The sequence below is a fragment of the Microcoleus sp. PH2017_24_DOB_U_A genome (assembly GCF_020738205.1).
Taxonomy (GTDB): domain Bacteria; phylum Cyanobacteriota; class Cyanobacteriia; order Cyanobacteriales; family Microcoleaceae; genus Microcoleus.
In genome coordinates this window covers 1-57,560 of the sequence record NZ_JAEQCT010000092.1, presented here as the reverse complement: position 1 = coordinate 57,560, position 57,560 = coordinate 1, and the positions used below count along the sequence as shown (strand labels likewise).

The 57,560-nt window shown below is 45.8% G+C and carries 53 protein-coding genes and 2 pseudogenes; 27 read left to right on the top strand and 28 right to left on the bottom strand.

Features of this window, described 5'->3' with window-relative positions; genetic code table 11:
- Window positions 1-311 precede the first annotated feature (311 nt).
- From JGK07_RS24360 to JGK07_RS24330, 7 genes are all read right to left on the bottom strand, one after another.
- On the bottom strand, window positions 312-2,078 hold the full coding sequence (locus JGK07_RS24360; RefSeq protein WP_293184903.1) for an AarF/ABC1/UbiB kinase family protein: 1,767 nt from the start codon (window positions 2,076-2,078) through the stop codon (window positions 312-314).
- A 146-nt stretch (window positions 2,079-2,224) separates the two neighbouring features.
- Window positions 2,225-2,566 carry a DUF6825 family protein gene (locus JGK07_RS24355; RefSeq protein ID WP_293184904.1) on the bottom strand — a complete coding sequence of 114 codons (342 nt, stop codon included), beginning with the start codon at window positions 2,564-2,566 and terminating at the stop codon, window positions 2,225-2,227.
- A 41-nt stretch (window positions 2,567-2,607) separates the two neighbouring features.
- Window positions 2,608-2,766 carry a hypothetical protein gene (locus tag JGK07_RS24350; RefSeq protein WP_293184905.1) on the bottom strand — a complete coding sequence of 53 codons (159 nt, stop codon included), beginning with the start codon at window positions 2,764-2,766 and terminating at the stop codon, window positions 2,608-2,610.
- Between the two features lie 315 nt (window positions 2,767-3,081).
- Window positions 3,082-4,653 carry a protein kinase gene (locus JGK07_RS24345; RefSeq protein WP_293184906.1) on the bottom strand — a complete coding sequence of 524 codons (1,572 nt, stop codon included), beginning with the start codon at window positions 4,651-4,653 and terminating at the stop codon, window positions 3,082-3,084.
- Window positions 4,654-5,729: 1,076 nt separating this feature from the next.
- Window positions 5,730-6,260 (bottom strand): DUF2127 domain-containing protein, encoded by a 531-nt coding sequence (locus tag JGK07_RS24340; protein ID WP_293184907.1) that lies wholly within the window; start codon window positions 6,258-6,260, stop codon window positions 5,730-5,732.
- A 257-nt stretch (window positions 6,261-6,517) separates the two neighbouring features.
- Window positions 6,518-9,517 carry a CBS domain-containing protein gene (locus JGK07_RS24335; protein ID WP_293242996.1) on the bottom strand — a complete coding sequence of 1,000 codons (3,000 nt, stop codon included), beginning with the start codon at window positions 9,515-9,517 and terminating at the stop codon, window positions 6,518-6,520.
- Window positions 9,518-9,609: 92 nt separating this feature from the next.
- Window positions 9,610-9,840: a hypothetical protein gene (locus JGK07_RS24330; protein WP_293184908.1), complete on the bottom strand. Its 231-nt coding sequence runs from the start codon at window positions 9,838-9,840 to the stop codon at window positions 9,610-9,612.
- A 240-nt stretch (window positions 9,841-10,080) separates the two neighbouring features.
- Between JGK07_RS24330 and psbZ the strand changes: the two genes are divergently transcribed.
- The 17 genes from psbZ (at window position 10,081) to rimO (ending at window position 23,930) form a co-directional block, all read left to right on the top strand.
- A complete protein-coding gene (gene psbZ / locus JGK07_RS24325) occupies window positions 10,081-10,272 on the top strand; it encodes a photosystem II reaction center protein PsbZ (protein ID WP_293184909.1) in 192 nt (63 codons plus the stop codon).
- A 228-nt stretch (window positions 10,273-10,500) separates the two neighbouring features.
- Complete coding sequence (gene ribH, locus JGK07_RS24320) at window positions 10,501-11,049, top strand: 6,7-dimethyl-8-ribityllumazine synthase (protein ID WP_293184911.1); 549 nt, start codon at window positions 10,501-10,503, stop codon at window positions 11,047-11,049.
- A gap of 125 nt (window positions 11,050-11,174) precedes the next feature.
- Window positions 11,175-11,723 carry a Uma2 family endonuclease gene (locus JGK07_RS24315; protein WP_293184977.1) on the top strand — a complete coding sequence of 183 codons (549 nt, stop codon included), beginning with the start codon at window positions 11,175-11,177 and terminating at the stop codon, window positions 11,721-11,723.
- A 486-nt stretch (window positions 11,724-12,209) separates the two neighbouring features.
- Window positions 12,210-13,448 (top strand): sedoheptulose 7-phosphate cyclase, encoded by a 1,239-nt coding sequence (locus JGK07_RS24310; protein WP_293191712.1) that lies wholly within the window; start codon window positions 12,210-12,212, stop codon window positions 13,446-13,448.
- 2 nt (window positions 13,449-13,450) lie between these two features.
- Entirely contained in the window at window positions 13,451-14,254 is an 804-nt protein-coding gene (locus JGK07_RS24305; protein ID WP_293220256.1) for a class I SAM-dependent methyltransferase, read from the top strand.
- Window positions 14,255-14,496: 242 nt separating this feature from the next.
- Complete coding sequence (locus tag JGK07_RS24300; RefSeq protein ID WP_293184915.1) at window positions 14,497-14,721, top strand: CopG family transcriptional regulator; 225 nt, start codon at window positions 14,497-14,499, stop codon at window positions 14,719-14,721.
- Window positions 14,708-15,046, top strand: a complete 339-nt coding sequence (locus JGK07_RS24295; RefSeq protein WP_293184916.1) for a type II toxin-antitoxin system PemK/MazF family toxin — start codon at window positions 14,708-14,710, stop codon at window positions 15,044-15,046. Before JGK07_RS24300 ends, JGK07_RS24295 begins: the two co-directional genes overlap by 14 nt.
- Before the next feature lie 110 nt (window positions 15,047-15,156).
- A complete protein-coding gene (locus JGK07_RS24290) occupies window positions 15,157-16,548 on the top strand; it encodes an ATP-grasp domain-containing protein (RefSeq protein WP_363319220.1) in 1,392 nt (463 codons plus the stop codon).
- 2 nt (window positions 16,549-16,550) lie between these two features.
- Complete coding sequence (locus JGK07_RS24285; protein ID WP_293207736.1) at window positions 16,551-17,588, top strand: ATP-grasp domain-containing protein; 1,038 nt, start codon at window positions 16,551-16,553, stop codon at window positions 17,586-17,588.
- 403 nt (window positions 17,589-17,991) lie between these two features.
- Window positions 17,992-18,630 (top strand): Uma2 family endonuclease, encoded by a 639-nt coding sequence (locus JGK07_RS24280; RefSeq protein ID WP_293291087.1) that lies wholly within the window; start codon window positions 17,992-17,994, stop codon window positions 18,628-18,630.
- 143 nt (window positions 18,631-18,773) lie between these two features.
- Entirely contained in the window at window positions 18,774-19,427 is a 654-nt protein-coding gene (locus JGK07_RS24275; protein WP_293291084.1) for a Uma2 family endonuclease, read from the top strand.
- A 110-nt stretch (window positions 19,428-19,537) separates the two neighbouring features.
- On the top strand, window positions 19,538-20,161 hold the full coding sequence (locus JGK07_RS24270) for a Uma2 family endonuclease (RefSeq protein WP_293184919.1): 624 nt from the start codon (window positions 19,538-19,540) through the stop codon (window positions 20,159-20,161).
- Window positions 20,162-20,246: 85 nt separating this feature from the next.
- Window positions 20,247-20,678, top strand: a complete 432-nt coding sequence (locus tag JGK07_RS24265; protein WP_293184920.1) for a hypothetical protein — start codon at window positions 20,247-20,249, stop codon at window positions 20,676-20,678.
- A gap of 12 nt (window positions 20,679-20,690) precedes the next feature.
- Entirely contained in the window at window positions 20,691-21,761 is a 1,071-nt protein-coding gene (locus JGK07_RS24260) for a pentapeptide repeat-containing protein (RefSeq protein ID WP_293184921.1), read from the top strand.
- A gap of 35 nt (window positions 21,762-21,796) precedes the next feature.
- Window positions 21,797-22,042: a hypothetical protein gene (locus tag JGK07_RS24255; RefSeq protein WP_293184923.1), complete on the top strand. Its 246-nt coding sequence runs from the start codon at window positions 21,797-21,799 to the stop codon at window positions 22,040-22,042.
- On the top strand, window positions 22,039-22,389 hold the full coding sequence (locus tag JGK07_RS24250) for a type II toxin-antitoxin system PemK/MazF family toxin (RefSeq protein WP_293184925.1): 351 nt from the start codon (window positions 22,039-22,041) through the stop codon (window positions 22,387-22,389). Before JGK07_RS24255 ends, JGK07_RS24250 begins: the two co-directional genes overlap by 4 nt.
- Before the next feature lie 182 nt (window positions 22,390-22,571).
- Complete coding sequence (gene rimO, locus JGK07_RS24245) at window positions 22,572-23,930, top strand: 30S ribosomal protein S12 methylthiotransferase RimO (protein ID WP_293212289.1); 1,359 nt, start codon at window positions 22,572-22,574, stop codon at window positions 23,928-23,930.
- On the opposite strand, the gene JGK07_RS24240 is transcribed toward rimO, so the two are convergent.
- Complete coding sequence (locus JGK07_RS24240) at window positions 23,905-24,102, bottom strand: hypothetical protein (RefSeq protein ID WP_293184928.1); 198 nt, start codon at window positions 24,100-24,102, stop codon at window positions 23,905-23,907. The genes rimO and JGK07_RS24240 overlap by 26 nt on opposite strands.
- 841 nt (window positions 24,103-24,943) lie before the next feature.
- On the opposite strand from JGK07_RS24240, the gene JGK07_RS24235 reads away from it, so the two are divergent.
- A complete protein-coding gene (locus JGK07_RS24235; RefSeq protein ID WP_293184930.1) occupies window positions 24,944-26,416 on the top strand; it encodes a DEAD/DEAH box helicase in 1,473 nt (490 codons plus the stop codon).
- 277 nt (window positions 26,417-26,693) lie between these two features.
- Here JGK07_RS24235 and JGK07_RS24230 read toward each other — a convergent pair whose 3' ends face one another.
- Complete coding sequence (locus JGK07_RS24230) at window positions 26,694-27,239, bottom strand: hypothetical protein (RefSeq protein ID WP_293184932.1); 546 nt, start codon at window positions 27,237-27,239, stop codon at window positions 26,694-26,696.
- A 334-nt stretch (window positions 27,240-27,573) separates the two neighbouring features.
- Here JGK07_RS24230 and JGK07_RS24225 point away from each other — a divergent pair, with 334 nt between their 5' ends.
- Window positions 27,574-28,776 carry a Coenzyme F420 hydrogenase/dehydrogenase, beta subunit C-terminal domain gene (locus tag JGK07_RS24225; RefSeq protein WP_293191724.1) on the top strand — a complete coding sequence of 401 codons (1,203 nt, stop codon included), beginning with the start codon at window positions 27,574-27,576 and terminating at the stop codon, window positions 28,774-28,776.
- 161 nt (window positions 28,777-28,937) lie between these two features.
- On the opposite strand, the gene JGK07_RS24220 is transcribed toward JGK07_RS24225, so the two are convergent.
- From JGK07_RS24220 to JGK07_RS24205, 4 genes are all read right to left on the bottom strand, one after another.
- On the bottom strand, window positions 28,938-29,273 hold the full coding sequence (locus tag JGK07_RS24220; protein ID WP_293184934.1) for a XisI protein: 336 nt from the start codon (window positions 29,271-29,273) through the stop codon (window positions 28,938-28,940).
- A 112-nt stretch (window positions 29,274-29,385) separates the two neighbouring features.
- On the bottom strand, window positions 29,386-29,763 hold the full coding sequence (locus JGK07_RS24215; protein WP_293184936.1) for a GNAT family N-acetyltransferase: 378 nt from the start codon (window positions 29,761-29,763) through the stop codon (window positions 29,386-29,388).
- 4 nt (window positions 29,764-29,767) lie between these two features.
- Complete coding sequence (locus JGK07_RS24210) at window positions 29,768-30,139, bottom strand: DUF2237 domain-containing protein (protein ID WP_293184938.1); 372 nt, start codon at window positions 30,137-30,139, stop codon at window positions 29,768-29,770.
- Window positions 30,140-30,191: 52 nt separating this feature from the next.
- Window positions 30,192-30,653, bottom strand: coding sequence for a GNAT family N-acetyltransferase (locus JGK07_RS24205; RefSeq protein WP_293184939.1), 462 nt, complete (start codon window positions 30,651-30,653; stop codon window positions 30,192-30,194).
- Window positions 30,654-30,978: 325 nt separating this feature from the next.
- Here JGK07_RS24205 and JGK07_RS24200 point away from each other — a divergent pair, with 325 nt between their 5' ends.
- The 5 genes from JGK07_RS24200 (at window position 30,979) to JGK07_RS24180 (ending at window position 36,047) form a co-directional block, all read left to right on the top strand.
- Window positions 30,979-31,563: a TetR/AcrR family transcriptional regulator gene (locus JGK07_RS24200; protein ID WP_293191726.1), complete on the top strand. Its 585-nt coding sequence runs from the start codon at window positions 30,979-30,981 to the stop codon at window positions 31,561-31,563.
- Between the two features lie 7 nt (window positions 31,564-31,570).
- Window positions 31,571-33,073 carry an efflux RND transporter periplasmic adaptor subunit gene (locus JGK07_RS24195; protein WP_293191728.1) on the top strand — a complete coding sequence of 501 codons (1,503 nt, stop codon included), beginning with the start codon at window positions 31,571-31,573 and terminating at the stop codon, window positions 33,071-33,073.
- 14 nt (window positions 33,074-33,087) lie between these two features.
- A complete protein-coding gene (locus tag JGK07_RS24190; RefSeq protein WP_293184942.1) occupies window positions 33,088-33,726 on the top strand; it encodes a Vat family streptogramin A O-acetyltransferase in 639 nt (212 codons plus the stop codon).
- Window positions 33,727-33,976: 250 nt separating this feature from the next.
- A complete protein-coding gene (gene devC / locus JGK07_RS24185; protein ID WP_293184944.1) occupies window positions 33,977-35,131 on the top strand; it encodes an ABC transporter permease DevC in 1,155 nt (384 codons plus the stop codon).
- Between the two features lie 178 nt (window positions 35,132-35,309).
- Window positions 35,310-36,047, top strand: coding sequence for a DevA family ABC transporter ATP-binding protein (locus tag JGK07_RS24180; RefSeq protein ID WP_293184946.1), 738 nt, complete (start codon window positions 35,310-35,312; stop codon window positions 36,045-36,047).
- 134 nt (window positions 36,048-36,181) lie between these two features.
- Here the strand turns inward: JGK07_RS24180 and JGK07_RS24175 are convergent, their stop codons facing one another.
- The gene (locus tag JGK07_RS24175; RefSeq protein WP_293225766.1) at window positions 36,182-37,414 is read right to left on the bottom strand and encodes a methionine gamma-lyase family protein; all 1,233 of its coding nucleotides are present in this window, start codon (window positions 37,412-37,414) and stop codon (window positions 36,182-36,184) included.
- A gap of 80 nt (window positions 37,415-37,494) precedes the next feature.
- Between JGK07_RS24175 and JGK07_RS24170 the strand changes: the two genes are divergently transcribed.
- Complete coding sequence (locus tag JGK07_RS24170) at window positions 37,495-38,307, top strand: acyl-CoA desaturase (RefSeq protein ID WP_293184949.1); 813 nt, start codon at window positions 37,495-37,497, stop codon at window positions 38,305-38,307.
- A 363-nt stretch (window positions 38,308-38,670) separates the two neighbouring features.
- A complete protein-coding gene (locus JGK07_RS24165; protein WP_293225768.1) occupies window positions 38,671-39,498 on the top strand; it encodes a fatty acid desaturase in 828 nt (275 codons plus the stop codon).
- Window positions 39,499-39,905: 407 nt separating this feature from the next.
- Here JGK07_RS24165 and JGK07_RS24160 read toward each other — a convergent pair whose 3' ends face one another.
- The 13 genes and pseudogenes from JGK07_RS24160 to JGK07_RS24100 all read right to left on the bottom strand — a co-directional run.
- A complete protein-coding gene (locus JGK07_RS24160; protein ID WP_293184951.1) occupies window positions 39,906-40,751 on the bottom strand; it encodes an ABC transporter permease in 846 nt (281 codons plus the stop codon).
- Window positions 40,752-40,963: 212 nt separating this feature from the next.
- The gene (locus JGK07_RS24155; RefSeq protein WP_293184952.1) at window positions 40,964-41,875 is read right to left on the bottom strand and encodes an ABC transporter permease; all 912 of its coding nucleotides are present in this window, start codon (window positions 41,873-41,875) and stop codon (window positions 40,964-40,966) included.
- 205 nt (window positions 41,876-42,080) lie between these two features.
- Window positions 42,081-43,136 carry a spermidine/putrescine ABC transporter substrate-binding protein gene (locus JGK07_RS24150; protein WP_293291083.1) on the bottom strand — a complete coding sequence of 352 codons (1,056 nt, stop codon included), beginning with the start codon at window positions 43,134-43,136 and terminating at the stop codon, window positions 42,081-42,083.
- Window positions 43,137-43,230: 94 nt separating this feature from the next.
- Window positions 43,231-44,303 (bottom strand): annotated as a pseudogene (locus tag JGK07_RS24145) (spermidine/putrescine ABC transporter substrate-binding protein).
- Between the two features lie 158 nt (window positions 44,304-44,461).
- Entirely contained in the window at window positions 44,462-45,520 is a 1,059-nt protein-coding gene (locus JGK07_RS24140; RefSeq protein ID WP_293198232.1) for a transposase, read from the bottom strand.
- Between the two features lie 10 nt (window positions 45,521-45,530).
- Window positions 45,531-46,106, bottom strand: a complete 576-nt coding sequence (locus tag JGK07_RS24135; RefSeq protein ID WP_293184957.1) for an IS607 family transposase — start codon at window positions 46,104-46,106, stop codon at window positions 45,531-45,533.
- Window positions 46,107-46,225: 119 nt separating this feature from the next.
- Window positions 46,226-47,356, bottom strand: a complete 1,131-nt coding sequence (locus JGK07_RS24130; protein WP_293184958.1) for an ABC transporter ATP-binding protein — start codon at window positions 47,354-47,356, stop codon at window positions 46,226-46,228.
- A gap of 185 nt (window positions 47,357-47,541) precedes the next feature.
- The gene (locus JGK07_RS24125; protein WP_293184959.1) at window positions 47,542-48,225 is read right to left on the bottom strand and encodes a DUF4340 domain-containing protein; all 684 of its coding nucleotides are present in this window, start codon (window positions 48,223-48,225) and stop codon (window positions 47,542-47,544) included.
- Between the two features lie 408 nt (window positions 48,226-48,633).
- Window positions 48,634-50,760, bottom strand: coding sequence for a Gldg family protein (locus JGK07_RS24120; RefSeq protein WP_293184960.1), 2,127 nt, complete (start codon window positions 50,758-50,760; stop codon window positions 48,634-48,636).
- Window positions 50,761-50,808: 48 nt separating this feature from the next.
- Window positions 50,809-51,714, bottom strand: a complete 906-nt coding sequence (locus tag JGK07_RS24115; RefSeq protein ID WP_293184962.1) for an Rpn family recombination-promoting nuclease/putative transposase — start codon at window positions 51,712-51,714, stop codon at window positions 50,809-50,811.
- A gap of 219 nt (window positions 51,715-51,933) precedes the next feature.
- The gene (locus JGK07_RS24110) at window positions 51,934-52,734 is read right to left on the bottom strand and encodes an ABC transporter permease (RefSeq protein ID WP_293184963.1); all 801 of its coding nucleotides are present in this window, start codon (window positions 52,732-52,734) and stop codon (window positions 51,934-51,936) included.
- Between the two features lie 179 nt (window positions 52,735-52,913).
- Window positions 52,914-53,957, bottom strand: a complete 1,044-nt coding sequence (locus tag JGK07_RS24105; RefSeq protein WP_293291082.1) for a hypothetical protein — start codon at window positions 53,955-53,957, stop codon at window positions 52,914-52,916.
- 506 nt (window positions 53,958-54,463) lie between these two features.
- Window positions 54,464-55,414, bottom strand: a pseudogene (locus JGK07_RS24100) (ABC transporter ATP-binding protein); the annotation flags it as partial.
- A gap of 617 nt (window positions 55,415-56,031) precedes the next feature.
- Here JGK07_RS24100 and JGK07_RS24095 point away from each other — a divergent pair.
- Window positions 56,032-56,247 (top strand): hypothetical protein, encoded by a 216-nt coding sequence (locus tag JGK07_RS24095; protein ID WP_293226807.1) that lies wholly within the window; start codon window positions 56,032-56,034, stop codon window positions 56,245-56,247.
- Window positions 56,248-56,527: 280 nt separating this feature from the next.
- Here JGK07_RS24095 and JGK07_RS24090 read toward each other — a convergent pair whose 3' ends face one another.
- The gene (locus JGK07_RS24090; protein WP_293226810.1) at window positions 56,528-57,454 is read right to left on the bottom strand and encodes a WD40 repeat domain-containing protein; all 927 of its coding nucleotides are present in this window, start codon (window positions 57,452-57,454) and stop codon (window positions 56,528-56,530) included.
- Window positions 57,455-57,560 lie beyond the last annotated feature (106 nt).

The window sequence follows — 57,560 nt, the reverse complement described above, 5'->3', positions numbered from 1 at the left end:
CCGAAAGCCTGCGTGTTTTGCCATCAAGGTTGCTTCAGTATTATTTAATTTGAGCGCTCGCTTGACGGCAAACATGGAACTGACTCTCAGCAATCAACTGTAGATAAGTTTAGCAAACTATTTGCCACTTAAGTCTTGCTCCGCTGCGCTACATCCACCTGCCTTTCATCCCCAACCTTCTTCGTTGCGGAAGACGCTACGCTGTTCCTACACTACGCGAGGATGGGGAATTCCCGGCGAACTCGTTAAATGTTAAGTTTTTGCAGGCGACAAATCTCAAGCCAGAAATTTTCGATCGTCAATTGGCCGCATTATGACATTCTATCTAATCGATCGATCCGTTTGAACAAACGCAACAGAGCAAACCCAGCACCCGCAGCCAGCAAAGCCACAGCGACAGCGGGCCATACTTGATTGCTGACAAACAAAATTGTCGCCGACAAAGTAAAAGCACTCATCATCAAAGTATAATTAGTGCCCATTTGAACGTTGCTCATGCGGCGCATCAATCGCTCAGCTTCGGAAGAACGGACTCGAATCCGTAAATCTCCCTGTTCGAGTTTATCAATAGTCTCCTCAATCCGGCGGGGCAAACCCAAAGCAGTCGAACTCACCTGAGCCGCCTGACGGCCTAGTTCGTTAAAAATGCTGCTCGTTGCATCCGGCCCATTTCCATTAGTCATAAGCTGCATGGCAAAAGGTTGTGCCACCTCCATAAAGTTAAACTCGGGATCTAAACCCCGGCCCACGCCTTCAATCGTCGAAAAAGCTCGCATTACAAAAGTAAAGGTAGCTGGGAAGCGAAAAGGTTGGTCGTAGGCAATATCGTAAAGGTCATCGGTAATCGCACTCACGGACTGCTCTTCAAAAGGCTTATCCATGAAGTTATCGAGCATATACTGGATGCTGCGGCGCACGGGACTCATATCGCCTGTGGGAACCAAAGCGCCCAAGTTGATCAGAGAATCCATAATCCGCTGTCCATCCTTGGAAGCAATGCCGTAGAGAGTCTCCATCAGTCCTTCGCGGACGTTGGACTGGATTTGACCCATCATGCCGAAATCGTAGAAAATCAGAGATCCGTCAGCACTCACAGCGATATTGCCGGGGTGGGGATCTGCGTGGAAAAAGCCATCGTTGAGCAACTGCCGCAAATAAGCTTTAGCGCCTAACTGAGCGATTAATTTGCGATCGATCCCGGCTGCTTCGAGAGCTTCGTAGTGGCTGATTTTAATCCCTGGTAGGTATTCCAAAGTCAGCACTCGCGGAGCCGCGTAGCGCCAATAAACTCGTGGCACCTGCACCCAGTCGCAGTTGCTAAAATTGCGGCGAAAAGTATCAGCATTGCGGCCTTCATGGAGATAGTCTATTTCCAGCCACAGAATGCGACAACATTCCTCATAAATCCCCATCCAATCTCGGCCGCGGCCCCACTTAGGATGGTTTTGAAAATAGCGAGCAATCCCCTTGAGAATTTGCAAATCTATTTCAAACAGCTTTCGCAGTCCAGGGCGTTGCACTTTTACTACAACTTCCGGGCCCGAGTGCAGTTGAGCTTTGTGTACCTGACCCAAACTGGCAGCGGCCAGGGGCACAGGATCGAAGCTGCGGTAGAGTTCCTCAACAGTCTTGCCCAAATCTTGCTCGACAATTACCTCTAACTGTTCGTAGCTGAAAGCAGGCACTTTATCTTGCAGCTTAGAAAGTTCCTCGACAAACTCTGCCGGGAACAAGTCGGCGCGGGTGGAAAATAATTGTCCAACTTTAATGAAAGTCGGGCCTAAATCCAAGAGTGTTTCTCGAACCCAGATAGCTTGAAAGCGGCGTCTGGCAACTTTCTTTTCTTCAGTTACACCTCCCCAGTAGCTCCAGTTTTTGCTGTCGAACCACAGCGAAGCCAGCCAGAGCAAGACAAAGGCCCAAATGTCGAAGAAGCGTCGCTGCCGGGAATATTTTTCGCGATTCCAGCGATAAGCTTTACTTTTGTAGGATTTACCAGCAGTTTTTGGCTCATCGGCGTCGCTAGTACGCTTGGGGGAGCGCTGGCGATTAACAGAGTCATCAAGGAGAGCAGACACTTGGGTTCCCAAATTGCTTATTTTATGTTGTTGCTTTGATTGCAGGTAGGAAGGAGCGCAGGAGCGCATTGCTTTGCGCTCGTGTAACAATCAGTAGTTGTTGCGATCGTCACTTCGGAGCTATCGTCCGCTGGAATCGTCCTTTGTTAAGGCAAACTGCTGCGGTAGCGCTGCAATTCCGATCGCACGAGAGCGACTTCGGCGCGCAGCTCGTCGATCGTTACTTGCAAGTCTGCGGGATGGATGTCTTGAATGTCAGTAGTAGTGCTGGTGGTTCCAGTACCAGTTCTGGTCTGCATCGCCTCATCGGCAGCGCGATTGGCCCGTTCTACAACTTTATCTGTGAACTGGCGCAGGCGTTCTCTTTGTTCGGCGTCAAATTTGCCGAGTTCGGAGAAAGCGTTGGTTGCTGCGCTTTCTAATTGCTCGTACAGTGCTTCGGCAACTGCTCTTCCTACAAAAAAGGCATGAACTGGGGGTTTACTCATATAGAAATCTCTGTACGCTTCCGCAACAAATTATAACTTGCTTATCCTCGATGGCGCTTGTTCCCAAAGAAAGGAACTTTGCCCGAATCGATCGACCACCCTGGCTTGCACCGAAAAAAACAACTGTTTGCACCGATCGCGATCGCATATAGGGCGCCACCACGGTAACTCACGGCATTCTCGGCTCTAGTTTTACTCAAACCTTTCTCAAGCTTAGTAGGTTTGGCAGAACTAATGGGCGACCTCGAACAACCTAGCCGTCCGGTCTCAATATTAACATAATTTACCACAAAATATCAAATATTTATAAATTTTGGGGTTTCCATTCTGATTAGTTAGGTGATAGAAAATATTCGATAATTTCCGGCAATGGCTATTGATATTTTCTGAGTCGATCGCAGGTTGTGCGAAATTGTCTGTGGTTTGGAATGGCGTTATTCGCTCCACAATCGATGGATATTTAGTCAATCCTCAAACCAAGGATTAGTTCGCCCTTTTAAGCAAAAAAAAGAATACTAATTTGTCGCAGGTTCAGGATAAGGCACTGTCGGTTCTGGCACGGGGGGCGGCGAGTAAGGTGCGATCGAAGTACCGGAATTGCTGCCGTTTTGGCTTGGTATTGGCGGTTCGATCGATCCTAGGGCCGGTGACGGTACTGTCGGTGCGGATTCTTGCTGTGGGAATGTTTCAGAACTATTGGCAGCAGACGGGGCGGGTGCGGGTACGGGAGGGGAGGATCTGCGGGATTCGGGTGGCAGGGGCGGAACTTCTGGTACAGGTGCGGATGCTGCTTCGGGTGCTGGCTGGGTTTCAGTTTTAGGTTCTGGAATGGGGTACTCAGAGATCTGCGCTTCGGGATCGGGAGTTGGGGATGCTGAAGGTTCAGGATCTGGGGCGGGAGTCTCCGGGCTTGGGGAGGCAGAAGGTTGGGCGCTAGCTGTTGAGTTGTCGATCGGTTCTGGTATGCTGCTGTCTGACGTGGGTTTGGGGCGCTTGTTGAGTTGGAGTGGAACCAGAGGGCTGCTTTCGACAGACGGCTGCCCGAACATCGGCCCTGACAAATCACGGGATTTGAGCAAATCTTCCAAAGATGGGAAGGATTGAGTTGTGGATCTGTTGTTGCTGGCACTGATGCTGTGGTAGCGCCAGGCCAAGTCAAAACCCATCCAGCCAGCAATTGCAGCCGTGACGACAAACGCCAGCAAGGTCAACGGCAGGGGGGGAGGTGCTGGCAATCGCAAACTTTGCTTGTCTGTTCTCTGTGCGGGTAATCGCTCTGTTTCTTGCAGCATAGTAAGCCAATTTTCCACTGTCTGGGGGCGTTTCTGGGGGTCGGTTTCGAGTCCCTGAAGGATTGCTCGCTCAATGCCGGGGCTGAGGTTGGGCTGAAATTGCCGCAAAGAAGCCAGGGGAATGCGATCGCGCAGGGGTGCTGCTACGGGTGGTACGCCGGAGAGCAAGTAGTAAAGGGTGGCTGCGATCGCGTAAACATCTGTGGCAGGCGTACATTTACCGTCATAGAGGTATTGTTCGAGCGGCGCGTATCCTGGGGAAAGCAAGTTAGTGTGAGTTTGTTTCGTGTCGGCGATAAAGTCGCGAGCAACACCGAAGTCTATCAACATTACTAGATGAGAATCGGCTCGCCGGATCATATTTTCTGGATTGATGTCTCCGTGTAGCAATCCGCTGTGGTGAACTGTACTTACCGCTGAGGCTATTTGCCGAATGTAGTGCAGGGCCTGGGCTTCTGGTAGCGGCTGACTGGTTTCGACTATTTGGGCGAGAGTTTGGCCCGGAATGTAGTCCATCGCGATAAAAGACTGTCCGGCTTCTTCAAAAAAGTCAATTACCCTGACGATGTTTGAATGCTGGCATCGAGACAGGCGCTGGGCTTCGGCAATAAACTGCTGCTGAAACTGGGCAGAGGCTGGGTGTTGGCGCAGACTTTCGTTGAGGGTTTTGAGTACGACGGTTTGGTTTAATTGGGTGTGGGTAGCTCGGTAAGTGATGCCGAACCCTCCTCTGCCTAAAGTCGCGTTAATTGTGTATTTGCCCTTTTGCAGGACTGTTGCTGGCGCTAAGTTCATCTTTAGTTGATGCCGGTTCCCAAACTATGCTACCGCCTTTGGGTTATGAAAGCAGAGTTAGGGGTGAGGTTCGATCGACGATCGGCGCCCTAGGGCGTCGGTTTTGCTCTGCCAGGTCATCTTTGCCTCTGGCGGTTATTTTATCTGTAGCCGTCGTCTCAAAACTTAACACAATTTTTTGCCAATAAAAATCCCGCTCTTGTGGAACGGGAAAGCCATCAGGGTGCATCTATATGACTATGACTATAGCCCATGGGGGGTATAACCCCTCTTGCCTTTATCAAATCTTTACCAATCGCAGGCTTATGTAAAGATTTAGGTTTTTATTTGACTTGTGGTCACTGTTATGATATATCTTTTCAAAAAGATGAAGTATTGACCAATCAATCCCTCAATCCCCAATCTCAAATCGAAAAATGGAAAATCTCAACTTGTACCTCCAGAAAGCTGAGAAAGTCTATAGAAGGGAGTCCTACTTATACCATTTATCAAAAGTAGTGCTACAAAACAAGTGTTCGGTTTGTTCGATCGACTCTGTAGGTAAGATTCGTTGCCGCTCGAAAAGTGAATTAATTTTAGGGATTGTTGATGTATCCGCACCTTACGAATAATGTTGCCAGAGTTTTGAAAATTCATATTACAAACATGGTTGTTTGGTGAAAGCGCAATGGCACAGGTGCGTCGCTACTTGAAAATAGAAAAGTCTATTTTTTTGACTAATTTTTAATAGCAGTGTACCTTATACTATTTTTCTAAATAGCTCTCATATTCGCGGACGTTGTTGGGAAGAGAGCCCTCTTGGTTTCAGTGGTTATATAACCTGTCAGTCATACCTCACCTTTTTGAGAAAGGCTATACGACGACAAGAGATTGTAATTTATAGACTTTCCGTATTTTCTAAAGTCTGTTATAAATTTAAAAAAATGGTATTAGGACTCCAGCGTATTGAACTTTAATCTTCCTTACAATAAAAAATTTGTTTAAAGCCTATGGGTTTGGCGTATAAATTAAAATCAGACGATTCATTACCCCAATCCTCGGGCTTCCAGGTAGAAGTTGCTGTCAATTGTCAACTGTCAACTGTCAACTGAATTACCGTGCTTCGGCAAATGGTGCAGCAAATACCAAAACACCGCTATATTTGCGATAAAAACCACCAGCTTAAGTACGGTAAAACCATGAAATAACTCATATATTTCGGGCGGGATACTGATACCTACCAGCGCTAAAACCAAAATAGTCGCCCACCCTTTTTCGTACCACAAACCAACTGCTTCAAGAGCAGTTAAAGCGGCATAAAGTCCTGCTGCAAGTCCGCTAAATAGTAATGTTTTAGGCTTTACACTTAGAACTTTATCTAGTAGAAGCTCAATTATTTTTAATTTACTTTCCAAGAAGTACGATTCCGAAAAATCTTCCAAGGCTTGATGATTCTTCAGCGCTAAAAGTAAAGCGACGGAAGTTACTGTCAAGAGGGCTGCTACAAAAGTTTTGTAAACGACAATTGCGATTAAACCAGGAGGACGCTGTTTTTTCACGTAAATTCTCAAAAAATCTAATAATGTGCGACGATCGGCTTGTGAATAAGGAAGAAAAAAGTTCGGCAACGAATTCGCTGGCGCGAGATTTAACGGATATAAGATGGCTGTGCGGCAACGAGTCAGTGTACCCGATTAACGGATACAAGATGACGGTAAAATTCAGCAATTATTAGCCGATATATTTACAAAAAATAACGTGCTGCTGACATATATAGCCTTTCTCACAAAGATGAGGTATGACTGACAGCTTATATAACCCTTGAACTAAGAGGGCTGAAGCCCAACAACGTACCTCATATGAGAGCTAGAGCCGCTATAGCAGACTAAGATTGAGGGTAACGTTGTGCTAAGAAAGAGATCGCGCTAGCCCGATCGCCCAAATCGCCATCCAACGCAGCCGCCAACAAATCATCCAACATTACCTTAAACCCAGGCCCGGGCTTGTAACCCAAAGCCTTCAAGTCATTGCCGTTTAAAGGCGGCTCAACATTCGCCAACCGGGTGAGGTATTGCCAAATCTGGCGGCGGGCGCTGCGGGGGCTTTGCAGGGCGATCGCAATTAACAGCGGCAACTCATAATTCCTCAACAGAAACACTAATTGACTGGGTAAATTACACTTCAGTAAACCCTTTGCTAATTCCTGATTTCCAGCTTCCAAAACTTCCAGCCGCTTAATACTGTCAGCAGGTAACTGAAGATTTGTAGCCACTTTAACCCGATATTCCGGTGCTAAATAAGCGATCAAAACTTCCAGCCGCATCAGCCAATCTGGAATATTGATAATTGGGAATTGGGAATTGGGCATTGGGAATTGGGAATTGGGAATTGGGAATTGGGCATCGGGCATTAGGAATTGGGCATTGGGAATAGTTTGTTCCTTCTTCCTTCTTCCTTCTTCCTTCTTTCCTCTTCCTTCTTCCTTCTTCCGACTTCCCTCTTCCTTCTTCCGACTTCCCTCGGATTTCTTCCTTCCATTCAAACATCGATCGAGCAAACGCAGTCGCCGCCACAACGGACGATCCAAATCTAAAGTAGGATGAATACAGCGCAAAGCTTGCAAATCTCCCAACATCTGCAAAGCAACCTGCCAATAAGGAGCTTGCAAAATGTACTTCAATTCACTTTTGAGGCGAGTTTCCAAAGCCGGAGCTCTGCCGTTTTCCCCCTGAATTCGGTAATAAATTCCGCTTTCCAAAGCGTGGCGGATGTATCCTTCAGTCTGCGATTCAATGGAAAATCCCAGCCGTACCGCAAACCGCACCGCCCGATAAATCCGCGTCGGATCTTCGATAAAACTGTTAGCGTGCAAAACTCGAATTTGCCGCGCTTCCAAATCTAGCAAACCGCCAAAAAAATCTAACAATTCCCCACTGCGCGGCACACCCAACCGTACAGCCAACGCATTAATTGTAAAATCTCGGCGGTACAAATCTTGGCGGATCGAACTCGCTTCAACTTCAGGATTTGCAGCCGGATAAGGATAAAATTCAGTACGAGCCGTAGCAATATCCAGCCACAGCGAACCGAAAGCAGAGTCTTTGTGCCACAGCAGCGCGGCGGTTTGAAATTGACCGTGAACGTCTAAACGCGAGTCTGGGTATAATTTCTGGAGCGCTGAGGCTAATTCGACACCGGCACCGGAATCGTCGGTACCGCAGTTGCCATCAACTACCAAATCAATATCAGTTAGGGTAACAGGCAAGATGCCTGTTCCACAAGAGTTTAATGTTGTGGGGTGGGCATCTTGCCCGCCCTTGGTGTCATTCAAAGCTAATAATAAATCGCGGACTGCTCCACCGACAATATAAAGTTGCCAGCCGCGCTCTCGTGCAATGTTGGCAGCGATCGACAATAATTGCCATAATTCGCTACTAATGCCCGATCGCAACAACTGCTCAACCGACTCAGATACAGGATAATTAGACAACTCAGCATTACTTCCACTATCGCGCGCTTTTTGCTGGTGCAATTCCCGCAATACGTCAGTGCGAGTCACAATTCCCACCAGTTGGCCGTTTTCCAATACCGGCAAACGCCCGATATCGTATGTCACCATTAAAGCTTCAATTTCTGGCAGCAAGGTATCCGGGGCGATCGTTTTTAGCTGCGGAGTCATGTAACCCTTAACCGGAGCGTGACTGAAACCGTGGTGGAGGGCGATATCAATGTCGCGGCGCGAGATAATGCCTGCCAGTAGATCGCCCGTATCGACCACTGAAAGTCCAGAATGTCCGTAACGTAGGAGGATACGGTGAGCCTCTCTCACGGAGATTTCCGGGCGAATGCTCCTCACTGGGGATGACATTAATTCGCGGGCGGTGGGAGGGTGCGGGATTTGAGCTTTGAGTTCGTCGGCTAATTGATTTAAAGTCAGCAGGGCGTCAACATCTCGGGTGGCGAGGGATGCGGCGCGGGCGTGGCCTCCGCCGCCGAAAGGTTTGAACAATTCGCTGAGGTTTGTGCCTTCGATGCGCGATCGACCGATAATAGCTAAGCGGTTGGAAACTGGCGATTGGGCGATGTTGCGGTTGTCGTTTTCGCTAAATTTATAGACATTGCCTAAAAGTAGAGCATCGCTTTCAGTTAAATCCAACAAGCGAGAAGCTAGCGCCGAAAGTCCGGGCACGTAGGCTTCAGTAGAAAGTAATACCCAAGCTACTGTATAACCGTGCAAGGTTTGCGATCGCAAATTCTCCAATGCTTCTCTGAGCAAATCCTGCAATTGCGGAGACAAACCGGGTTCTACATATTCAGAGATTACCCGCAAACTTGCTCCTTGTTCCATCAACCACGCCAAAGCCATTGCATCTCGCGCGGTTGCGCCGTCGAAGGTGAGGGAACCGGTATCGACGTGGATACCGAGGGCCATGACTGTGGCTTCTGAAGGTAAAAGCCGGGATACTGTATCGCCGTTTTCTGCTGAATTTTTGAGTTTTTCGCGGAGTTTTTCGACAATTAATGTGGTGGTTGCGCCGACAGCTTCGATTTGGGTAACAGTCGCGGGGATGTCCAAATCGGCTTGCAGGTGGTGGTCAAAAACCGCTATTTCGTTGAGGTGTGGCAAATCCAGCCATTCGGCGGCTTTTCCTAAACGATCGCGCCCCGAGGCATCTACTATAGTAATCGATCGAATTTGTTGCGGATTGACCGATCGGCGTTCGATCAGCGGGTACTCGTCGCGGTGCAGCGCCAAAAAATCCCGCACTGTCGGGTGACAACCCCCAGTCAGCACAATTCTGCTACCGGGGCGCAGCACGCAAAGTCCCACCGCTGCTCCCAAGCTGTCAAAATCTGCTGTTGTGTGGCACAAAACTAAGTCCATAGCCGAAAATCTCGCATCTCTCACTCCCACACTAGCAATTTCTGGGGCTTTGATACCGGGCGATCGCACTATAGCAAAACTTACGCATGGGGCTAGAAACCGGGTTTAGGTAAAAAAATTGCGACGAGGAACCAGAAATCACCTAATAAACCCGGTTTCCGAGGTTTAATGCGACCTCGACTGCTTAACTCAGCCTTCAGCCTGTCTTGAACCCAGTGTTCTGTCAAGTAGCGAACAATGATAAAATTGATGTAAATCTCAAGAGCCGCTGGCGCCTGTTCGCGCAACGCCCGAATTTGCAAAGTCTCTTTCGTATCAATCAACCGACAATTTCTGGATTAATATCGGGATACAGTCAGTCGATTGTAGATTGTAGATTTTAGATTTACTCCACAGATCGATCTGGGAGATGCAACTTTGGTCTAAGATTTTGAAATCTCCACGACGTAAGTCGGGGAAGTGAACCCGTTTTTAAATGGGTCAAAAACTATAATCTGGAATTTTTATCCAGATTATTACAAACTATTTCTCGTCAACGCACGGCTATATCGAAAGGAGAAAAAATGTTATCAATTCTGTTTCAATTGGTTTTACTGGCTCTCGTACTGCTGTCTTTTGTGATGGTAGTTGGCGTGCCTGTTGCTTATGCCTCTCCCCAAAACTGGAATCAGTCTAAATCCTTGATTTTTGTAGGTTCAGGTCTGTGGTTCTTGCTGGTTATTGCAGTGGCTGTATTGAACTTTTTGGTAGTTTAAGCTCGCCCATCGCTCTCGAATAAAGAAGGTAAAAGATAGAAGGCTGAAGGCATTAACCAGAATTTTGAAGGTATTCGGTATTCGGTACCCACTAAAAAATTTCCAATCCGCGCGATCCTGTATGTTTGTGCACTTGAGATTAAAATCAGATGTTTCTGCTTTCTAAACTTTACCTTCTGGCAAACAAAAATCTAAAATCTAAAACCTAAAATCTAAAATTAGAGCACTATGGCAGTTTTCGAGGGAAATTTTACTCAAACAGAATCTTTGCGATTTGCGATTGTCATCGGTCGTTTTAACGATTTGATTGTCAACAAACTTTTGGAAGGATGTCAAGATTGTTTGAAACGCCACGGCGTTGATATCAATCCTCATGGAAATCAAGTTGATTTTTATTGGGTTCCCGGATGTTTTGAAATTCCTTTGGTGGCCCGCAAAGCTGCTCTTTCTGGCCGCTACGATGCGGTAATCTGTCTGGGTGCGGTAATTCGCGGTCAAACTCCGCATTTCGATTTTGTAGCTGGTGAGGTTTCTAAAGGAATTGCTGCTGCTGCTTTTCAAAGTGGTGTCCCGGTGATTTTTGGCGTGGTGACGACTGACACGATGCAGCAAGCTTTGGAAAGGGCGGGAATTAAGAGCAATTTGGGCTGGAATTATGGGATGAGTGCTCTGGAAATGGGCACTTTGATGCGTCAAGTTAATAGTTTGGGTGGAAGTTCTTACGATCGATTACCGGAGGCTGCTGCTGTTCAAGTGCTCCCGGGCGATCGGGCTTAATATATCTTCTCAGATAACTCGGCGATTGAAATCGCGTCTACAAAAACAAAGTCCGCGCAACGCGAGACTAAGAAATAAAGTAGGTAAGGAAAGCTACGAATAGTGTCACCGCGAAAAGATTCTCGATCGCAGAATATCACCGTTTGGGAAAACTGGGATTTTTCGCTCCCGATGAGCAAGTAGAATTGATTCGCGGAGAAATTATCATCAAAGCTGCTAAAACTACGTTTCATTCTGTTTGTAATTCGCTACTATTAGGAGAGTTGTGCACGCTGGCGATAAAAAAGGCGATCGTGCGCGGTCAAGAGCCGATAATTTTATCTACTACAGATAGCGAACCAGAACCTGATGTGGTTATCGCCCGCAATCGTTCCGATCGTTATTTAGCTTCTCACCCGGAGCCTGCGGATATCTTGTTAGTAATTGAGGTTTCTGATTCTACTTTAAAGTACGATCGCGAAACAAAGCTATCTCTCTATGCCGAATCTGGAATTGCTAATTATTGGATATTTAATTTAGTCGATCGTCAACTCGAAATGCACAGCGAACCTTATCAAAAAAGACAAGGTGATTTCAATTATCGATCGCAAAAAGTCGTTCTGCAAAATGAGGCTGTCGTAATTCCGGGGTTTCCCGATTTGTCTCTGGATTTGTCTTTGGTGTTTCCAGCCTAAGCTGAATTGACTTTAAAACACTCCCTGAATTTTCAGTATAATTTTATACATTTATTGTTAATCGCGATCGCCCTTTTGGCTTACTGAGTATCCTAGGATACATAAACTTCCTCAAATACTGATTTATCTGTAAAGTTTTTAACTAAAAATCGCCCATTATCTAATATTCCTCAACAGTTTTATGAGATTTATCTAAATTTGGTTGCACAAATATGAGAAATTCGTTATGTTAAGTTTTGTGTAAGCATTGAGGCCGTCTCAACTCGATCCTAGGATGGCTTTCAGTACAAATGCTGTACAAACAGTATTTAACGTATTCTTAACAAACAGGTTTGAAAGTGAACTTTCAGGTCAATTGTTAACGTAATATTAAATAATTAATTTGTCCAGTTAATACCTAGGAAGCTTACCAACAAAGGGATTGATAATTTTGAGGTTCGCCCGGATACTTACAGTTACTTACCAACATGAAAGTGAAAAAAATTTATGGGTGACATTCAAGCTACGTTTACAGCTACCGATCGCGCTTTTCACATTGAAGGGTACGAAAAAATTGATTTCAGTCTACTCTATGTAGATGGCGCTTTCAAACTCGAAAATCCAGAAATTGCGGATAGCTATCGGCAATTTGGTCGCTGTCTAATGGTTGTAGACCAGACAGTGTATGGTTTGTACGGCAAGCAGATGCACTCTTACTTCCAGTATCACGAGATAGATTTAACCGTCTTTCCAGTGAGTATCAAGGAACCAGATAAAACCTTAACCACCTTTGAAAGCATCATAGATGCCTTTGTTGATTTCGGACTGGTGCGGAAAGAACCTGTATTGGTGGTTGGTGGTGGATTGACTACTGACGTAACAGGTTTTGCCTGCTCCTCCTATCGCCGTCGGACTAACTACATTCGCGTACCAACAACCCTAATTGGGCTGATTGATGCGAGTGTGGCGATCAAGGTAGCTGTGAATCACGGTAAACTAAAAAACCGCCTCGGTGCTTACCATGCTTCGCAGAAAGTAATTTTAGATTTCTCCTTCCTGAAAACTCTGCCGATCGACCAAATACGCAACGGCATGGCAGAGTTAATTAAGATCGCGGTTGTTGGCAACAAAGAAATCTTTGAATTGTTGGAAAACTACGGCGAAGCATTGCTGCACAGCCACTTTGGGTATCTAGATGGCACATCAGAACTGCGAGAAGTGGCGCATCGCTTAACCTACAATGCGATTCAATCAATGCTAGCCTTAGAAGTACCAAACCTGCACGAGCTAGATTTGGATCGAGTGATTGCCTATGGTCACACTTGGAGTCCGACGCTGGAACTAACACCGGAAATTCCGATGTTCCACGGCCATAGTGTCGCCATCGATATGGCTTTTTCGGCGACTATTGCTCAACAACGGGGCTACATTTCGATCGCCTCGCGCGATCGCATCCTAGGATTAATGAGTCGCCTCGGACTAGCAATTGATAGCCCTCATCTTACATCAGAATTGCTCTGGAAAGCAACAACATCCATCGCCCGTACCCGTGACGGTCTCCAACGTGCGGCGGCTCCATGCCCCATTGGTGACTGCTTTTTCATGAATGATTTGACTCGGACTGAGTTAGATGAAGCCCTAGCGGTGCATCAAAAAATCTGTCATGGCTACCCACGCAATGGCGATGGCGAGAATATGTATGTGGTACTGAACAAAGTTGGAACTCCTTCCACCGCAGGGGTATAAGGATGAGACCTGTTACCCCAGTCGGGATTTTGGCTGCGAAACTGGAAAGTCTTGTGCAGCAGGTAGAGTCAATTGATGCGATCGATCGAGCTTTCAAGGCAGAATTACAACAAGCCTATGAGTTGGCAAATGGTCTCGATCCTTACCTGAACCTTTGTACCACAGCAGAATCTCCCGCCTTAGCCACCTTAGTCAAGCGCACCCAATCAGAAGATTGGAGTAAGCGATTCTCCGATGGTGAAACAGTGCGCCACTTGGAACAAGAGATGCTTTCCGGCCATGTGGAAGGGCAAATGCTGAAATTTCTCGTCCATCTGACGAAGGCACAGCGCGTGCTGGAAATCGGGATGTTTACTGGCTACTCAGCACTAGCGATGGCTGAAGCCCTGCCGGTTGATGGAGAAGTGGTAGCCTGCGAAGTAGATACTTACGTTGCTGAATTTGCCCAGAAGTGTTTCGACGAATCGACGGCTGGCCACAAAATATCAGTGAAGGTGGCACCGGCTTTAGAAACCATGAAGCAATTGGCTGCTGCTGGAGAAGTGTTCGATTTAGTGTTTATCGATGCTGATAAAGCTGGATACACAGATTATCTCGATTTACTACTCACCACAAGTTTGTTGGCACCCAATGGCTTGATTTGTGCCGATAATACTCTGATGCAGGGACAGCCCTATTTGTCGGGTACTGCTACTGCTAACGGAGTTGCGATCGCTAAATTCAACCAGGCTGTAGTTGACGATCCGCGCGTAGAGCAGGTGTTAGTGCCATTGAGAGATGGGATTACCTTGATTCGGCGCGTTTAGCAAAATTAATAAGGAGACGGCAATGCCGTGTCCCTACCCCAAAATAATATTGTAGGGAAACGGCACTGCCGTATCCTGATTTCCGGCAACATTAATGAGGAGACAGCAACATTAATGAGGAGACGGCAATGCCGTGTCCCTACCCCAAAATAATCAGGTAGGGAAACGGCACTGCCGTCTCCTGATTTACTGCTTATGCTATAGTTAAGTAGAAATCTTTGTAATTACCAATTGCTAAGATAATGCAAGCTAAAGAAATATCAATTTCCCTACCACAATCACTACTACAGTTCATTGAAAGCTACAAAATTGCTAAAGGATGCAAATCGCCATCCAAAGTAATTGAATTAGCTTTAGAATTGTTGAGGAATCAAGAACTAGAATCTGCTTACCGACAAGCATCTAGTGAAGTAGACTCCGTTTGGGATTTAACGGTTGCCGATGGATTAACAGATGAAACGTGGTGAAATTTACTACGCGAATCTCAGTCCTACGGTTGGTTCTGAGATAGACAAACGCCGTCCCGTATTGGTGGTAAGCAATGATGCTAATAACCGTGCCGCCAATACAGTTACAATTCTACCAATTACCTCGAATATAACCCGTATCTACCCTTTCGAGGTATTGCTAAATCCAGAGGATAGCGGTTTATCCAAATCTTCTAAAGTGCAAGCACAGCAAATACGGACAATTTCTAAACAGCGAATTACCAGCGATGCAGTGGGAAGTTTGAATGAGGAAATTATGCAGCTTGTAAATATTGCTCTAAAACTGCATTTAGATGTCGATTAACATAGAGAATTAATTCGTCAGAACCAGAGATTTACTGCCGGAAGGCTTCCCCCTACGAGTATATTTTAAAAGTAGGGATCCCCGTTAGTATGTCATACCAGAAAATTATTATGAAAACAAATTCAGTTGCAACGATGCCATCTGAACCAGAAATAAAAGTGGGAAGTATGGGATTCCAAACAGCAATTAAAACCATAGCAACTCTGACATTATTGCTATTAGTAATGCCCCTGAATCTAACTTTGACAATGGTGGCATTGCTGAGATTCATCATCATCAAACCGTTCCAGTCTCGATCGCCCGCAACCAATCCGCAAACGATTTTGATCAGTGGCGGCAAGATGACTAAGGCATTACAGCTAGCCCGATCGTTCCACAAGGCCGGTCATCGGGTAATTTTGATAGAAACTGAGAAATACTGGCTAACCGGTCATCGTTACTCTTGGGCAGTCGATCGCTTTTATACAGTACCAAATCCCCAGACAGAGGAATACCCGCAAGCACTCTTAAAAATCGTCCAACAAGAGGGAGTTAATGTTTACGTGCCCGTTTGTAGTCCAGTCGCCAGTTACTACGATGCCGAAGTCCAAAGCGTACTTTCTCCCCACTGTACGGTAATGCACGTAGATGTCGAAATGCTGCAAAGATTGGATGATAAATATACATTTGCCGCCGCTGCGGAAGCCTTGGGGCTGCGAGTTCCGAAGTCTTACCTAATTACAAATCCCCAGCAAGTAATTGATTTTGACTTCACTGGTGCACAGCGCAAATACATTATCAAAAGTATTCCCTACGATTCTATTCGCAGATTAGATCTCACTAAATTACCCTGCGAAACCCCAGCCGAAACTGCCACTTTTGTCAACTCTTTACCAATTTCCGAGAGTAAACCTTGGATTATGCAAGAGTATATTCCGGGACAAGAGTTCTGCACTCACAGTACAATCCGTGATGGTCATATTCAGTTGCACTGTTGCTGTGAATCATCAGCATTTCAGGTAAACTATGAAAATGTCGATCGCCCAGACATCGAAAATTGGATTCGTCAGTTTGCCAAAAGCCTCAATTTGACTGGACAAGTTTCCTTTGATTTCATTCAGGCGGCGGATGATGGACAGATTTATGCGATCGAATGTAATCCCCGCACCCATTCAGCCATCACGATGTTTTATAACCATCCCGATGTCGCGAAGGCTTATTTAGATCGCGACTCTTTACCACAAACTGTGCAGCCCTTGGCATCTAGCCGCCCGACTTACTGGATTTACCACGAAATTTGGCGATTGGTGACTAATTTGTCGTCGCCAAAGCTAGTTTCTGAGCGGTTACAAATTATCGCCCAAGGTAAAGATGCCATCTTCGATTGGAACGATCCATTACCATTTTTGATGGTGCATCATTGGCAAATCCCATTGTTATTATGGGGCAATTTGCAGAAGCCGAAAGAGTGGATTCGGATTGATTTTAATATTGGCAAACTTGTGGAAATAGGAGGAGATTGAGTATGTCAGTATTACGAGTTTTGCATTTAGTTGGATCGGCAGTCAGTGATTTTTACTGTGATTTGTCGCGCCTTTATGCTCAAGATTGTTTGGAGAATACGGCTAATTCAGCACTGTATGAATTTCATATTGCCTATGTTTCTCCCGATCGCACTTGGCGTTTTCCGACATCTCTGGATAAAAGTGCGATCGAGGCCGCTCATCCCATGTCTTTAGCGGGCGCTGTGCAGGTGCTGACCGACCTCCAAATTGATGTAATGATCCCCCAGATGTTTTGCATCCCAGGCATGACTCAATACCGCAGCTTGTTCGATCTGCTGAATATTCCTTATGTGGGTAATCCCGCAGAGTTAATGGCGCTGGTGGCTGACAAAGCGAGGACTAAAGCAGTGGTAGCAGCCGCTGGGGTAAGTGTACCGTTGGGAGAAGTTGTCCGTGCGGGCGATCGAACTTTGATTGATTTCCCGATCGTACTTAAGCCAGTGAATAGTGATAATTCCATTGGAGTGGCTTTCGTGAAAAATGCTGCTGACTATGATGCAGCTTTGCAGAAAGCATTGACTCATTCAGATGAAGTGCTAGTAGAAAAATTCATTGAATTGGGTAGAGAAGTTCGCTGTGGAATCATCGTCAAAGCAGGCGAGTTAGTCTGTTTGCCACTAGAAGAATATGCTCTAGATGCCGATACAATGCCGATTCGGAGTTATGCCGATAAGCTGAAACAAAATGACGATGGCAGCTTGGGTTATGCCGCTAAAGATAGTACCAAATCGTGGATAGTTGACATCAGCGATTCGGCAACTGAGAGAGTTTGGGATATGGCCAGAAAATCTCATATAGCTTTGGGTTGTCGCCACTATAGTTTATTTGATTTTCGCATCGATCCGCAGGGAAAACCTTGGTTTTTGGAAGCGGGGCTTTACTGTTCTTTTGCTCAGAAAAGTGTACTTTCTGCGATGACGAAAGCATCGGGAACTTCTCTGGATACTTTTTTTGAAAGTATGTTGCAAAATGCTTTATGTAAAATCCCAAATAACTAAGGAATGATATAGAGGAGACGGCAATGCCGTGTCCCTACAGTATTATTGTGGGTAGGGACACGGCACTGCCGTCTCCTAATTTCTTGAGCCATAATACAGTTTCTGTAGGGTGCGTCGCGATCGACTAATTCAACGCACAGCGACAATCTCATGGCGACGCACCTGACAATCACGGCGGTGCGTCGCCATGAGATTATGGGAGGGAGATTACGGAAAAATTTGCCAGCGACGCACCCTACTTTCTGGGGGTCAACTAAATACTGATTTTTGATTTAGTCGATCGGCGCGATCGGTATTTTGATATTATGGACACGAGACTATAGCAGACTTCACTTCCTATGTCAAGAGTTACTGATATTGATACGAGTAACTCTTGTGTAATATTTGAGCTTTCCGCATACTAATCACCAGACAGAGGAAACCACAAACAATCACGTTTGATGAGTTCGTTGCTTGGTATCCAGAGAACTCTGTCCATAAGTACGAACTACATAATGGAGTAATTGTTGAAATGCCTTTAGGAACCGGCGACCATTCGGAAGTTACGGGTTTTATACACTCAAAACTAGCAGTTGAAATTGACCGTCGTGAATTACCCTACTCAATTCCAGGTGACTGCCTACTCAAGCTTTCCCGTGACGAAGCAGGTTATCAGCCAGACGTAATAGTCCTAGACAGAACCGCACTTGCAAATGAACCACGCTGGAAAAAAGAATCTATCATCACGATGGGGTCTTCGGTGCGATTGGCTGTAGAGGTTGTCAGCACGAACTGGCAAGATGATTACCTGGTTAAAGTAGCTGATTATGAAAGATTGGGTATCCTGGAATATTGGGTTGTGGATTATGCTGCTTTGGGCGGCAGACGCTTCATTGGCAATCCGAAACAACCTACTATCTCGGTTTACCAGTTGGTTGACGGGGAATATCAAATCAGCCAGTTTCGGGGAGATGACATAGTTGAGTCGCTGGCATTCCCAGAGTTGAAATTAACGGCAGAACAGATTTTTCGGGCTGGTCTGCCTGCAACCGAGCCAAGTTAGAATGAATAAGGCGATCGGTATCAAAAGGATATCAAATGGGGTACAAAACAACCCCAATTTTTTAACAAATCTGCGTTTTGTACCAAGTGCTGTTCTGTCAGGACGGGCGATCGGACTCACATCAGCTACAGTCCAATTTGTCAATGATAGCATCTATCGTTGTGTCATCTTTTAGCTTTCGAACAATCACGTTTGATGAGTTCGTTGCTTGGTATCCAGAGAACTCTGTCCATAAGTACGAACTACATAATGGAGTAATTGTTGAAATGCCTTTAGGAACTGGCCGCCATTGCCGCGTTATAGCTTTAACCAGGGACGAAATCATCGCAGAAATCAGGCGACTGAAATTGCCTTGCTTTATCCCCGCCCACTACCTGCTCAAACCCGTCCGCAACGAGGCGGGCTACCTGCCAGACGCAGTTGTCCTAGACGAAGCAGCTCTCACAAAAGAACCGCGCTGGGATAGGGAATCCATCATCACGATGGGGTCTTCGGTGCGACTGGCTGTAGAGGTCGTCAGTACCAACTGGCGGGACGATTACCATCTCAAATTCGCCGACTACGAAGAAATGGGCATCCCCGAATACTGGATTGTGGACTACCTCGGTTTGGGCGGCCGCAAGTTCATCGGTACTCCCAAACAACCCACACTATCGGTTTGCCAGTTGGTTGACGGCGAGTATCAGGTAAAACAGTTTAAGGGCGATGACATAGTTGAATCGCTGGCTTTCCCAGAGTTGAGGTTGACTACCGAGGTGATTTTTCGAGCCGGTCTGCCTCCAACCGAGCCGAGCTAGAACGACTGGGGGGCGATCGGATATTAAAAGAATATCAAAAATTGTACTTTGTACATTGTGTAATCTTCTAGCTTTCCGCATACTAATCACCAGACAGAGGAAACCGCAACATGATCCAAACCATATCCAAAACAATCACGTTTGATGAGTTCGTTGCCTGGTATCCAGAGAACTCTGTCCATAAGTACGAACTACACAACGGAGTAATTGTTGAAATGCCTTTAGGAACCGGCGACCATTCGGAAGTTACGGGTTTTCTTTCCAGTGAAATCAATTTTGAAATCAGACGGCTGCAATTGCCTTACTTTATCCCTGGTGATTGCCTAATTAAACCCGTCCGTGACGAAGCAGGTTATCAACCAGACGTAATAGTCCTAGACAGAACCGCACTTGCAAACGAACCACGCTGGAAAAAAGAATCCGTCATCACGATGGGATCTTCGGTGCGATTGGCTGTAGAGGTTGTCAGTACGAACTGGCAAGATGATTACCTGGTTAAAGTAGCTGATTATGAAAGATTGGGTATCCCGGAATATTGGGTTGTGGATTATGCTGCTTTGGGCGGCAGACGCTTTATTGGTAATCCGAAACAACCTACTATCTCGGTTTATCAGTTGGTTGACGGGGAATATCAAATCAGCCAATTTCGGGGAAATGACATAGTTGAATCGCTGGCATTCCCAGAGTTGAAATTAACGGCAGAGAAGATTTTTCTTGCTGGTTTGCCGAACTAACCAAAGCTGTTATTCCTAGACTTTCTGGTGTGATATAATCTGAAAAAGTGCGATCGATATTTATAAAAATTTATACCGTGCCGTAATGACTACGCCGCCGAATCCGCTGACTCCGACTCCGACACCATCCCAATCGAGTCCAACTCCTGTAGTGCCATCTCCTCCAGTAAGTACGAAATTGGGTACATTCACGCAAAAGTTAGTGATGAATGTTTTAGAGGTTGTCGATCAGGTGTTATATGGGTTAATGGGTCAACTTGGGAGAACAGTTTTTGGGTCAATTCAGGATGCGATCGCGATCGGTATTCTTTTAAAACTTCCCGGTTTAATCGGTGAAATTATTATCGGTAAAGATTTTTCAGGTTTCGATATTTGTCTAAAAGAAAGCCCTTGGGGTGTATCTCGTTATGCTTGTTTCATTATTGTAGCTTCTGATTTTTTGTTGTGGATAGTTCTCGCAGGTCGAATTATTGGTAGATTTTGGGCAGATTTAAAAGATTTGAAAAATAATCCCTAGGAGATATTTGATATGACTTTAGTCAACCGGAAACAAATTAGTCTTTATGAAGAAGCTGAAGCTGGATTAAATTCTTTAGTCAAGCAAACGGCTCAAGTTGGTGTTGGTTTGTTGGGGATACTGTTGCTGACAGGAGGAAGTCCGCCAGCTTTGACAGTAGGGTTAAGTGTAGTTGGGGGAATTGCGTTTGTTGCTTGGAGCGAAGAGAAGCGACTGACTAAATTTTATGCGAGGCAGACTCAGCTAATACAGAATTCTGTCATTGCGAGTGAAACGAAGCAATCGCAACTCAAACATCATCCTGTCATTGCGAGTGGAACAAAGCAATCGCAAATTCCTAATACCAGTGAGTCTGAGCCGACTAAATTTGAGGGACGACAATCGCAACTTCCTAACTCTAGTGAGTCTGAATTGCTTGCAAATGACATCAAACAAATCCTTGAAGCAGATACAGATAATTTATCGGAATTGATGAAACAGGCTGGTCTAAATCCAGATAAAGATTTAGCAGGAGCTGATTTAAGTAGTGTTAAAGCAGTTGGCTGCAAATTGAGCCGATTCAATCTCAGTGGCGCTGACTTAGATAATACCGATTTGAGTCGTACCGATCTGAGTTTTGCGAACTTAAGCAATGCTAAACTAACAAACGTAAAACTTTGTCGCGCTGACTTAAGTGGTGCTGACTTGAGAAATGCTTTGCTAATGGATGCCGACTTGAGTTTTGCCGACTTAAGCGATGCGGACTTGAGCGGTGCCGATTTGATTAATGCTGACTTAAGCAATGCCAATTTAAGCAATGCCAATTTGCACAATGCTAATTTGACAGCGACCAACCTGAGTACCGCCAATTTGAGCGATGCTAACTTGAGCAGTGCCAACTTGAGTGATGCCGATTTGAGCAATGCCGATTTGAGCAATGCCGACTTGAGCAATGCCAATCTGAGCACTGCCAAAGTAGAAAGTTCTCGATTTGGTAACAATGCCGGACTATCTGAAGATGCAAAGTATGAACTACAAAACCGAGGTGCAATCTTCCCGCAAGATTTCCCGCAAGACGAACGGATACTTGAATACGAGCTATAATAGTTGGGTAACTTTGGGGTAAGTAAAAAACTAACATGAATCAAACTTCTACAGTTACGATCGCCAATACATCTTATAAAATCCTCGCAGAACTCTCTGCAAACTCTGGAAAATCAATCCAAGCAGTTCTCGAACAAGCGATCGAACAATACCGAAGACAACAGTTTTTAGAAGCAGCAAACCAAGCTTATATTGCTCTACGCAATAACTCCGAAGCTTGGCAAGAAGAACTTGAAGAACGATCGGTCTGGGATATTACTTTAGAGGATGGTTTAGAATGACCTCAGCAGCAAAACCATCACGCGGTGATATATGGCTGATTGACTTGAATCCAATACGAGGACGCGAGCAGTCTGGCAAGCGTCCCTGTCTGATAGTATCTGTAGATTCATTCAATCAGGGTGCTTCGGCATTAGTCGTTGTGCTGCCAGTTACATCTAAGGATAAGGGAATCCCCTGGCACGTTGAAGTTAACCCTCCAGAAGGAGGACTTAGACAGCGAAGTTTCATCAAATGTGAAGATGTACGCTCAATTAGTATAGAAAGACTTTTTGAACTGTGGGGCGCAGTTTCTCCAACAACATTAATGATGGTAGAGGAAAGACTGCGTATTCTTTTAAATTTATAGAGAATCATCATATAAAATAATTCTGTACTGTGATAGATTTCCAGCGCAGAAACTCCCAAAAATCCGGTTTATTTGGTTTTGATGCTGAATTCCCGGTTCAAATTCACGCAACCTTGCAATTTTAGAAATTGTGTGATACCATAAAACGTTCTTGAAAATAGCGCAACAGCAAATATTACTGCATGGCAACGAAGCCAACGATCGCATTTACCCACCTCGGCTGCGAAAAAAATCGCATTGATACCGAACACATGATTGGCTTGCTGGCTCAAGCAGGCTATGAAGTCGATTCTAATGAAGAATTAGCCGATTACGTCGTCGTCAATACTTGCAGTTTTATCCAAGCTGCGCGAGAAGAATCAGTCCGCACCCTGGTAGAATTAGCCGAAGCTAATAAAAAAGTAGTCATCACTGGCTGCATGGCACAGCATTTTCAGCAGCAATTGCTGGATGAATTGCCCGAAGCCGTCGCAATTGTCGGCACTGGTGATTATCATAAAATAGTCGATGTGATGCAAAGGGTCGAAAAGGGCGATCGAGTTTCCCTCGTCTCTAGTGAACCTACTTACATCGCTGACGAAACTACTCCTCGCTATCGCACAACATCGGAAGGTGTCGCTTATCTGCGAATAGCCGAAGGCTGTGACTACCGTTGCGCTTTTTGCATTATCCCGCACTTGCGCGGAAATCAGCGATCGCGCACCATAGAATCTATTGTCGCTGAAGCTAAGCAATTAGCCTCCGAAGGGGTAAAGGAAATTATCCTAATTTCTCAAATTACCACCAACTACGGCAAAGATATTTATGGCGAACCCAAACTAGCCGAATTACTCCGCGCTTTGGGCGAAGTAGATGTACCTTGGATTCGGATGCACTACGCCTATCCTACAGGTTTGACTCCCCAAGTTGTCGAAGCCATCCGCGAAACTCACAACGTTTTGCCATACTTAGATTTACCGCTGCAACATTCCCATCCCGAAGTTCTGCGCGCGATGAATCGGCCTTTTCAAGCTGGGATTAATGATGCTATAGTCGATCGCCTGAAAGCATCAATTCCTGGTGCCGTGATGCGGACAACTTTTATAGTCGGCTTCCCTGGCGAAACAGACGAACACGCAGCACACTTGCTGGAATTTGTCAAGCGCCACGAATTCGATCACGTCGGAGTATTCACATTTTCCGCCGAAGAAGGCACCCCAGCCTACAGCTTGCCAAATCAACTCCCAGCAGAAAAAATGGAAATTTGGCGAAATGCAGTTATGGCGGCACAACAACCTATATCATTAAAAAAGAATCAAGAATCTGTCGGTCAGGTAGTTGATGTCCTGATAGAACAAGAACAACCAGAGACAGGTGAGTTGATTGGTAGATCCGCCCGGTTCTCCCCAGAAGTAGACGGACTCGTCTATGTGACAGGAGAAGCACGGCTGGGATCGATCGTACCTGTGAAAATTACAGACGCAGATTTCTACGACCTTCATGGTCAAGTAGAAATCGCTCGAACTGTCTCGTTAGCTAAAGCAGTATCAGCCCCCCGCTAGGAGCGTAGCCTCGCGTCGGGATGAGTGCCAGTGAGTTGACGATTCCACTCCCGCGAGTCGAATTCCAAGCCGTGCTGTGGAACAGCGACGGGGTGGATGAGGAAACGAGCAATTCTTCTGATAAAATTGGTACATCTTGACCACCAATGCCGTAAGCGAAAACCAAGCTCATAGGTACGTGTTGCCAGAAAAAGTATGGGTCTTGGAAGGACTCCTGCCCGGGCGAGGCAATGTAAGACCAATAGAATTACGGAGTTCTGGCGGCTGTTGCCAATGAATTGGGAAGCCCGTGCTCTACCGCAGGTCAGCGTCGGGTAGTTCACTGTTTTGTTTCTGAATGTAAAGAGTTATGCTAATATAAAGTCAGAAACCAGCGGGGAGAATTTGAGATTGCTTCGCCGTCCGCCCTACACCACAACGGTATCCCGAAAGAGTGTTGAGATGGATAGGCGGTAACGGTAGTCCAAAAACGGATAGAAGCCGCCGACGCCAGGAGTAGAGAGATTAAAATTTTAGACGCTAGTTCAAGCTGCCAGATTCATCTGTGGAGTAAATCTAAAATCTAAAATCTAAAATCTAAAATCGACTGACGGTCGCTACATACCCTGTTGAATCCCGCAGGCGACGGATTGCGGGATAGCGCCTGAACCAACAAAACTGTAACTACTATATATGTAGTAAAGTGGGGCTGGTCATCATCCTCACTATAAAATGCCCTAGAGAGAAAGCTTGCAAGTACCTCAAAGGAAGTCCAATGTACTGTTTAAAGAATGTTGGAAGCCGATAACCCCACCGCTGGCGGTTGGTATCGGTGATGTCAGAAAATCAAAGACGGCTGTCGAATCGGTAAATTAGTCACCATCGACGGAGCTGCCCTATACTCGATTGCTATTTGAAAAGGTGCGCGCAGGCGCAGCACCATACAGAACTCACAATGAGTTCCTGCCCTAGAGCAGAAATCCGCATCCGAGTTGGGCAACTTAGAAGGCTAAGACTCGTTATTAGGAGAATTAATGAATTTATTGTTTGAAGGTTTGGGTCTTTCCGAAGAACTCGTTCTCCATCTGGAAACACTCGGCTTTACAGAACCTACTCCCATCCAAGTACAAGCAATTCCGCACCTGCTAGCAGGCCGCGACGTTGTGGGTCAAGCTCAAACTGGAACGGGCAAAACGGCAGCATTCTCGTTGCCCATCTTGGAGCGGATTGATTTAGATCTAACTGCGGTGCAAGCATTGGTGCTCACACCGACTCGTGAATTGGCCATGCAGGTAACTGAAGCCATCCGCGATTTGAGCGGTATCAGCAGCGACGGCCCGGTAAAAGTCGGTCGCTCTCTGCAAGTTCTGACCGTGTACGGCGGTCAATCGATCGATCGCCAAATGCAGCGTTTGAAGCGCGGCGTTCACATTGTTGTCGGTACACCCGGACGCATATTGGATATGCTCAGCCGCGGCAGCCTGAAACTCGACAAGGTACAGTGGCTGGTTTTGGATGAAGCTGACGAAATGCTGAGCATGGGCTTTATCCAAGATGTGGAAAGAATCTTGGATGCTGCACCAAAAGACCGTCAAACGGCATTTTTCTCGGCGACGATGGAAGCTTCTATTCGGAAATTGGTAGCGCGGCATTTGCGGAACCCAGTCAACGTCACCGTAGAACAACCAAAAGCAACGCCGAAACGCATCAGCCAAGGCGTGTATATGGTTCCCCGCGGCTGGTCTAAGGCAAGAGCTTTGCAGCCAATCCTAGAAATGGAAGACCCGGAATCGGCGCTGATTTTTGTGCGGACTCGGCAGTCGGCGGCGGAACTTACTAGCCAACTGCAAGCAGCAGGCCACAGCGTTGACGAATATCACGGTAATTTGAATCAGGCACAGCGGGAACGTTTGCTGCATCGGTTCCGCCAATGTCAAGTCCGCTGGGTAGTGGCGACTGATATTGCTGCGCGGGGTTTGGATGTGGATCACTTGACTCACGTTATTAACTACGATTTGCCCGATAGCGTAGAAAGCTACGTTCACCGGATCGGACGCACGGGCCGGGCCGGCCGCGAAGGAACTGCGATCACGCTGATTCAACCAGTGGATCGCCGCAAATTGCGCTTGATTGAACGCCACGTGCGATCGAGCTTGACTGTACGAAACATTCCGACACGGGCACAAATTGAAGCTCGTCAGTTGGAAAAGATGCAGGGTAAAGTTCGCGAAGCTTTGGCTGGCGAACGAATGGCATCTTTCTTGCCTCTGGTGTCTCAGTTGTCCGAGGAATACGACTCCCATGCGATCGCCGCAGCAGCTTTGCAAATGGCCTTCGATCAAAGCCGTCCGGCTTGGATGGGCGCGGATTACGCTCAACAAGAAGATCCCCCTATTGGTGGAGAAAACAGCGTCAAGCCAATCTTGATCAAGAAGCGGGCTAAGACTGGCGCGCCGACTAATTCAGTCGGTTCGAGCGTTCCTGCTCCCGTTCCCCAGAACAGCTAATTAGTAGGGTGCGCGCTGCGCGCCTTATTTTCTAACTGGTAGGGTGCGAAATTCGCACCTTATTTTTTTATGTGTGGAATTAATCTATAGGTACGTTGTTGCGCTTCAGCGCTCTTTCATAGATATAAAGAGCGCTGAAGCGCAACTACGTACCTAGACTGCACGCGATCCTAAATACTTGTTTTGAGCAAACCTGAAAATCCTCTGAAGCAAGAAGGACTCTTCGTCCGAACGATCGAACTTCTAGACGTTGATTTTTGGAAGGTTGTGTAGTATTTTAGTTGAGCTGCGTGCCGACAATAATCTTTTGCACGCGATCGCCCTTCAGTTCCAAAACCAAATTAGAAGCCTTTTGGTCGTTGCTGTAAGTCAACCGACTCACTCCACCCTGCACGGATTGCGAGCTGTAACCGTAAGTTTTAAGGACTTTTTGACTTTTATCTCCTACCTTAATACTACTCGTTGTTACGTACTTGGGATTCGTAGTAGAAATTAAATAAACTTTGCCATTCCAGGCTGCTACCGTCAATTTCGAGTAGGTTAGCGTGCGAATCTTGCCACCCATAGCCTTGCTACCCGGTTTAGTTTCATCCCGCTGCGGTTTGCCCAACTTGCGTTTAGCCTCTTCTACAGACATCCCCAAACGAACTGGGCCAATCCCCAAGCGCGAATAGTCGATCGCCGCCGGCTTTTGTGTGGCGTTCAACATACTTTCTAGAGCCACAACAGTTTGATTCATACCCACAACAGGGCGAATTAAAGCAGCAAATCCGAAGCTCGAAATTGCGATATTGAGCATGATGCCAGCAACGGCTGTTGTCACAAACAATCTTACCATTTTTTTATACCTTTATTTTGCAGTTTATTCCTGCAATACCCTGTTATATCCGGATAAATACTAATGATTGCGGGCGAATACAATTCGCTCCTAAACAGGCAAAGTCCGCCTGCGAGGACTCAAGCAGTAAGGATATTCATCCCCAAAAATATAACATAGAGAAACCCGGTTTCAGCAGGGGGCGTACCCCCGTGTTCGTCTTGATTCGGGGTTTCTGAATACCAACACCATTTTACGTTTAATTAGCGCGAATACTTCATCACCGGAATGGGTGTGATATCCTAACAAAAGCCCTTTCTCCATAAAATTTGCAATTTAGATGACCGCCATAGATTCCACTAAACACCAGAAATCTAAAGCCCTGAAACCGGGCAGCCGCCGCCCCGCTAAAGAACTTTGCAGCGAGTGCGGTTTGTGCGATACATATTATATCCATTATGTCAAGGAAGCTTGCGCTTTCTTAACTCAGCATATCGCAGAACTGGAAGAGGAGATTCACGGGCGATCGCGCAATCTCGACAATCCCGACGATTGGTACTTCGGCGTCAGTCAAAATATGATGGCGGCTAAGAAAAAAGAACCAATAGAAGGCGCTCAGTGGACGGGAATTGTCAGCTCAATTGCGATCGAAATGCTGGAAAAAGGCATTGTTGAAGGTGTTGTCTGCGTTCAAAATACCAAAGAAGACCGCTTTCAACCGATGCCTATAATTGCGAGAAATCGCGAAGAAATTCTCGCTGCAAAAGTCAACAAGCCAACTCTATCTCCCAACCTTTCAGTGTTGGAACAAATCGAGAAGTCGGGGATGAAACGGCTGTTAGTAATTGGCGTCGGCTGTCAAATTCAAGCATTGCGTACAGTCGAGAAACAACTCGGTTTAGAAAAGCTCTACGTTCTCGGAACTCCCTGTGTAGATAATGTTAGCCGCGCGGGCTTACAGAAATTCCTAGACACGACTAGCCGTTCTCCTGAAACGGTGGTATCTTACGAGTTTATGCAAGACTTTAACGTTCACTTCAAACACGAAGATGGTTCTACGGAAAAAGTGCCATTTTTCGGATTGAATACAAAAGAATTGAAAGATGTGTTTGCTCCTTCTTGTTTGAGCTGTTTTGATTACGTTAATTCCTTAGCAGATTTAGTGGTGGGCTACATGGGCGCACCTTTTGGCTGGCAGTGGATTGTGGTACGAAATGATACCGGACAAGAAATGTTAGACTTGGTAATGGATCAGCTAAACACTCAGCCGGTGATGTCTCAGGGAAACAGAAAAGAGGCTGTTCAACAAAGTATTCCGGCTTACGAGAAAGGTGTGACTTTGCCGATGTGGGCGGCGAAGTTGATGGGGGTTTTTATTGAAAGAATTGGGCCGAAGGGTTTGGAATATGCCCGTTTTTCAATTGATTCTCATTTCACTCGCAATTATCTGTATGTGAAGCGGAATCACCCGGAGAAATTGGAGGCTCATGTGCCGGAATATGCTAAGCGAATTGTGGGGCAGTATAAGTTGCCAGAGGTTTAAGCTGGTAGGGTGCATGATATTATGCCCTGTTAATTACTATTAATAAAAAATGTTTGTAGTGAGGACTTTAGTCCTCGGATGGATGCGGACTAAAGTCCTCACTACAAACCAGTTTTTTTGTGGTAGCTAACTGACGCGCACTACTCCTTGGGCGATTGAAATTATGCAACTCCAAAGCCTGTATATTCGCGCGCGTAAGTTGGCTGAAGTCCTAGCACAATATCCTCTTTGGGTATTCCCATTTCTACCAATTCGTCAGCAATCTGCCTGTCTGTTTGATTTCGCTGAATCCAGATTTTGCCATTTTTAATATCCAAATGAAACACACAGTTATACACGCGGCGGTGTGTGTCCCATCCTAAATCGATGACAAGATAGCGATCTTTTTCTTTGTCAAAAATTGTTTCTACTTCAATTTCTCCGTTAATTGGTGCTATCTTGCTGTCTTCAATTAGCAGCTTTTGAATGCACTGACGGTAATGCTCTAGTCGATCCATTTGACTATTGCCTCCTGAGTTGATTTTAAATAGATATGTAAACTTGTAGGGTGCGTCAGCTAGAAGCTGCTGGATGATTCAACAAATAATCCTACTGACGCACCCTACGAGTCTACGCCTGAGCCGTCAGCTCCTTGCAGTAAACTATCTTGTCATGGCCTGCTTTGTAGAAGTCGCGAATCCGCGCTTCTTCGTCGTAACCGCACTTGCGGTAGAACGATCGCACGCGATCGAACTCCGGGAGTCCCGACGTTTCCACCAGCAACACGCGCCCGCTCCGCGCCATCAAGGTTTGTTCCATGTAGCGCAGCAATGTCGCACCGCGTCCTTGTCCCTGGCGATCGGGTAAGATGGCGATTAATTGCAAGTTCCACGTGCGATCGGTCATTGGTTCGAGCTCGCAGTAGGCGACACCCACGGGCCCGCCGTCGTCATCGGTAATCCAGAAGCGATCGCCATCGTTGTTAGTGGCGAAGTAATCGGCTAGCACATTCCTACAAATCAGCAGCGTGTTCCTTCAACTCGTTCAAAGAAACGTATTCCAAAGTTAAGACATGAGTCGCCGACAAAACCACAAGTGGCGCACATCCAGCATCCATTGCTTCCTTCCAGCGCGAAGCACACAAACACCAACAATCCCCTGGCTTCAATCCCGGAAATTTAAAATCGGGAACCGGGGTACTCAAATCGTTTCCCATTCTTTTGGTGTACTTCAAAAACTCTTCTGTCACTTTTGCACAAACGGTGTGAGCCCCTAAATCTCCGCCACCCGTATTGCATTTTCCGTCCCGATAATAGCCTGTCATGGGCGATGTGCAGCAAGTTTCTAATTTTGTTCCCAGCACATTTGTCGCTTCCGTAACCATCGCAACTCCTCCACACAACTCTGCGATCTAATTTTACACAAAAGGTGGTTTTTTATATATCTTTTTCCATTGCAAAGTTAATAAATTTTTGTCCTCTCCGCTCTACTTCTTGTTTTCTAATCAGAATAAATCCCTGGGTTTCAAAAAAAAGTCGAGCTGTAATGCTGGCTTCGGTAAATAACTTTCTAAGTCCTAACTCTTTGGCTTTTAACTCGATTTGTGTTAAAATTAGCGTCCCAACTCCTTGTCTTTGAAAGTCTTTGTGACAGTAAAAGCGATCGATATGGCCGTTGATTTCTAATTCTCCAAAACCTGCGATTGTATCGCCCTCTGCTGCTACGAAGGTAAATTTACTGCTTAAACTTTGCATCCACTTTTGAATGTCGGTATCTGCTGGCGCCCAAGCATCTACTTGGGCTGTTGTGTAATCGCGGATATTTACTTCGTGCACGGTGTCGTAAAATAGTTTGACAATTTTTTCAGTGTCGCCGATTTCGTAGGTTCGTACTTTCATGAGATTTAAGGTGCAGATTCCCACGATCGATTCGGGGCTTTTATGTGGAGATTGATGGCGGGGTGTTTTGGATTTCTGGCTCAAATCGCCGCGACAAATTGACTCCAAAGATAATTTTACTGCACCCCTTGACAAGCTCTGGTAGTCTGTGCAACATTAATTATAACAACTGTTCGATATACTTATATTTTCCAATATCAGCCGTCAAAAGCTTTTTGTGTATTCGTTTATACTATATCGGATGTTCGATATAGGAATATTTGGTCGATCGCCCTTAAATCTCCGATAACCTAGGATCTAGAATCAAAAATCTGAAGATCGATCCATGCCAAAAATAGTTGACCGCGAATTGTACCGCAAAGAATTACTGAACAAAAGTTTTGAGCTTTTTGCCGAAAAAGGCTATTCCTCCGTCACAATGCGAGAAATTGCCTCAGGAATTGGAGTTTCTACAGGAACCCTTTACCACTATTTCCCGAGTAAAGAAAGTTTGTTCGAGCAGTTAATTGTATATTTGAGCTATGAAGATACAAAAGAAGAAGCACTGGCTGAGTTAGGAAATCCACCAACTCTCGGAGAAAAAGTTGAACAACTGATGAATTATCTCAGCGGAATTGAAGATTATATGCTGAAGAATCTGTTAATTACCTTCGAGTTTTGCCACCAAAAGACTCGCAAAGAGATTGATAGCAATCAAGCACTCCAGCTAGCAGGAAAGCGTTATGAAGAGGCACTCATTTGCTACCTGGGTATCTCCGATCCAGCGCTCGCTAAATTTGTCATTTGTTATATTGACGGTTTGGTGGCAAGAAGATTTTATCAAGGCGAAAGGATATCTTTTACAGAACAAGCGAATGTATTAAAAAATATATTACTCGCTTATTTAGAAAAAAAACAATCGCACATTTAGGAGGAATATGAATTTTCAATTTTTCATCAAGCCTAAAAATCCATTGGTAATGGGATTGGTAGTTGCTGGCGCTGCTATTAGCATCGGTACAACTTTTTACGGTATTTCTCAGTTTGGATCTTTAGCTAAAAATGCTGAACCTTTACCCGTAGAAACACCGCCGCCCAGGAAAATCACGGCTTTGGGAAGACTGGAACCGCTGGGGGAAGTGATTCGCTTGGGGGTGTCGCAGGCGTTGGATGGCGATCGCGTGGCGAAGCTTTTAGTCAAAGAGGGCGATCGCGTGAAAGCAGGGCAGTCGATCGCAATTTTGGATGCGGGCGATCGGCTAAAATCTGCTTTAGACGAAGCCAAAGAAAAAGTCAAAGTTGCTGAAGCCAGTTTAGCAAAGGTAAAAGCCGGGGCAAAGTCGGGAGAACTTGCAGCACAATCTGCGACAATTGGCAAGCTAGAAGCCCAATTGCAAGGAAACCAGGCGGCACAACAAGCAACAGTCGATCGCATTCAAGCGCAATGGAAAGGAGAAAAAACCGCACAGCAAGCAACCATCAGCAGAATAACCGCACAATGGCAAGGAGAAAGAAAAGTACAAACAGCCACAATTAGTCGCATAACTGCACAATGGCAAGGAGAAAAAACAGCACAAACAGCAGCAATTAACAAATTAAAAGCCGAGTCAAATAATGCCCAAACCGAATACCTGCGGCACAAAGAACTTGTTACCGAAGGCGCAATTTCTAACTCCGTCATGGACAGCAAACGACTGTCATTAGAAACAAGTCGCCAGGAACTTAAAGAAGCCGAAGCAAATCTCAGCCGCATCAACAGTACGGCCAAGCAGCAGCTTAAAGAAGGCGAAGCAAATCTCACCCGAATTAACAGTACAGGAATCCAGCAACTCAACGAAGCAGAAGCAAATCTTGCCAGAATTAACAGTACAGCAATCCAGCAGTTAGCAGAAGCAGAAGCAACACTTAAGCGCATCAAAAATAGTGGCAGCGAAGAACTAAAAGAAGCCCAAGCAACTCTCGACAAAATAGGCGAAGTGCGCCCGGTAGATATCCAAGCAGCCCAAACCGAAATCAACAGCGCCATCGCCCAAGTCAAGCGCGCCGAAACCGAATTAAATCAAGCTTACATCCGCACTCCCAACGCCGGAAAAATCCTCAAGATTCACACCCGCGCCGGGGAAAAAATTAGTGATGACGGCATTGCAGACGTAGGAGAAACTCAGCAAATGGTAGTCGTTGCCGAAGTTTACCAAACCGACATCAGCAAAATCAAGGTTGGGCAAAAAGCAGGTGTTACCAGCCAAGCATTTTCAGGAGAATTGCCGGGAACTGTTAAAGAAATCGGCTTAAAAGTCAGCAAGCAAAACGTGTTTAGCAACCAGCCAGGAGAAAACTTGGACAGCCGAGTTGTGGAGGTGAAAATTCACCTGAATCCTGAAGCTAGCAAAAAAGTTGCGGGATTGACAAATTTGCAGGTACAAGTAGCAATTCAAAATTAGGGAGATTGAGAAACATGGGAGAATTGGGGCCAGATCCAAACCGACCGTATCCGATGGTAGACCAGCGCCGGGTTTGCTTTATCAAAAACTTTATTAAATCGCCCAATATTATTGTCGGCGATTACTCTTACTACGACGATCCGATCGACCCGGAAAATTTCGATAGAAACGTACTTTACAATTACGGGAGTGATAAATTAATTATTGGTAAATTTTGTGCGATCGCCACCAACGTCAAATTCATCATGAACGGTGCAAATCACAAACTCGATGGCATTTCTACCTATCCATTTCCAGTCTTTGGGAACGGCTGGGAAACAGCTATGAATCTATTAATCGAACTACCAACTAAAGGCGATACAATTATTGGTAATGATGTTTGGATAGGTTACGAATCGGTGATTATGCCGGGAGTTAAAATCGGCGACGGTGCAATTATTGCTGCTAAATCTGTTGTAGTAAAAGATGTTCCCGCTTACACCGTTGTCGGCGGAAATCCCGCTGGTTTAATTAAGCAGCGTTTCAGCGATGCTGAGGTGGCGCAATTATTACAAATGCGCTGGTGGGATTGGGAAGTTGACAAGATTTCGCGCCATATTAACTTAATTATGCAATCCGATATTCAAGCGCTGAGTAATGCCGATCAGACTTAGGCAATCGCCGACAAAGAAACCGGATTTTTTACCGATATTAAAGGCTGCGATGCAATATCTTCGCAAAAAACCCGGTTTCTGCCCACCGGATGAGCCCAATTACCGCACTCGCCGACAAAGAAACCGGGTTTTTACCGAAATTAAAGGCTACGATGCAATATCTTCGTAAAAAACCCGGTTTCTGCCCACCGGATTATCCCAATTCCCAATTCCCAATTCCCAATTCCCAATTCCCAATTCCCCAAATATTATGTTTCGCAAAACACCCCTTGCTTGGTTGCAAGTAACCAGAGAAAAAACCCGCCTCGCTGTTGCTATCGCCGGAATTGCCTTTGCAGATATTCTGATTTTTGTGCAACTCGGCTTTCAAGATGCACTCTTCGATTCTGCTGTTAAGCCGCACGAAAGTTTACAGACAGATTTAGTGTTAATCAATCCTCAATTTGAAACTTTTGCTGCGGTAAAACAGTTCAAAAGAGAGCGACTTTATCAAGCACAAGGAGTCGCGGGAGTCAAGTCTGTCACTTCTTTATATATTGGGATGGGACAGTGGCGAAATCCCACAAACCGCACTACGCGAGGAATTTTAATTTTTGGCATAGATCCTGGCAACACAACATTTATTTTGCCAGATGTCAATCAGAATTTGGCTCAACTTCAAAAGTTCAATAATGTGTTATTTGACCAAGCTTCTAGACCTGAGTATGGGGAAATTGCCAATATTTTTAATACACAATCTACCCTCGAAACTGAACTTAACAAACGAAATATTCAAGTAGGAGGAGTATTTACTCTCGGTACTTCTTTCGTGGCTGATGGCAATGTCATTGCTAGCGATTCTACTTTCATGAATTTATTTCCAGAACGCAAACCAGATGAAATTGATGTGGGTTTAATTCAGTTGCAACCGGGGGCTGACATCCTCAAAGTTCAATCAATGTTGAAAGCTATTTTGCCGGATGATGTGAAAGTTCTGACTTTAGCAGAATTTGCGGAAATTGAAAAGGCTTATTGGGGAAATGCTACTCCGATTGGTTTTATTTTTGGATTTGGTACGATTATCGGATTCATTGTTGGTTTGATTATTGTTTACCAAATTTTGTATTCAGATGTTTCCGATCACTTGGCTGAGTACGCGACTTTAAAAGCTATGGGATATAGCGATCGCTATTTAGTCGGAGTTTTAGTTCAGGAAGCTTTGTTATTAGCTATTTTGGGTTTTATGCCGGGAATTGTTTTGGCTAACGGACTGTATTCCCTAGCGCAGTCTGCTACATTGCTGCCAATTGCAATGACAACAAATCGAGCGACTACTGTGTTGGGTTTGACGATTGTGATGTGTACTGGTTCTGGGGCGCTGGCTTTGCGGAAATTGCGATCGGCCGATCCGGCAGATATTTTCTAAGCTGTTGTGGCATTTTAATTTAATTTTTGGGCGGGCTAGAAGCCCACCCCACAAGAGATGGAAGAAACAGGATTGCCAAAATTAAATGTGTACCAGCTTAGAACCAAACAAAATACCTCCATTAATTGTGGCACGGGCGTCTCGCCCGTGACTTATAGAAAAAACACAAAAAATCACCATGCAAACCCTAAACTCTCCCGCCAACTTCGACGAAACCATAACAAATCAAGCTGTAATATCTGTCAAAAATCTCAACCATTACTTCGGTAAAGGTTCCCTGAAAAAACAAGCTTTATTTGATATTAATCTCGATATCAACTCTGGGGAAATCGTAATTATGACGGGGCCTTCTGGTTCGGGTAAAACAACTTTACTGACGATGTTAGGCGGCCTGCGTTCGGCTCAAGAAGGGAGTCTCAATATTCTGGGGGAAGAAATACGCGGCGCTAGTAAGAATCAGTTAACTAAGTTGAGAAAGCAAATTGGTTATATTTTTCAAGCGCATAACTTGATGACGTTTTTGACGGCTAAGCAAAATGTGCGGATGTCTTTGGAATTACATAAGGAAATGCTAAATCAGAATATGGATGCTTTGTCAATATCCATGTTGGAAGCTGTTGGTTTGGGAGAACGGGCTAATTATTACCCAGAAAATCTGTCGGGAGGACAAAAACAAAGGGTGGCGATCGCCCGGGCGTTAGTCAGTCGGCCTAAAATAGTCTTAGCTGATGAACCTACGGCGGCTTTGGACAAACAATCCGGGCGAGATGTGGTGGAGATCATGCAGACACTAGCAAAGGAACAAGGTTGTACGATTTTGCTAGTGACGCACGACAATCGGATTCTCGATATTGCCGATCGCATTATCTACATGGAAGACGGACGTTTAGTCACAAATTTAGCCGATCGACCTTAATCAGATGTCAACAAATCTCTTACAAAAGTTCTTTTTATCAAATTTTGGGACGGGCAAGATGCCCATCCCACAATATTTTCTTTTATTGTGGGATGGGCATCTTGCCCGTCCTAATTATTTTTGTAAGATATTCGCTACTTGGCCGGGCCCACGGCCTCGATCGCAGCCTCAAGGGCGATCGACACATGAGTCCAATGAGTACCCCCTTGACAAAAAGCCACATAGGGTTCCCGCAGAGGCCCGTCTGCTGAAAACTCCGAGGTGCTGCCATCAATAAAAGTACCACCAGCCATCACCAACTGACTTTCGTACCCCGGCATCGGCCCCGGTACCGGGTCTAAATACGAACCGACTGGGGAATTTTGCTGCACCGCCCGACAGAAAGCAATTAACTTATCAGCAGAACCGAATTCGATCGCCTGAATCACATCCCTGCGCCTCGCCAAAGGAATCGGATTCACCCGATAACCCAACTTATAAAAAACATAAGCCGTCAAATGATTACCCTTCATCGCCTCGCCCACAAACCCAGGGGCCATGAACAAACCCTGAAACAGCAAGCGGTTTAAATCAAAAGTCGCGCCCCCGCTGCTGCCGATTCCCGGCGCTGTCAAGCGACAAGTTGCCGCCTCCACCAGATCGGCCCTCCCGGCCACGTAACCGCCCGCAGGGACGATCGTACCCCCCGGATTTTTGATTAAAGAACCCGCCATCAGATCTGCACCCACAGCAGTAGGTTCGCAATCATCAACAAACTCGCCGTAACAATTATCAACAAAGCAAATTGTGTTACGATTCTGATGTTTGACTAGATCGACGATTTTTTTAATCTCAGAAATAGACAGACTCGATCGCCAAGAATAACCGCAAGAGCGCTGGATCAAAACCAGGCGAGTTTTTGTTGAAATAGCAGAGCTCAGTGCCCGCCAATCCACAGTTCCTTCGCGAGTTAGAGGCAACTCACGGTAGCTAATGCCGAACTCAATAAGTGAACCTTGACCTTGCCCCCGCAAGCCGATCACTTCTTCTAAAGTATCGTAGGGAGAACCAGCAACTGCCAACATTTCGTCACCAGGACGTAGGATGCCAAACAGAGCACAGGCGATCGCGTGAGTACCCGAAACAAACTGTACCCGCACCGCTGCCGCCTCGGCCCCTACCACTTCGGCAAACACCCCGTCCAAAGTCTCCCGCCCTAAATCATCGTGGCCGTAACCCGTAACACCTGCAAAATGGTGGACTCCAACCCGGTGGCTGCGAAAAGCTTTTAAGACTCGTTGAAGATTTTGCTTGACTGTCGCGTCAATACCAGAAAAAATCTGAAAGAGTGCCTGTTCTGCTTCCTGTAGCCGTGAAACGCTATTCATCTATACCTCGCTCACCATTTGCGTGCGCGCTGCTGATTATCGCGTAAATGCGGCCCCTAGTTTGTAAACATAATATCTTCATGACGATTGCAACTTCCAAAAAAACTTCTCCTGATTGGCCTGTTGTAGGCTTTATGGCCTTTCTGCACACCGGCGCTCTATTTGCTTTGCTGCCGGGTAATTTTAGCTGGTCTGCTGTCGGCCTAGCAGTATTCCTGCACTGGGTAACAGGTGGTTTAGGAATTACTCTCGGATTTCACCGCCTCGTTACCCACCGTAGTTTTCAAACACCGAAATGGCTAGAGTATTTTCTAGTTATTTGCGGTACTCTGTCCTGTGAAGGCGGCCCGATCGACTGGGTAGGAATGCACCGGTTACACCACATCCATTCCGACACGGAAGAAGATCCCCACGATTCTAATCAAGGCTTCTGGTGGAGCCACATGGGTTGGATGATCTCAGATTTGCCGATGAGAGTTCAAATCCCCCGCTTTACAAAAGACATTGGCGACGACCCAGTATACAAGTTTCTCCAAGCATATTTTATCCCCATCCAAGTTGTCTTCGGTGTGTTGCTTTATTTATTAGGTGGCTGGTCTTTCGTGGTTTGGGGAGTGTTTATGCGGATTGTGGTGGTGTTCCACTGCACTTGGCTGGTTAACAGCGCTACCCACAAATTCGGCTACCGCACCTATGAGTCGGGCGATGGCTCTACTAACTGCTGGTGGGTTGCTGTCCTCACCTACGGCGAAGGTTGGCACAACAACCACCACGCCTTCCAATACTCTGCTCGTCACGGTCTCCAATGGTGGGAAATCGACATCACTTGGATGACAATTCAACTGCTGGAATCGCTGGGTTTAGCTACCAAAGTGAAGTTAGCAGAAAAATAGGGCGATCGGCAATTTAGTCATTGGTTGTCGGTCATCAGTTCTGGACTAATGGCTCGTGACCAATGCCTAATCCTGTTTTTGCGATCGCTAAAGGTTGGGTTGAACTGAGATTGAATCATCTTGTGCGATCGACCCAACCAAAACCATAATCAGTTATAATAGATTTGGGAAGAAAAATTTTTGTTTGGCAGCCAAAAGTTTTATTTTCAAAATTAAACCGTAAATTTTTCAAGTTTCATCCTAAATCTATAATTCATTCATTTTTGATTCGTTTGGGCAAGTGTGCACCAAAAAAGTTTACTGCTCAATCCAAACTATTATGCGTGAATCCCCGTCAGCATCTCATCACTAATCAAAAAAAGAATGACAATAGCAACGCAAGAAAAACTCCAATACAATTGGAAGCACGTTATTAGTTTAGCAGGACTGCATATCGGCGCTTTGTTCGCACTGCTACCCAGTAACTTCAACTGGACAGCAGTTGGTTTAACAGTATTCATGCACTGGATCACCGGCGGTTTGGGAATAACTCTCGGATGGCATCGTATGCTCACCCACCGCAGTTTTCAGGCACCAAAATTCGTAGAATACTTTCTAGCATTTTGCGGATCCCTGGCCTGTCAAGGAGGAATAATTGATTGGGTTGGGCTGCACCGTTTGCACCACACCCACTCTGACCAAAATGCGATCGACCCTCACAATGCCCAAAAGGGTTTTTGGTGGAGTCACCTCGGCTGGATGCTATATAAAGGCCCGGCTCACGCTGAAATTCCCCGCTGTACAAAAGACATTGCCAGCGATCCATTTTACCGATTTTTGCAAAACTACTTTCTCCCGATGCAAATCGTCTTTGGCGTGTTGCTTTACTTCGTAGCAGGCTGGTCATTTGTAGTTTGGGTAATCTTTGCCCGCTTAGTTTTGGTATATCACTGCACTTGGTTTGTGAACAGTGCAACTCACAAATTTGGCTACCGCACTTACGAAACCGAAGATAGTTCTACTAACTGTTGGTGGGTTGCAGTTTTGACTTACGGGGAAGGCTGGCACAACAACCACCACGCTTATCAATACTCTGCCCGTCACGGTATGAAATGGTGGGAAATTGACTTCACCTGGATGACAATTCAAGCCTTGGAAGCAGTAGGTTTGGCTAGTAAGGTGAAATTACCACCTTCCCGAGCGGAAGGTTAGTTATTGTAGGGTGCGTCAGGTGTGAATTTGACTATACGCAGATTAAGAATTTTCCACGCTAAACACCTGACGGTTAGTTAGCACCCCCCTTAGGAATGAGAATTAAATAACTTACAATTTTTATTGTTCTTGTGGGATGGGCGTCCCGCCCATCCCACAAATATGTGTAAATTATTTAATTTTCATTCCTTAGTAACGTCGTTGCTTGCGATCGTCAATCGGCGTGGTGCACTTTGAAAACTTCTAAGGAAACCGATCCTTAACGCGGATTAACGCAAATATTTTGTAAATGCTATAAGGTGCGTCGCTCGCTCGATTGTCGATATTGAGTTAGAAATTTTCTGTGGCGACACACCCTACGACTACGACTGTCAACTGTCAACTGTCAACTGTCAACTGTCAACTGACTAATGAGCCTGTTTTTGATCGCCCTTGCCGCGCAAATATTCCGCTAAAAACGCCAATCCTCCCGAACCGACTATCAACAGCACGCTCAGAGCATTAATATCAGGCTTCACACCAGTCCGAATCCGGCTAAAAATTTCCATCGGTAGAGTTGTAGTCCCGCTACCGGCGGTGAAACTCGCAATCAAAAAATCGTCCATGCTGAGCACAAAAGATAGCAGACAACCAGAAACAATTCCAGGTATTAATTGAGGTAGCAAAACCTGAATAAAAGCCTCAACAGGCGTTGCACCCAAATCCAAGGCAGCTTCTTCTAAATAAGGGTTTAAATCTGCCAATCTAGTAGAAACAGCTAGAGCGATGTAAGCCAGACAAAACACAACGTGGGCAGCGACAATTGTCCACAAACTCAGAGGAATAGCGAGTGCGGCTAAGAATACCAGAGTCGCAACCGCGCTGGCAATATCTGGAATAATAATCGGCAAGTAGGAAACTCCCTGATATAAATTTTTGCCGGGAAAGCGGTAGCGGGCTAAACCAACGGCCATTAAAGTGCCGAGTACAGCGGAGATGGCAACTGCACAAACAGCAACTGTTAAACTGTTTCTCAGGGCAATTAAAATCCGCGTATCGCTAAATAATTTAACGTACCAATCTAAAGTAAATCCTTCCCAGCCGGCGCTAAAACGGGATTTGTTAAAGCTGTAAAATGTGAGTACCAAAATGGGCAGGTACATATAAAAAAACATCAAAACTGTAAATATTGCCTGCCAAGAAATCTTAAATTTAGGTTTTAAGTACATATCGGGTTGTATTTCCTCCTGTGGATTGTCGGCGGTATTTTCCATATCTCGTTAATCGGGAATTGGTAATTGGTAATTGGTAATCGGGGAATTGGGCATCGGGCATCGGCCAAACAGGGCATCGGCCAAACAGGGCATCGATTTGAAGAGAATTTGTAGCGACTAATTAATGACTAATAACTAATGACTGCTGTCAACTGTCAACTGTCAACTGTCAACTGTCAACTGTCAACTGTCAACTGTCAACTGTCAACTGACTAAACTGCATTACGATCGCCATATTTGAGTAAAAGAGCAATTCCGATACTCACTGCAAAAATTAATACCATACTCAGAGCCGAACCTAGCCCCCAATTTTGAGTCGCCCCCAAAAACTGATTGTAAATTAAACGAGCTGCCGTCATGCTCGAAGCTCCACCAAGCAACTCCGGATCGACAAAATCGCCCAAACAGCTAATAAATACTAGCAAAGAACCCGCTGCAATCCCCGGCATTGTCTGGGGTACTGTCACTTTCCAGAAAGTTTCTAGTGGATTCGCGCCCAAATCCTGAGATGCTTCTAGCAATCTGCGATCGAGCTTTTCCAAGGAAGCGTAGAGAATGGTTACGATATAGGGCAAATAGCTGTAAGCCATGCCGATTAGAACTGCGGAACTTTGATTTAACAATTCTAGAGGAGGGATGCCCAAAAGTCCCAGGAGCGAGTTGAGAACGCCCGTAGGACGCAGAATTGTAATCCAAGCATACGATCGCAACAGCGAAGAAGTCCACAGCGGCAACACAAAGCCCAATAACGTTAAATTCCGCCACTTGGGCGAGACATTGAGCGCGATCCAGTAAGCGACGGGAAATCCCAGCAGTAAACACAGAATAGTCGTTCCGGTGGCAAAAAAGAGCGATCGACCCATCACCTGCAAATTCAGCGGCTCAAACACCCGCAGGTAGTTGCCGATTCCCGAAGGATTTACCAAATCTCCCGGCTTAATATTCGGCACCAAGCTAAGTTGAAAAATCACCAGAGTTGGTATTACTAATAATAAAACCAGGAACAAGCCAGAAGGGCCGAGCAATGCCAGCGGGCCTGTCCACTTTGACCATGGGGGGACGCTTTCAGGCTTGACTGGAGCAGTGGGAGGAATCGGAGGGGGAGCTTTGGTAGAAACAGCCATAAATAATAGTTTGGATTTTTGAGCGGTAGGGGCGGGTTCACCAAAATCTTTAATTTCAAAGCCCGAATTCGTATAAACCCGCCCCCACCCAACGGTAAATCTAAATGTACCAGATCGACTTATTGTCGGAAAAATTGATGCGGGCGATCGACTGTGGGGGCGAGAGTCAGAGATTGTTGGTCAAATTTGCTCCTACAGGTTAGGGTTAACCAGCGGTTAATTTAGTCCAATAGCGATCGTACACTTCCATAAATTTCCCTACTGGAGCCACACCTTCGCAATTTTTCAAAACAGCTTCCGAAGGGAAAAGAAGCTCGTTTTCGCGAACTTCCGGCGTCAGCAAACTAAAAGCATCTTCCGAAGGAGTTGAAAAACTGAGCCGTTCGACTAAAGAAGCAGCGACATCCGCTTGCAACATAAAGTTAATCCACTTATAAGCTGCATCGGGATTGGGAGCACCTTTGGGAATTACTAAAGTGTCAGTCCACAAAGAAGAACCACTTTTTGGTACGACATACTTCAATTTGTCGTTATCTGAAATGACTTCATTGGCATCAGAAGAATAGCACATGGCTAGCTTCAAATCCCCTGTCAGCATTTGCGGCCGCCAAGCGTCTGTCGTAAAAGATGCGATCGCAGGTTTGAGCTCCACCAGCTTTGCGTAAGCTTGTTTAACTTGATCTTGGTTCGTAGAATTCAGAGAATAGCCCAGCATTCGCAACGCAGCGCCCATGACTTCTCGAACATCGCTCGCTAGCGTCATTCGCCTTGCTAACTCTTTTTTGTGTTCCCACAAATAGCTCCAATCTTCAGGAGCTTCTTTGAGTTGTTCGCTGTTGTAAATCAAGCCTGTGGTTCCCCAGCTCAAAGGAACGCTGTAGCGGTTTCCTGGGTCGTATACAGGGTTTTGGAACTGTTTTTTTAGTCGATCGAGTCCGCCCAAAATTGAGTGGTCTAATGGAGTCAACAGCCCCAGTTCCGTCATCTGAACCACCATGTAGTCAGACGGGTAAATGATGCTGTAGGCGCGGCCGCCACCGGCTTGAACTCTAGCCAGCATCTCTTCGTTGGAGCTAAACACGTCGGCGACTACGCGAATGCCGGTTTTTTCAGCAAAGCGATCGGATTGTACGTCTGCAAGCCGCCAGCCGCAACTGGAAAGGGCTAACCCGGAAATTGTCGCCGCCGAATTTTTTAGGAACTGACGGCGTGTAGAATTAGCCGGGAAAATCCTGGAAATTGGTAGATTTGTCGGAGGCACAGTTCTAATTGGGATTTTAGATTTGGGATTTAGGAATTAGCTGATTTTAGATGTTCGAGCAAACGCAGATAAACGCAGATTAATACTGATGCTATTAGATACTGGTTAGTTTTGTCCAGTAACGATCGTAAACATCTGCAAATTTTCCTAGGGGTGCCACGCCTTCGCAGTTTTCTAAAGTAGCCTCAGCAGGAAAAAGAATTTTGTTTTTGCGAACTTTTGGAGTCAGCAAATAAAAAGCATCTTCTAAAGGAGTTGCAAAACCTAATCGTTGGACTAGGGAAGCCGCAACATCAGCTTGCAGTATGAAATTAATCCATTTGTAAGCTGCGTCTGGATTGGGTGCTCCATTAGGAATTACTAAGGTGTCAGTCCACAGGGCAGATCCGCTTTTCGGCACAATATACCGAAATTTAGGGTTGTTTGCAATTACTTCATTGGCATCAGAAGAGTAGCACATTGCTACTTTCAACTCTCCTGTCAGCATTTGCGATCGCCAAGCATCTGTGGTAAAAGAAGCGATCGCCGATTTGAGTTCTTCTAATTTTTCATAGGCTTTTTTAACTTGTTGTTGGCTTGTAGAATTGAGAGAATAACCCAGCATCCGCAGCGTCGCGCCCATTACTTCTCTAACGTCGTTTAGCAGAGTCATTCGCCTTGCCAATTCCTGTTTGCGTTTCCACAAATAACTCCAATCTTCGGGAGGTTCTTTGAACTGTTCGCTGTTGTAAATCAATCCAGTTGTCCCCCAACTAAAAGGCACGCTGTAGCGGTTTCCGGGGTCGTAAACGGGGTTTTGGAACCGCTTTTTGAGCCGATCTAGTCCGCCAACGATCGATCGGTCTAATTGAGTTAGCATCCCGAGTTTTTTCATCTGCATCACCATGTAGTCTGACGGGTAAATGATGCTGTAGACCTGGGGAACACCGACTTTAAGTCTCGCCAGCATTGTTTCCGTGGAGTCTAACACGTCGGCGACTACGCGAATGCCGGTTTTTTCAGCAAAGCGATCGAGCAAAGCTTTATCGGTGATTGTACGTCTGCAAGCCGCCAGCCGCAACTGGAAAGGGCTAACCCGGAAATTGTCGCCGCCGAATTTTTTAGGAACTGACGGCGTGTAGAATTAGCCCTGCAAAACCTGGAAATTGGTAGATTAGTCGGAGGCACAGTTTGATTTTAGATTTTAGATTTTAGATTTTAGATTGGGGAATTGAGGATTGGGAATTGGGAATTGGGAATTGGGAATTGGTAATTGGGAATTGGGAATTGGTAATTGGGAATTCTTCCGATACTTTTTTGCTAACGTTTACTAACAAACACATAAGTTAAATCGCTAAACAGCTTTTCAACCAAGGCGTATCAACCAATGCCCGAAGGAAGATCCCACGAGCACCATTTAGATCTCGGTTCATCTGATTTCCATCAGAATCTTTGATCATTCTGCTACCACCAATCTTTTTGACTTCTCCAGTCCATGAAACAGTCTTTGAAGTGTAAGCTTCGTTGATAGAAGTTAAAGCAACTTTGCCTTGCTCCCAAGCTTTCCACTCTAGATGTTTTTTAAACTGGTAATGACTCAGAGTCAGCATTTGACGAACAGTTTTAGAGCGAATCTTGCGACGTGACTTGCTCACCATCTGAGACGACTCAAAGGATGGAATTAATATCACGTCAAAATTATCAACTAAAAACTTAGCAGTCTTGTGATGCAACTCTTTGACAAGATGTTGAATCTTAGACTTTAATCTGTCCGCTGCTTTCTTGAATCTTTTGCGTTGCGGGCTATTCGTTTTACTCATCCTTGAGATCAACTTGTCTAACCTGAAACACAACTTTTGGATCAAAAGATTAGAATCATTCCCAACCCATCCATAAGATGACTCAGAAAAGAAAGTCATGAACGTTCTAACACCGGGGTCTAAGGCAACCACGCGACCTTGGTTATCGGTCTGACGTGGTTGCACTTCTTCAGATACAACAATGTAATACTCGCCATAGGCAAGGGTCAATCGTCCATCACTGAAGCCTTTGGGTAATGCCTCTTTCAGCTTTGACTGACCCAATTTTGTCGGATAAATTCCTTTCGTCCCAATAGCAGACTTCGGAATATAAACAGACTGTTTTGTATCTTTTCGACTGCGAAACTTGCAGCTACAAATCTTGCCAGTTTTCTTGAAATCTGCTTTGGCTTTTTTGACGGCACCACAAGCATCTTTAATGGCAATAGATTTAATTTGAAACGGTACAGGTTTTGCCCAATCAGGCAGCCCATTGAGTATTTCCGTTTTAATTGACATCCAATTGGCTTTAGTGCCTGGTTGCTGCAAGTATTTGATAGTTGCGTTGTAGACAAAACGACTAACTCCAAACCATTGTTTGAGCATTGCCTTTTGTTCAGGGCTTAGGAATAGTCGGATCTTCTTTGATTTTCTGGCTGTAGCTTCTAAGACCGTGCATTCGGCAACTAAACACGTGAAGGATGGCAAGAAGATCGGCTGTAAGTTCGGATTCGCTCGCGTGAACAGGATTTGAGAGAACCACGATTTCTCCACCGTTTTGTTTTGCCATGAACTCGAATAGTTCAAATCCGAATCTACACAATCTGTCTCTACAGGCAACAACAATCGTGAGCTGATCTGGGCGCATAAATCTGACCAGTAAGGCTTGCAGTCCTTTTCTTTTGAAATTGAGTCCAGAGCCGATGTCTTGGATGATTTCCGAGTCGGGGTATCGCTGTCGCATGAATTCGACTTGTCTAGCAAGATCGTCTTTTTGTTTGGTACTACTGACTCGGCAGTAGCAGATGATTGAGCAGATGCTTCCATCTTTTTGGTATGAGTCAACGTCGTAAAGGCGTTGCCCTGCTCCATTTTTGATTGATTTAATCTGCCCTTCATCTGCGTACTTCCTTAACGTGTTTGGATGCAGACCTAGAAATTCGACAGCCTTTCTAAGTGGTATGTATGCCATTCACCAAATATCACCCATCTAGTAGTGTATGTGAATGATTGTTAGAAAAATTGATACTGTGCGTCAACCCCTCTCCCCTCTCCCTTTCTCCCTTTCTCCCTTTCTCCCCCTCTCCATCGTTAGGATCGATCGCCCAAAGCGAGACAATCAGTAGTTCCCCAGTAAGCATAAATCGGCGTCTGCGGGTCTGGGAAAGAACCGCCCGTATTGGGTTGGCGCACCGTAATTTTATCGCCCGACGCCAATTCAACCACGTAATGAACGTGAGTGCCCATGTACATGATATTTTTGAGCCGCCCTTCAAAACAGTTAACCGACAATTCCGGCTGGTAGAGATTCAAATATACTTTTTCAGGCCGGACGCTAACCACCACAGAGTCACCGATGACACCATTCCACATATCCGACTGCTGAACGACTATTTTCAGATTGGCTGATGTGCGAACTGTAATAGTCGATCGGTCGATCGCCTCCACCGTACCAGAAAACAAATTCGTATCCCCAATAAAATCCGCCACAAAAGCCGTCTGCGGGCACTCATAAATTTCTTCAGGCGAACCAATTTGCTCAATCCTGCCCTCGTGCATCACCGCAATCCGGTTAGAAAGACTCATCGCCTCTTCTTGGTCGTGAGTCACCATCACAAAAGTCAAACCCAACTCTTGATGCAAATTCGACAATTCCAACTGCATCTGCTTCCGCAACTTCAAATCCAGAGCTCCCAGCGGTTCGTCCAGCAGCAGAACCGCCGGTCGATTTACCAGAGCTCTCGCCAAAGCCACCCGCTGCTGCTGGCCGCCCGACATTTGACCCGGAAACCTGTTGGCGAAAGATTCCATTTTCACCAATTGCAAAGCTTCCCGTACCCGTTCTTCTACTTCCGATTTCCCCAGCTTTTTAATCCGCAATCCAAAAGCGATATTGTCCCAGACATTCATGTGTCCGAACAGGGCGTAGCTTTGAAACACAGTATTTACCGGACGGCGGTAAGCTGGAGTATTGGTCATCGACTGGCCGCGAATCATCAATTCGCCCGCCGAGGGAGTCTCGAACCCAGCGATTAAGCGCAGCGTGGTAGTCTTACCGCAGCCGGAGGGCCCGAGAATGCTAAAAAATTCTCCTTGACGAATGCTGAGGTCAACTCCGCGGACTGCGGTTTCGCCATTAAATACCTTAAAGACCTTGCGGAGTTCAACGTCAAGCGCTGTATCCTTTGCTGTCGTACCTTGGTTGAGTGCTGTCTGAAACATATTCGCCCGTTCCTGGGGTAATGCACGCTATTTTAATACAGTTTAACTTTAGACTTTTCTGTATTTTAGGCGAGGAATGTTGGAATTGAGAGGTTTTAGAATTTGTTCTTTAGATTCTATCTCAGAGTGTTGCTGGGCAAGACCAAATCTGCTGTGTCCCGCACCAAATTCAATCCACCGATCATCTATTGATTTTCAGGATTTGGCGTGGGAGATGGCGTGGGAGAGGGTGTTTGCGGTTTCTCTGGTTTGGGCGCTTCTGCTTTTTTCCATTCAGACAAAGGTCGTTGGACGGCATTTTTAAAGTCAAACGGTACTAGCAGCACGGGCAAAGTTTCTGCCCCATTTTGAGGTGGGGCTTCCGCCGGGTTGGCTTGGGCGTACAAGAAGCGGCCGCTAAAGTCTGTTTTGCCTAAAACTAGGCGGTGAGTTTCCTGGTTGTCCAGCTTGACTGTGACTGTGGCTTGCGGTTGGTCGAGACCGAATTCTGGCAGTTGAGCGGCAGTAATATCTATTGTGCGATCGCTCTTTCCTGTTCCCAGCCTATCTAGCAAAAAATCCACCGATGCCTGACTCGCGTGTGCTTGCACCGGCAATTTCATTTCCCAGCTAGACTTACCTCCTTTACGAGCATAAACTCGTTCAAAAGTCAATATCTTTTCCGGAGTTTTGACTGTAAAGAATTGTACGCGATCGGACTTGAAAGTAAAAATTTTATGTTTTTCGTCCTTAGCCGCCTCCTGTTTTGGGGACACTTGCGTCTCGTACAAAGAAACCAACCCCGCCATGGTCAACGCAACAGCTATCAATATAAATGTATTTTTCTGCAATTTCATAATAATGAGGAATTCGGCATGGTCAGCAGTCATTAGTCATTAGTCAGCAGTCATTAGTCATTAGATTGTAGGGTGCGTCAGGCTTGAATATTTTGACACCGACTAATAATTTTTCCTCTGACGCACCTACGGGAATTAGTATCAGATTGTAGGGTGCGTCAGGCTTGAATATTTTGACACCGACTAATAATTTTTCCTCTGACGCACCTACGGGAATTAGCAATTGGTGGAAAAACAAGCAAGAAGCAAAGTAGTTATTGTAGGGTGCGTCAGGGTTAAATATTTTGATTTCAGACTAATAATTCCCCCCTGACGCACCCTACGGGAATTATGGATTAGGAATTGGAAATTGGGAATGGGTTGAAAAACAAGAAACAGGCAAATAAATCCGTTACATCCGTTAAATCCCGTACATTGCTCGTTGCCGAACTTGCTTCATAATTATCTTCTTTTCCACCAAATAGCGCCACCAACGCCCAGTCCCAGTAAAGGCCAAATCAGCCAAGCTAAAACCAACAATCCTACTTGGACATCATTCATGTTAATGCGGCGGTTGGTAGCTTTTTTCGGGCTGATAGAAAAGCTTTGCTGGTCTGGTTTGCTCAACCAACTCACTGAATTGAGAAACACGTCGCTATTGAGTTGTTGGTCAAACCAACCGTTAGTCACAAATTGAGATGTACCAATTACTACCATGCGCGATGTTTTTGTAGGAGTAGAAGGCACAGAAGGAGTTGTGCTTGGACTGGGAGATGCTGTGGGAGATGTTGTTGGTGTTGGTGTGGAAGATGTTGTTGGTGTTGGCGTGGGCGAACTTTCAGGAGATGCTGTGGGAGATGTTGTGGGTGTTGGTGTTGAGGAACTCTCCGGCGATGCTGTGGAAGATGCTGCCGGTATTGGCGAAATTGTCGGTACTGCTGGAGGGGTAGCTTCCTGGGAGACAATCACCGAGTAGCTGATTGGGGAAGCTGTCGGCGAGGTTGTTGGAGATGGAGAAGTTGTTGGTGATGGAGAAGTTGTTGGTAATGGGGAAGTTTTCGGCGATGGTGTCGGCGATGACGAAGTTGTCGGCGAAGTTGTCGGCGATGCTTGGGGTGAAGGCGATGTTGTCGGGGAAGTGGTCGGAGATGGCGATGTTTTCGGCGATGGCGATGTTTTCGGCGATGGCGATGTTGTTGGCGATGGCGAAGTTGTAGGAGATGGTGAAGTTGTCGCCGATGGCGAAGTTGTCGCCGATGGTTGGGGTGAAGGCGTGACTGGTGTTGGTGAGGCTGAGGGGTTTAACGGAGTGCTCTCAGAACCCGATCGCACCAAAGCCACACCTAATAATAACGGGCCTTGTCGATCGGTCTTCGGATCGAACTCCAATTTTTTAGTCGTCAAATCGCTTTCCGCCCAACTTTCCTGACTCGTCCAAATCAGCGGTTTTTCCTCTATCCCTACTACAGGCGAAGTTTCCAAAGCGCGTGCAAACGGATAAAATGAAATACCGCTACCGAAACTTTGAGTAATCGGATGTTCCCCGTAACGCCTGACTGTGGGAACCGTCGCGCCCAGGCCGAATCTTTGACCACTACCCGAAGCATCGATGGCCAAACGGGAGTCTAGTTTTACACCCCATTCTTGCAAAAATTTGTCTAATCCCGTATTAATTGCCGGGTCTACCATTAAGAATAAACTGCCACCGCGATCGAGATAAGCTTTTAGTGCTTTAATTTCTACATCCGAAAAAGGTTTATCCTGTCCAGGAACAATTAAAGCATCTGCATCTTCTGGAACTTCTTTGCGTTCGCTCAAATTCAGCGTTTGAGAGTTATAGTATTTATCTTTCAGAGCTTTTTCAGCTTGCTGAATTCCGCCTTGACCTTCTTTCAGCGGGCGAGCTCCTTTGCCTTGCAAAAAGTAAACTGTAGGAGTACGAGTGCTGAGAATTTCTTCTAAGCCATTTGTAAGTTTTATCTCCGAAAGACCTTGATTCGGGTCACTACCAAAAGCAGTACCACCTTTTTGCAGCACTTGTTTTTTTTCACCGGATTGCAAGTAAATTTCTCCGATGCTGGTAATACTAAACTCCCGGATTTTTCCCGGTTGGGCCTGGGGGTCAACAAACTCGTATTGAAACTTTTCGCCTCCCTCGCGTTTGTAACTTTGCAGCAATTCTTTAATTTGCGGATTTTGGATGGGGTCAAATACCCAAACCTTGACTGTTTGTTGCAGGTTTCGCAGGATTTGTTGAGTCTGGGGGGCGAGGGTAAATTGTTGGCTTTCGGTTAAGTCGATGCGGAGGGGATAGCGAAAGGCTATGAAGTTAATTACTCCCAGAATCACAAAGACAGCGAGGGTAGCAATCAGGGCGTTGGTACTCGCTTGAGTGGAACGTCGCCCCCAAAAGCCTTGTTCGTAAGTCAAGGATAGCAGCCAAAGTGCGATCGTCACTATTCCGGCAATAACTAAACCGACTGTCAGGGGTTCCCACGCTGCGGATACAAGTGCTGCTGTTACCCCCGCTGCGGTGAGGAGAGGGCCCAGCCAAAAAACGTATTTCCAATTTGTTTTGGTAATTTTCATAAGCTAAATATTGTTTGTGTGAGCAAATTCCGGTTCAAGAATGTTATTCTATATTGAATTAGTCTGCTCCAACCAGGCTGTTAAATCTGAGAGACTATTGAAATCCAGGACGGCATCTCCTAATTCTTCTAATTCCTGTAATCCTAATTGACGGATAGAGTTTTCTAGTTCCGGTTGGATTGTGCCTAAGCGTCGCACAAGTTGACGCAATATTAATGAGAGTTGAGCAGTTTTTGTCAGTTGTTCTCTTGCTACTTCTATCGCAATCTGCTGGTCTTGAATCCACTGTTCTTGGTTCTGCAACTCTTTTAATTCTTCTTGACTAAAATTGTCCTTCTTGGCAATTTTAAAAGCTTTCTGAATTTCGGGAACAGCACTCAGTGTTTCGGGGACTGTCTCCAGAATACTGGTATTTTGGAGAAAGTAAATCCATTGGTCGGCTCCTGTTTCTAATTGTGCTAATTCTTTACTGAATTTTGGCAGCTCCACAAATACTAATTCTATTTCAGTATCTGGACAATCAAATTTTTGCTCTTTTTCTTTGAAAACAAACCTAGTCATAAATTCAGGCTGATTTTCAAACATTTCAAAGTCGGCAATTTTCAAGGAAGTTACTGTTTTTAGTCTTTCATAGCGTTCTTCTCCTGTTAATTGCCCGCTGTAGGCTTTGGCAGCATTGTACAACACTCTTTTCTCGAAGGAAGGCACGTTGAGCAGTTGGATTTCAATCAGGGCGATTCTGCCACCGTTAATTGTGGCTTTGACATCTAGGTGTGTGTCTGGGACTCCAAAAGTTTTATTTCCCGGTTGGGAGTCGATTATTTCTAAGTCTTTAATGACAGGCTGTGCTTCATAAAGGATGGCGTTTAAAAAATTAATGAGGATGTATTTGCTGTCGCTGGAACCGAAGATCTTTTTGAACGCAAAGTCGATTTTGGGATTGATAAATCTCATTGTTTGATTTATTTGGTAGAATCATTTACCCTGAAAATATAACCGAATGTTGAAGGAAGAAGGAAGAGAGAAGAAGGAAGAGGGAAGAGGGAAGAAGGAAGAAGGAAGAGGGAAGAAGAAGGAATAAGTCAGTAGGCAGATTAATGCCCGATGCCCGATGCCCGATGCCCCATGCCCCATGCCCCATGCCCCATGCCCCATGCCCCATGCCCGTTGTTTTTAAGAACGCTGATATCGCAAAGCGTCGATCGACTGTGCTGTGAGAAATACTCCTAGAATGATGTAACTGGCAAAGATAATTATACTGCTAGTATCAAAAACTCCCTTGACAAGATTAGTGTAATGTGTTAGGAGTGAAAGCTGTCCTAATGCTGCTCCGAAGGGCCCGCCGATACCGACGGCGGCTGCATCGATTACCCACAGAAATAAGACTAGAGCGAAGGTGAGGATGGCGGATAAAATCGTGCTGTCTGTAAGGGATGAAATAAACATTCCGAGGGACAATATTCCGGCTGCTAGTAAGATTAGGCCGCCGTGTCCTAGCAGCACGACGCCGGGGGGTACGGGTGGGGTTGAGGAACTTAGGGCGATCGCCTCGCAGAAGAGCAGTGGCAGCAACATTGTGGTATAAAATGTTAAAACGCCGAGGAGTTTGCCGGTAGCAACGACCCAGTTGGTTAAGGGGGATGTGGCTAAAAGTTCTAAGGTGCCGCGCTTGCGTTCTTCTGCGTAAAGTCCCATGGAGAGTGCTGGTAATACGAACAGTGAAAGGGAACCCATGATTCGCAGAAAAAGTTGCAGGAATTCATAGGCTATGTCGATCGCAGGTTCGGTAATTCCCATTCTATCTCGCTGGGTGATTTGAGGAATTAGGCCGTCGGGGGCGAGGAGAATGGCGATTAAAAAGTAGCCGGTGATCAGCCAAAAGACTGCTGCGATAGCATAGGCAAATGGTGATGCAAAATAGCTTTGCAGTTCCTTGCGGTAAATGGCGATGATATTACTAATCATTACTAACATTTAGGAATTGGGAATGGTTCAACAGTTGACAGTTGACAGTTGACAGTTGACAGTTTGAAAGCTACTTCTACCTAGAAGGATGAGGATTGGAGTAATGAATAGTCTGATTTTAATTCCTCCGTCACTCGTGTTCCGGCTTTCAACCAATTATTTCTGGTAATTGGGTATTGGTAATTGCTTCATTCTGAGTCGCCTCCGGGTCGTGTTTCGCTGTCGTTGCTCTCTTGTTGCTTTCTTTCTATTTTTCGCTTTCTGTTGACAGGTGGTTGTTCTCCTTGAGAATCGCTACTCGGTTGTGCCCTTTTTTTAACTTGCCGATTTTTGACAACAGGTTCGGCTTTAGGTTCGCTCGACTCCAGGATTTCTGCAACAGGTTCTGCAACAGGTTCGGATTTTGGTTGAGGAAGCTCGATCGACTCTGCAATTTGGGTCACAGGTTCGCGAACAGGTTGGCTCGACTCTAGGATTTCTGCAACAGGTTCGGCTTTAGGTTCGATCGACTCTACGATTTCTGCAACAGGTTCTGCAACAGGTTCGCTCAACTCTACGATTTCTGCAACAGGTTCTGCAACAGGTTCGGATTTTGGTTGAGGAAGCTCCCTCGATTCTACGATTTGGGCCACAGGTTCGGATTTTGGTTCGCTCAACTCTACGATTTCTGCAACAGGTTCTGCAACAGGTTCGATCGACTCTACGATTTCTGCAACAGGTTCCAGTTGAGAAAGCTCGATCGACTCTACGATTTGGGCCACAGGTTCGGATTTTGGTTCGATCGACTCTACGATTTCTGCAACAGGTTCTGCAACAGGTTCGCTCAACTCTACGATTTCTGCAACAGGTTCGGATTTTGGTTGAGAAAGCTCGCTCGACTCTTGTCTTTCGACAATTTGCAGAAATTCTGCAACAGGTTGCATTTCTGGTTCTATATCATTGATTGTCTCTGATGTTTCTGCAAGTGTTTCGGATGCTGAGTGAGAATCATAAAGCGACTCTACTGTTTCCGCTTCTGGTTCTGATGCTGGCTCAGCAAGCTCGATCGACTCTGGGATTTGGGCCACTTCCCGATTGTCTACAATCGGTTCTGGTTGAGAATGTGCGATCGACTCCACTGTTTCTACAACTGGTTCTGATCCTGAATGAGAAGGTGCGATCGACTCTGGGATTTGGGCCACTTCCAGATTGTCTACAATCGGTTCTGGTTGAGAATGTGCGATCGACTCCACAGTTTCTACAACGATTCAGAATGTGCGATCGACTCTACAGTTTCTACAACTGGTTCTGATCCTGAATCAGAATGTGCGATCGACTCCACTGTTTCTACAACTGGTTCTGATCCTGAATCAGAATGTGCGATCGACTCCACTGTTTCTACAACTGGTTCTGATCCTGAATCAGAATGTGCGATCGACTCTACAGTTTCTACAACTGGTTCTGATACTGATTCAGCATCATAGAGCGACTCTTGCCTATCTGACTCTAGTGTTTCTAAAACTGGTTCGTCCGATACTGGATGAGCATCATAGAGAGATTCTAGTGTTTCTAAAACTGGTTCGTCGGATACTGGATGAGCATCATAGACAGATTCTTGCCTATCTGAAACTAGATTTTCCACAATCGGTGCTGATTCCGATTGATGAGAGTCGGCGATCGAGTCTTGAATTTCTGTCGCTGCTTGTAGATTGCGATCGACCTCGGGTTCGCTGTGAACCAGACTTTCTTCCGGTTTCTTTTGGGCCGCTGTCAGCCGTAAAAACACATCTTCCAAAGTAGCGCGATTGCGGCGCATTTCGCAGAGTCCGAATCCTGAGGCGATAATAGCTGCGGCGATTTCTCGTCCTGGTTCCACCTCCGATTCGCATTCTGCCCGCAGGCGGTAGCGACTGGCTAAAAATTGCTGGCTGGGAATCAATTCGATCGATCGAACTCCCCGCACATTTTCCAAAGAAGGCAACAGCAGACTGTTGAGCAAATCCGCCTCACCTTCGACTTCGACTTCGTAACCTTCCCCGGTGGCCAACTCTCCCATCAAACGTTCGGGAGTACCAGCGGCGACGATTTGACCGCGATTGATGATGGTGACGCGGCTGCAAGTCATGCTGACTTCCGGCAGAATGTGGGTAGAAAGGATAATAGTGTGTTCGCCTGCAAGACTTTTGATTAAGTTGCGGACTTCGATGATTTGTCGCGGGTCGAGGCCGACGGTTGGTTCGTCCAGGATAATGACGGGGGGATCGTGGACGATCGCCTGTGCAATACCAACTCGTTGCCGAAATCCTTTAGAAAGTTTGCGGATTAAAACTTTGCGTTTATCAACCAGGCCGCAGCGTTCGATCGCGGATGTGACACGTCGGGCGCGATCGCCTGCAGGGACTTGCTTGATCCGCGCCACAAAAAATAGAAACCCTTCCACGCTCATTTCTGGATAAAGCGGCGGGTTTTCCGGAAGATAGCCGATCCGCTGTCTGACAGCCATCGAATTTTCGTGAACGTCGAGGCCAGCGATCCGGGCGGTACCGCTGGATGCCGGCAAATATCCCGACAAAATCCGCATGGTTGTGGTTTTGCCGGCGCCGTTGGGCCCCAAAAACCCGAGTATTTCTCCTGCTTCGACCGAAAAAGACACGTCCGCGATCGCTGCGGTCGAACCGTAAGTTTTGCTTAAGTGTTCTACTTCAATCATTTGTCAAAGTCATGTCGATTTTAGGTTTGAGATTTGAGATTTGAGATTGACTCCGCCAACCACAGGTCGGACGCCTGTTCCACAACCACAGGTGGGTTAGAGCCGATTTCTCACATTAGCCTGCCAGAAACCCAATCTATCACAACTGATGATTGTACTTGGAAGCGGGACACTTGTTTTAGGTCGATCGTCTGGCGCCGGCTAGCGTTGAGCTTGCTGTTGCTGGTTGGAAAATTCTCACATAAAAACAGGCAAGATGCTTGTTCCACAAAGAAAAAAGTGAATTTTGTTGTGGTCATTCTCCCCGCTTTGGATCGTATGGCGGGCGATCGCGTTACAAGAGAACCGAAAAATCTGTCAAAGTACCGTCTTATGAATGATCGAAGCCAAGCATAATTTCACTTTAAAAAACCCATGCTACGAACAGTTAGTAAGCGATGCCTTCTTCTGCCCCGTCTTCTTCCACAGACTTCTTTCCAACCCCCAGCCTGCTAAACCCGACTTTTTCCAACTCAAGGGGGCTACAAAAGTGCCGACTTTTCTATACTGAAAAATTTGGGCTTCCCTGACATCATATGAATAGGTTAAGTTAATCAAGTGAAAAAGGGAGTTAATCAATGCGTTTTGGATTTTTGAGTTTTGGTTTGCTGGTTCTCTCAGGAGCGATAATTGCCGTAGATGTCGCACCTTCTTTAGCAGCAGCAAGCGCCCAAACAAACAGAGAGTTGTCACAGTCGCAGGCACAAGAGCGATCGGAGCAGCTAATTGCCTGTGGTTGCACTAGCAGAGGTTGTAGTAGCTGTAGCCGTCCTACTCGCGGTGGTCGTAGATAGGATAATTAGCAGCTATCGAGTGACTGCTGTTTTTAGATAGTTGAGGATTGGGCATAAAAGAATAGTCTTTTTTCAGTCCAATCCTCTGTTTGTAGAACTTAATTGGTAGATCGATTCACCAACAAACTTGCTTGCTGCTACTAAGGAACGAAAATTTAATAACTTACACATATTTGTGGGATGGGCCAGAAGAACCCGTCTTTTCTGGACGGGCTCTTCTGGCCCATCCCACAAGAACAATAAAAATTGTAAGTTATTTAATTCTCATTCCTAAGCTTTATTAACGGGGAATACTCCAAATCCTAACAGAACTATCTGGGCCGCCACTGGCAAGAGTCTGCCCATCGGGGCTAAAAGCAACAGAATAAACCCAGTTTGAATGTCCCGTGAGAGTTTGCAATAATTCGCCAGTACGCAGATTCCAAAGTCTAATCGAGTTGTCATAACTCCCGCTTGCAAGAGTTTGCCCATCCGGGCTGATAGCCAGACACCAAACCCAACTTAGATGTCCAGTAAGAGTGCGCTGCAATTCCCCTGTTTTCGGATTCCACAGTTTAATACTATTTTCAGCAATACGGCTAACTTCGTTCCAGCCACTACTGCTAACAAGGGTTTGACCGTCAGGACTAAAAGCGACAGACAAAACTTGCGCTGAATGTCCTTTAAGAGTGCGAATTAATTTCCTACTATTCAGACTCCACAACTTAATAGTCAGATCGTCACTGCCGCTAGCAAGGGTTTTGCCATCAGGATTAAAAGCGACCGAAGTAACGTTGTTAGTGTGTCCGTAAAAAGTATAAAGCAGCTCTCCTGTGTTAACACGCCACAGTTTGATTGTTTTGTCATGGCTGCTGCTAGCGATGGTCAGACCATCCGGGCTAAAAGCAATCGATCTAACATCGCTAGAATGACCTTTGAGAGCGCCCAAAAGCATCCCAGTATCTAGATTCCACAACTTAATTGTTGTGTCCTTCTCATTTTTCGCATCCTCCTCCAGTAGCGGCCCCGTAGCTAGCAATTTTCCATCCGGACTGATTGCAACCGACCAAAGCTTTGATGAAGCTCTAGATAGTTTTTTAATGACTTTCCCTGTACGCCAATTGTAAAGTTCGATCGGTTCATCGTAACTACCTCTGACAAGGGTCTGTCCGTCAGGGCTAAAAGCAACTGAGGTGACTGCATCAAATACTTCCGAACCTCCTTTCAAGGTGTTGATTAGCGGGACTTAAACAGAAAATACGATAAAAATAGGTTATAATGCTTACATAGCAAGCAGATAACGTTAAAAAATGACCCATGAAAGAGACAACCCC

Excerpts from the sequence above, each read along its gene's own strand:
- JGK07_RS24355 (WP_293184904.1), bottom strand. The coding sequence starts at position 2,566 with ATGAGTAAACCCCCAGTTCATGCCTTTTTTGTAGGAAGAGCAGTTGCC.
- JGK07_RS24345 (WP_293184906.1), bottom strand. The coding sequence starts at position 4,653 with ATGAACTTAGCGCCAGCAACAGTCCTGCAAAAGGGCAAATACACAATT.
- JGK07_RS24335 (WP_293242996.1), bottom strand. The coding sequence starts at position 9,517 with ATGGACTTAGTTTTGTGCCACACAACAGCAGATTTTGACAGCTTGGGA.
- psbZ (WP_293184909.1), top strand. The coding sequence starts at position 10,081 with ATGTTATCAATTCTGTTTCAATTGGTTTTACTGGCTCTCGTACTGCTG.
- ribH (WP_293184911.1), top strand. The coding sequence starts at position 10,501 with ATGGCAGTTTTCGAGGGAAATTTTACTCAAACAGAATCTTTGCGATTT.
- JGK07_RS24310 (WP_293191712.1), top strand. The coding sequence starts at position 12,210 with ATGGGTGACATTCAAGCTACGTTTACAGCTACCGATCGCGCTTTTCAC.
- JGK07_RS24305 (WP_293220256.1), top strand. The coding sequence starts at position 13,451 with ATGAGACCTGTTACCCCAGTCGGGATTTTGGCTGCGAAACTGGAAAGT.
- JGK07_RS24300 (WP_293184915.1), top strand. The coding sequence starts at position 14,497 with ATGCAAGCTAAAGAAATATCAATTTCCCTACCACAATCACTACTACAG.
- JGK07_RS24295 (WP_293184916.1), top strand. The coding sequence starts at position 14,708 with ATGAAACGTGGTGAAATTTACTACGCGAATCTCAGTCCTACGGTTGGT.
- JGK07_RS24290 (WP_363319220.1), top strand. The coding sequence starts at position 15,157 with ATGAAAACAAATTCAGTTGCAACGATGCCATCTGAACCAGAAATAAAA.
- JGK07_RS24285 (WP_293207736.1), top strand. The coding sequence starts at position 16,551 with ATGTCAGTATTACGAGTTTTGCATTTAGTTGGATCGGCAGTCAGTGAT.
- JGK07_RS24275 (WP_293291084.1), top strand. The coding sequence starts at position 18,774 with ATGATAGCATCTATCGTTGTGTCATCTTTTAGCTTTCGAACAATCACG.
- JGK07_RS24270 (WP_293184919.1), top strand. The coding sequence starts at position 19,538 with ATGATCCAAACCATATCCAAAACAATCACGTTTGATGAGTTCGTTGCC.
- JGK07_RS24265 (WP_293184920.1), top strand. The coding sequence starts at position 20,247 with ATGACTACGCCGCCGAATCCGCTGACTCCGACTCCGACACCATCCCAA.
- JGK07_RS24260 (WP_293184921.1), top strand. The coding sequence starts at position 20,691 with ATGACTTTAGTCAACCGGAAACAAATTAGTCTTTATGAAGAAGCTGAA.
- JGK07_RS24255 (WP_293184923.1), top strand. The coding sequence starts at position 21,797 with ATGAATCAAACTTCTACAGTTACGATCGCCAATACATCTTATAAAATC.
- JGK07_RS24250 (WP_293184925.1), top strand. The coding sequence starts at position 22,039 with ATGACCTCAGCAGCAAAACCATCACGCGGTGATATATGGCTGATTGAC.
- rimO (WP_293212289.1), top strand. The coding sequence starts at position 22,572 with ATGGCAACGAAGCCAACGATCGCATTTACCCACCTCGGCTGCGAAAAA.
- JGK07_RS24240 (WP_293184928.1), bottom strand. The coding sequence starts at position 24,102 with ATGAGCTTGGTTTTCGCTTACGGCATTGGTGGTCAAGATGTACCAATT.
- JGK07_RS24235 (WP_293184930.1), top strand. The coding sequence starts at position 24,944 with ATGAATTTATTGTTTGAAGGTTTGGGTCTTTCCGAAGAACTCGTTCTC.
- JGK07_RS24225 (WP_293191724.1), top strand. The coding sequence starts at position 27,574 with ATGACCGCCATAGATTCCACTAAACACCAGAAATCTAAAGCCCTGAAA.
- JGK07_RS24220 (WP_293184934.1), bottom strand. The coding sequence starts at position 29,273 with ATGGATCGACTAGAGCATTACCGTCAGTGCATTCAAAAGCTGCTAATT.
- JGK07_RS24210 (WP_293184938.1), bottom strand. The coding sequence starts at position 30,139 with ATGGTTACGGAAGCGACAAATGTGCTGGGAACAAAATTAGAAACTTGC.
- JGK07_RS24205 (WP_293184939.1), bottom strand. The coding sequence starts at position 30,653 with ATGAAAGTACGAACCTACGAAATCGGCGACACTGAAAAAATTGTCAAA.
- JGK07_RS24200 (WP_293191726.1), top strand. The coding sequence starts at position 30,979 with ATGCCAAAAATAGTTGACCGCGAATTGTACCGCAAAGAATTACTGAAC.
- JGK07_RS24195 (WP_293191728.1), top strand. The coding sequence starts at position 31,571 with ATGAATTTTCAATTTTTCATCAAGCCTAAAAATCCATTGGTAATGGGA.
- JGK07_RS24190 (WP_293184942.1), top strand. The coding sequence starts at position 33,088 with ATGGGAGAATTGGGGCCAGATCCAAACCGACCGTATCCGATGGTAGAC.
- devC (WP_293184944.1), top strand. The coding sequence starts at position 33,977 with ATGTTTCGCAAAACACCCCTTGCTTGGTTGCAAGTAACCAGAGAAAAA.
- JGK07_RS24180 (WP_293184946.1), top strand. The coding sequence starts at position 35,310 with ATGCAAACCCTAAACTCTCCCGCCAACTTCGACGAAACCATAACAAAT.
- JGK07_RS24175 (WP_293225766.1), bottom strand. The coding sequence starts at position 37,414 with ATGAATAGCGTTTCACGGCTACAGGAAGCAGAACAGGCACTCTTTCAG.
- JGK07_RS24170 (WP_293184949.1), top strand. The coding sequence starts at position 37,495 with ATGACGATTGCAACTTCCAAAAAAACTTCTCCTGATTGGCCTGTTGTA.
- JGK07_RS24165 (WP_293225768.1), top strand. The coding sequence starts at position 38,671 with ATGACAATAGCAACGCAAGAAAAACTCCAATACAATTGGAAGCACGTT.
- JGK07_RS24160 (WP_293184951.1), bottom strand. The coding sequence starts at position 40,751 with ATGGAAAATACCGCCGACAATCCACAGGAGGAAATACAACCCGATATG.
- JGK07_RS24155 (WP_293184952.1), bottom strand. The coding sequence starts at position 41,875 with ATGGCTGTTTCTACCAAAGCTCCCCCTCCGATTCCTCCCACTGCTCCA.
- JGK07_RS24140 (WP_293198232.1), bottom strand. The coding sequence starts at position 45,520 with ATGCTCAAACAATGGTTTGGAGTTAGTCGTTTTGTCTACAACGCAACT.
- JGK07_RS24135 (WP_293184957.1), bottom strand. The coding sequence starts at position 46,106 with ATGGCATACATACCACTTAGAAAGGCTGTCGAATTTCTAGGTCTGCAT.
- JGK07_RS24130 (WP_293184958.1), bottom strand. The coding sequence starts at position 47,356 with ATGTTTCAGACAGCACTCAACCAAGGTACGACAGCAAAGGATACAGCG.
- JGK07_RS24125 (WP_293184959.1), bottom strand. The coding sequence starts at position 48,225 with ATGACTGCTGACCATGCCGAATTCCTCATTATTATGAAATTGCAGAAA.
- JGK07_RS24120 (WP_293184960.1), bottom strand. The coding sequence starts at position 50,760 with ATGAAAATTACCAAAACAAATTGGAAATACGTTTTTTGGCTGGGCCCT.
- JGK07_RS24115 (WP_293184962.1), bottom strand. The coding sequence starts at position 51,714 with ATGAGATTTATCAATCCCAAAATCGACTTTGCGTTCAAAAAGATCTTC.
- JGK07_RS24110 (WP_293184963.1), bottom strand. The coding sequence starts at position 52,734 with ATGTTAGTAATGATTAGTAATATCATCGCCATTTACCGCAAGGAACTG.
- JGK07_RS24095 (WP_293226807.1), top strand. The coding sequence starts at position 56,032 with ATGCGTTTTGGATTTTTGAGTTTTGGTTTGCTGGTTCTCTCAGGAGCG.